At 73.2% G+C, this 44,465-nt stretch carries 50 protein-coding genes and 1 pseudogene; 30 read left to right on the top strand and 21 right to left on the bottom strand.

Translation table 11 applies throughout. The features are described from left to right. Positions 1-250: 250 nt before the first annotated feature. Positions 251-1,249, top strand: a complete 999-nt coding sequence (locus tag ABZS58_RS45575; RefSeq protein ID WP_354790508.1) for a LacI family DNA-binding transcriptional regulator — start codon at positions 251-253, stop codon at positions 1,247-1,249. A 15-nt stretch (positions 1,250-1,264) separates the two neighbouring features. Here ABZS58_RS45575 and ABZS58_RS45570 read toward each other — a convergent pair whose 3' ends face one another. Next, positions 1,265-2,209: a WYL domain-containing protein gene (locus ABZS58_RS45570; protein ID WP_354790507.1), complete on the bottom strand. Its 945-nt coding sequence runs from the start codon at positions 2,207-2,209 to the stop codon at positions 1,265-1,267. Positions 2,210-2,272: 63 nt separating this feature from the next. Between ABZS58_RS45570 and ABZS58_RS45565 the strand changes: the two genes are divergently transcribed. The 5 genes from ABZS58_RS45565 to ABZS58_RS45545 all read left to right on the top strand — a co-directional run bounded on the left by ABZS58_RS45565 (position 2,273) and on the right by ABZS58_RS45545 (position 5,750). Further along, the gene (locus ABZS58_RS45565) at positions 2,273-2,668 is read left to right on the top strand and encodes a VOC family protein (RefSeq protein ID WP_354790506.1); all 396 of its coding nucleotides are present in this window, start codon (positions 2,273-2,275) and stop codon (positions 2,666-2,668) included. Then, positions 2,668-3,213, top strand: coding sequence for a YdeI/OmpD-associated family protein (locus ABZS58_RS45560; RefSeq protein ID WP_354790504.1), 546 nt, complete (start codon positions 2,668-2,670; stop codon positions 3,211-3,213). Before ABZS58_RS45565 ends, ABZS58_RS45560 begins: the two co-directional genes overlap by 1 nt. 10 nt (positions 3,214-3,223) lie before the next feature. Beyond that, positions 3,224-4,111, top strand: coding sequence for an LLM class flavin-dependent oxidoreductase (locus ABZS58_RS45555; RefSeq protein ID WP_354790503.1), 888 nt, complete (start codon positions 3,224-3,226; stop codon positions 4,109-4,111). 16 nt (positions 4,112-4,127) lie between these two features. Next, positions 4,128-4,595 carry a YbaK/EbsC family protein gene (locus ABZS58_RS45550; RefSeq protein WP_354790501.1) on the top strand — a complete coding sequence of 156 codons (468 nt, stop codon included), beginning with the start codon at positions 4,128-4,130 and terminating at the stop codon, positions 4,593-4,595. 333 nt (positions 4,596-4,928) lie between these two features. After that, positions 4,929-5,750, top strand: a complete 822-nt coding sequence (locus ABZS58_RS45545; protein WP_354790500.1) for a C40 family peptidase — start codon at positions 4,929-4,931, stop codon at positions 5,748-5,750. 214 nt (positions 5,751-5,964) lie between these two features. Here ABZS58_RS45545 and ABZS58_RS45540 read toward each other — a convergent pair whose 3' ends face one another. Next, a complete protein-coding gene (locus ABZS58_RS45540) occupies positions 5,965-6,399 on the bottom strand; it encodes a cupin domain-containing protein (RefSeq protein WP_354790499.1) in 435 nt (144 codons plus the stop codon). A gap of 119 nt (positions 6,400-6,518) precedes the next feature. On the opposite strand from ABZS58_RS45540, the gene ABZS58_RS45535 reads away from it, so the two are divergent. Beyond that, the gene (locus ABZS58_RS45535; RefSeq protein WP_354790497.1) at positions 6,519-6,968 is read left to right on the top strand and encodes a hypothetical protein; all 450 of its coding nucleotides are present in this window, start codon (positions 6,519-6,521) and stop codon (positions 6,966-6,968) included. 9 nt (positions 6,969-6,977) lie between these two features. Continuing rightward, entirely contained in the window at positions 6,978-8,147 is a 1,170-nt protein-coding gene (locus tag ABZS58_RS45530; protein ID WP_354790496.1) for a hypothetical protein, read from the top strand. 3 nt (positions 8,148-8,150) lie between these two features. Here ABZS58_RS45530 and ABZS58_RS45525 read toward each other — a convergent pair whose 3' ends face one another. The 3 genes from ABZS58_RS45525 to ABZS58_RS45515 form a co-directional block, all read right to left on the bottom strand. Continuing rightward, positions 8,151-8,516, bottom strand: coding sequence for a VOC family protein (locus ABZS58_RS45525; protein WP_354790495.1), 366 nt, complete (start codon positions 8,514-8,516; stop codon positions 8,151-8,153). A gap of 54 nt (positions 8,517-8,570) precedes the next feature. Beyond that, entirely contained in the window at positions 8,571-9,179 is a 609-nt protein-coding gene (locus ABZS58_RS45520; RefSeq protein ID WP_354790493.1) for a TRIC cation channel family protein, read from the bottom strand. 83 nt (positions 9,180-9,262) lie between these two features. Continuing rightward, positions 9,263-9,775: a hypothetical protein gene (locus tag ABZS58_RS45515; protein WP_354790492.1), complete on the bottom strand. Its 513-nt coding sequence runs from the start codon at positions 9,773-9,775 to the stop codon at positions 9,263-9,265. A gap of 201 nt (positions 9,776-9,976) precedes the next feature. Here ABZS58_RS45515 and ABZS58_RS45510 point away from each other — a divergent pair, with 201 nt between their 5' ends. Further along, on the top strand, positions 9,977-10,186 hold the full coding sequence (locus ABZS58_RS45510) for a hypothetical protein (protein WP_354790491.1): 210 nt from the start codon (positions 9,977-9,979) through the stop codon (positions 10,184-10,186). A gap of 57 nt (positions 10,187-10,243) precedes the next feature. On the opposite strand, the gene ABZS58_RS45505 is transcribed toward ABZS58_RS45510, so the two are convergent. Further along, positions 10,244-10,732 carry a hypothetical protein gene (locus tag ABZS58_RS45505; protein WP_354790489.1) on the bottom strand — a complete coding sequence of 163 codons (489 nt, stop codon included), beginning with the start codon at positions 10,730-10,732 and terminating at the stop codon, positions 10,244-10,246. Positions 10,733-10,829: 97 nt separating this feature from the next. Here ABZS58_RS45505 and ABZS58_RS45500 point away from each other — a divergent pair, with 97 nt between their 5' ends. The 3 genes and pseudogenes from ABZS58_RS45500 to ABZS58_RS45490 form a co-directional block, all read left to right on the top strand. Then, on the top strand, positions 10,830-11,273 hold the full coding sequence (locus ABZS58_RS45500; RefSeq protein ID WP_354790487.1) for a carboxymuconolactone decarboxylase family protein: 444 nt from the start codon (positions 10,830-10,832) through the stop codon (positions 11,271-11,273). Continuing rightward, a complete protein-coding gene (locus ABZS58_RS45495) occupies positions 11,270-12,127 on the top strand; it encodes a sigma-70 family RNA polymerase sigma factor (protein ID WP_354790486.1) in 858 nt (285 codons plus the stop codon). The genes ABZS58_RS45500 and ABZS58_RS45495 overlap by 4 nt, the downstream gene beginning before the upstream one ends. An 88-nt stretch (positions 12,128-12,215) precedes the next feature. Further along, a pseudogene (locus ABZS58_RS45490) lies at positions 12,216-12,350 on the top strand (GMC oxidoreductase); the annotation flags it as partial. On the opposite strand, the gene ABZS58_RS45485 reads toward ABZS58_RS45490, so the two are convergent. Together ABZS58_RS45485 and ABZS58_RS45480 are read right to left on the bottom strand one after the other, a co-directional pair. Next, the gene (locus ABZS58_RS45485; RefSeq protein ID WP_354790485.1) at positions 12,334-12,960 is read right to left on the bottom strand and encodes a DUF998 domain-containing protein; all 627 of its coding nucleotides are present in this window, start codon (positions 12,958-12,960) and stop codon (positions 12,334-12,336) included. The pseudogene ABZS58_RS45490 and the gene ABZS58_RS45485 sit on opposite strands and share 17 nt — an antisense overlap. Positions 12,961-12,980: 20 nt before the next feature. Next, positions 12,981-15,095 carry a ThuA domain-containing protein gene (locus ABZS58_RS45480; RefSeq protein WP_354790483.1) on the bottom strand — a complete coding sequence of 705 codons (2,115 nt, stop codon included), beginning with the start codon at positions 15,093-15,095 and terminating at the stop codon, positions 12,981-12,983. Positions 15,096-15,287: 192 nt separating this feature from the next. Between ABZS58_RS45480 and ABZS58_RS45475 the strand changes: the two genes are divergently transcribed. Genes ABZS58_RS45475 through ABZS58_RS45455 form a run of 5 tightly spaced genes read left to right on the top strand, consistent with a single transcriptional unit; the run spans position 15,288 to position 18,077 of the window. Then, positions 15,288-15,764, top strand: a complete 477-nt coding sequence (locus ABZS58_RS45475; RefSeq protein WP_354790481.1) for a MarR family transcriptional regulator — start codon at positions 15,288-15,290, stop codon at positions 15,762-15,764. After that, positions 15,742-16,158, top strand: coding sequence for an organic hydroperoxide resistance protein (locus ABZS58_RS45470; RefSeq protein ID WP_354790479.1), 417 nt, complete (start codon positions 15,742-15,744; stop codon positions 16,156-16,158). Before ABZS58_RS45475 ends, ABZS58_RS45470 begins: the two co-directional genes overlap by 23 nt. Beyond that, a complete protein-coding gene (locus ABZS58_RS45465; protein WP_354790478.1) occupies positions 16,155-17,159 on the top strand; it encodes an NADP-dependent oxidoreductase in 1,005 nt (334 codons plus the stop codon). Before ABZS58_RS45470 ends, ABZS58_RS45465 begins: the two co-directional genes overlap by 4 nt. Next, positions 17,156-17,524 (top strand): hypothetical protein, encoded by a 369-nt coding sequence (locus ABZS58_RS45460; RefSeq protein ID WP_354790476.1) that lies wholly within the window; start codon positions 17,156-17,158, stop codon positions 17,522-17,524. Before ABZS58_RS45465 ends, ABZS58_RS45460 begins: the two co-directional genes overlap by 4 nt. Positions 17,525-17,528: 4 nt before the next feature. Continuing rightward, the gene (locus ABZS58_RS45455; RefSeq protein ID WP_354790474.1) at positions 17,529-18,077 is read left to right on the top strand and encodes a GNAT family N-acetyltransferase; all 549 of its coding nucleotides are present in this window, start codon (positions 17,529-17,531) and stop codon (positions 18,075-18,077) included. Between the two features lie 13 nt (positions 18,078-18,090). On the opposite strand, the gene ABZS58_RS45450 is transcribed toward ABZS58_RS45455, so the two are convergent. Then, the gene (locus ABZS58_RS45450) at positions 18,091-19,548 is read right to left on the bottom strand and encodes a hypothetical protein (RefSeq protein WP_354790472.1); all 1,458 of its coding nucleotides are present in this window, start codon (positions 19,546-19,548) and stop codon (positions 18,091-18,093) included. A 109-nt stretch (positions 19,549-19,657) separates the two neighbouring features. Between ABZS58_RS45450 and ABZS58_RS45445 the strand changes: the two genes are divergently transcribed. From ABZS58_RS45445 to ABZS58_RS45435, 3 genes are all read left to right on the top strand, one after another. Then, positions 19,658-20,200, top strand: coding sequence for a hypothetical protein (locus ABZS58_RS45445; RefSeq protein ID WP_354790470.1), 543 nt, complete (start codon positions 19,658-19,660; stop codon positions 20,198-20,200). Positions 20,201-20,389: 189 nt separating this feature from the next. Beyond that, a complete protein-coding gene (locus ABZS58_RS45440; RefSeq protein WP_354790469.1) occupies positions 20,390-21,520 on the top strand; it encodes a hypothetical protein in 1,131 nt (376 codons plus the stop codon). A gap of 50 nt (positions 21,521-21,570) precedes the next feature. Then, positions 21,571-22,773 carry an MFS transporter gene (locus ABZS58_RS45435; protein ID WP_354790467.1) on the top strand — a complete coding sequence of 401 codons (1,203 nt, stop codon included), beginning with the start codon at positions 21,571-21,573 and terminating at the stop codon, positions 22,771-22,773. On the opposite strand, the gene hrpA is transcribed toward ABZS58_RS45435, so the two are convergent. After that, positions 22,743-26,552 (bottom strand): ATP-dependent RNA helicase HrpA, encoded by a 3,810-nt coding sequence (gene hrpA, locus ABZS58_RS45430; RefSeq protein ID WP_354790509.1) that lies wholly within the window; start codon positions 26,550-26,552, stop codon positions 22,743-22,745. The genes ABZS58_RS45435 and hrpA overlap by 31 nt on opposite strands. Positions 26,553-26,883: 331 nt before the next feature. Between hrpA and ABZS58_RS45425 the strand changes: the two genes are divergently transcribed. Continuing rightward, positions 26,884-27,555, top strand: a complete 672-nt coding sequence (locus tag ABZS58_RS45425; RefSeq protein WP_354790466.1) for a pentapeptide repeat-containing protein — start codon at positions 26,884-26,886, stop codon at positions 27,553-27,555. 57 nt (positions 27,556-27,612) lie between these two features. Here ABZS58_RS45425 and ABZS58_RS45420 read toward each other — a convergent pair whose 3' ends face one another. Further along, the gene (locus ABZS58_RS45420; protein WP_354790465.1) at positions 27,613-28,032 is read right to left on the bottom strand and encodes a RidA family protein; all 420 of its coding nucleotides are present in this window, start codon (positions 28,030-28,032) and stop codon (positions 27,613-27,615) included. A gap of 44 nt (positions 28,033-28,076) precedes the next feature. On the opposite strand from ABZS58_RS45420, the gene mug reads away from it, so the two are divergent. Next, complete coding sequence (mug, locus tag ABZS58_RS45415; RefSeq protein ID WP_354790464.1) at positions 28,077-28,655, top strand: G/U mismatch-specific DNA glycosylase; 579 nt, start codon at positions 28,077-28,079, stop codon at positions 28,653-28,655. A 250-nt stretch (positions 28,656-28,905) separates the two neighbouring features. Here the strand turns inward: mug and ABZS58_RS45410 are convergent, their stop codons facing one another. Genes ABZS58_RS45410 through ABZS58_RS45400 form a run of 3 tightly spaced genes read right to left on the bottom strand, consistent with a single transcriptional unit; the run spans position 28,906 to position 31,017 of the window. Then, positions 28,906-29,262 (bottom strand): hypothetical protein, encoded by a 357-nt coding sequence (locus tag ABZS58_RS45410; RefSeq protein ID WP_354790463.1) that lies wholly within the window; start codon positions 29,260-29,262, stop codon positions 28,906-28,908. A 46-nt stretch (positions 29,263-29,308) separates the two neighbouring features. After that, entirely contained in the window at positions 29,309-30,346 is a 1,038-nt protein-coding gene (locus ABZS58_RS45405) for an S-adenosylmethionine:tRNA ribosyltransferase-isomerase (protein ID WP_354790462.1), read from the bottom strand. Then, positions 30,343-31,017 (bottom strand): SDR family oxidoreductase, encoded by a 675-nt coding sequence (locus ABZS58_RS45400; RefSeq protein WP_354790461.1) that lies wholly within the window; start codon positions 31,015-31,017, stop codon positions 30,343-30,345. Before ABZS58_RS45400 ends, ABZS58_RS45405 begins: the two co-directional genes overlap by 4 nt. Before the next feature lie 125 nt (positions 31,018-31,142). Here ABZS58_RS45400 and ABZS58_RS45395 point away from each other — a divergent pair, with 125 nt between their 5' ends. Beyond that, on the top strand, positions 31,143-32,477 hold the full coding sequence (locus tag ABZS58_RS45395) for a GAF domain-containing sensor histidine kinase (protein WP_354790459.1): 1,335 nt from the start codon (positions 31,143-31,145) through the stop codon (positions 32,475-32,477). After that, on the top strand, positions 32,467-33,087 hold the full coding sequence (locus tag ABZS58_RS45390) for a response regulator transcription factor (protein WP_354790457.1): 621 nt from the start codon (positions 32,467-32,469) through the stop codon (positions 33,085-33,087). Before ABZS58_RS45395 ends, ABZS58_RS45390 begins: the two co-directional genes overlap by 11 nt. 54 nt (positions 33,088-33,141) lie before the next feature. On the opposite strand, the gene ABZS58_RS45385 is transcribed toward ABZS58_RS45390, so the two are convergent. Genes ABZS58_RS45385 through ABZS58_RS45375 form a run of 3 tightly spaced genes read right to left on the bottom strand, consistent with a single transcriptional unit; the run spans position 33,142 to position 35,343 of the window. Then, the gene (locus ABZS58_RS45385; protein WP_354790456.1) at positions 33,142-33,951 is read right to left on the bottom strand and encodes a DUF1028 domain-containing protein; all 810 of its coding nucleotides are present in this window, start codon (positions 33,949-33,951) and stop codon (positions 33,142-33,144) included. Between the two features lie 19 nt (positions 33,952-33,970). Beyond that, a complete protein-coding gene (locus ABZS58_RS45380) occupies positions 33,971-34,525 on the bottom strand; it encodes a hypothetical protein (protein WP_354790454.1) in 555 nt (184 codons plus the stop codon). Then, positions 34,522-35,343 carry a TetR/AcrR family transcriptional regulator gene (locus ABZS58_RS45375; RefSeq protein WP_354790452.1) on the bottom strand — a complete coding sequence of 274 codons (822 nt, stop codon included), beginning with the start codon at positions 35,341-35,343 and terminating at the stop codon, positions 34,522-34,524. The genes ABZS58_RS45380 and ABZS58_RS45375 overlap by 4 nt, the downstream gene beginning before the upstream one ends. Before the next feature lie 49 nt (positions 35,344-35,392). Here ABZS58_RS45375 and ABZS58_RS45370 point away from each other — a divergent pair, with 49 nt between their 5' ends. From ABZS58_RS45370 to ABZS58_RS45355, 4 genes are all read left to right on the top strand, one after another. Continuing rightward, entirely contained in the window at positions 35,393-36,874 is a 1,482-nt protein-coding gene (locus ABZS58_RS45370; RefSeq protein ID WP_354790450.1) for an MFS transporter, read from the top strand. Between the two features lie 71 nt (positions 36,875-36,945). Continuing rightward, positions 36,946-37,425, top strand: coding sequence for a phage holin family protein (locus tag ABZS58_RS45365; protein ID WP_354790449.1), 480 nt, complete (start codon positions 36,946-36,948; stop codon positions 37,423-37,425). Then, a complete protein-coding gene (locus ABZS58_RS45360; protein ID WP_354790448.1) occupies positions 37,422-37,802 on the top strand; it encodes a DUF3618 domain-containing protein in 381 nt (126 codons plus the stop codon). The genes ABZS58_RS45365 and ABZS58_RS45360 overlap by 4 nt, the downstream gene beginning before the upstream one ends. Continuing rightward, positions 37,799-38,059 carry a DUF4235 domain-containing protein gene (locus ABZS58_RS45355; RefSeq protein WP_354790446.1) on the top strand — a complete coding sequence of 87 codons (261 nt, stop codon included), beginning with the start codon at positions 37,799-37,801 and terminating at the stop codon, positions 38,057-38,059. The genes ABZS58_RS45360 and ABZS58_RS45355 overlap by 4 nt, the downstream gene beginning before the upstream one ends. Positions 38,060-38,615: 556 nt before the next feature. Here the strand turns inward: ABZS58_RS45355 and xylB are convergent. The 3 genes from xylB to ABZS58_RS45340 all read right to left on the bottom strand — a co-directional run bounded on the left by xylB (position 38,616) and on the right by ABZS58_RS45340 (position 42,581). Continuing rightward, positions 38,616-40,028, bottom strand: a complete 1,413-nt coding sequence (gene xylB / locus ABZS58_RS45350; RefSeq protein WP_354790444.1) for a xylulokinase — start codon at positions 40,026-40,028, stop codon at positions 38,616-38,618. Beyond that, complete coding sequence (xylA, locus tag ABZS58_RS45345) at positions 40,025-41,185, bottom strand: xylose isomerase (protein WP_354790442.1); 1,161 nt, start codon at positions 41,183-41,185, stop codon at positions 40,025-40,027. The genes xylB and xylA overlap by 4 nt, the downstream gene beginning before the upstream one ends. A gap of 187 nt (positions 41,186-41,372) precedes the next feature. Continuing rightward, positions 41,373-42,581 carry an ROK family transcriptional regulator gene (locus ABZS58_RS45340; RefSeq protein WP_354790441.1) on the bottom strand — a complete coding sequence of 403 codons (1,209 nt, stop codon included), beginning with the start codon at positions 42,579-42,581 and terminating at the stop codon, positions 41,373-41,375. Between the two features lie 236 nt (positions 42,582-42,817). Between ABZS58_RS45340 and ABZS58_RS45335 the strand changes: the two genes are divergently transcribed. Both ABZS58_RS45335 and ABZS58_RS45330 read left to right on the top strand, forming a co-directional pair. Beyond that, a complete protein-coding gene (locus ABZS58_RS45335) occupies positions 42,818-43,273 on the top strand; it encodes an Rrf2 family transcriptional regulator (protein WP_033359691.1) in 456 nt (151 codons plus the stop codon). A 209-nt stretch (positions 43,274-43,482) separates the two neighbouring features. After that, positions 43,483-43,707, top strand: a complete 225-nt coding sequence (locus ABZS58_RS45330; RefSeq protein WP_354790440.1) for a hypothetical protein — start codon at positions 43,483-43,485, stop codon at positions 43,705-43,707. 64 nt (positions 43,708-43,771) lie between these two features. On the opposite strand, the gene ABZS58_RS45325 is transcribed toward ABZS58_RS45330, so the two are convergent. Next, on the bottom strand, positions 43,772-44,272 hold the full coding sequence (locus tag ABZS58_RS45325) for an NADPH-dependent FMN reductase (RefSeq protein WP_354790438.1): 501 nt from the start codon (positions 44,270-44,272) through the stop codon (positions 43,772-43,774). Between the last annotated feature and the right edge of the window lie 193 nt (positions 44,273-44,465).

Below are 44,465 nucleotides of genomic sequence, written 5' to 3'. Positions count from 1 at the left end.
GCCGCAAACAACGAAGCTGGACAGCAACCTTCACAGTCACCATCCAGCCCCATCCATCACCCTGAACGCTTAACTCACCGGCATTGCGTCATAGCGGCACAAACTCTTCCGGATCATCAAGCACCCCGCTGAGGACGTACGCCTCGTAGGCGTCGCCTCTTGCCCACAGTTCGTGCGCCATGGCCGTCACGGTAGGCCTCGGGCACAAGCCTCGCGTCATGCGTAAGCGGCGGGCTGCCATACTCCAGCGATGAGTAGCCGGCCGAGCCTCGCACAGGTGGCGGCGCTGTCAGGTGTGTCGGTCAAGACGGCGTCGCGGGCGTTGAGCGGCGAAGGGTATGTCGCGGTCGAGACGAAGGCGCGGGTGCAGAGCGCCGCCGACGAGCTCGGTTACCGGCTGAACCGGACCGCCCGGGAGCTGCGCCGCGGTGGGAACACCTCGACACTGGTAGGGCTGCTCAGCGGGGACCTCGCCAACCCGTTCTACTCGCGGCTGGCCAGTGGGCTGGAGCGGGAGCTGCGCATGCACGGGCTGCAGCTGATCACCGCCAGCACCGACGAGAACCCGGAATGGGAGCGGCGGCTCACGGACTCGCTGCTGGAGCGCAGGGTCCGGGGCCTGGTCGTCGCCTCGACGATGGCGGAGCACGGGCATCTGGCGGCGGAGCGGCGGCACGGGAGTCCGTTCGTGTTCGTGGACCGGCCGCCGGTGGACCTGACCGCGGACGCGGTGCTGCTCGACAACCGGGGCGGGGCGAAGAGCGCCGCCGAGCACCTGCTGGAGCGCGGGCACCGGAGGATCGGGATCGTCGGGGACCTGTCGCGGCTGAGCACCCACCAGGACCGGGTCGAGGGGTTCGCGGAGGCGATGGCGGCCGCGGGCGTCGAGACCTGGCGCGAGTACCTCCTGGAGGACGCGCACGACGTGGACAAGGCCGAGCGGGCGGTCCTGGCGCTGCTCGACCAGGACCCGGCGCCGACGGCGTTCTTCACCACCAACAACAGGATCACGACGGGCGCGCTGCGGGCGCTGAGGACCAGCGACAACCAGGACAAGGCCCTGATCGGCTTCGACGAGCTGGACCTCGGCGACGTCCTGGGCGTGAGCGTGATCGCGCACGACCCGGAGGAGATGGGCCGGCACGCGGCGCGGCTGCTGCTCGCCCGGCTCGAAGGCGATGACGGCCCCGCCCGGCGGGTCATCCTGCCCACCAGACTGATCGAGCGGTCCACCACCGCGGTCGCCTGATGGGGAGGCCCCGGGTCAGGCGCCGGCAGACGCGGCCTGGTAGCGGGCCGCCAGATCGCGGAGCAGGTCCCGCAGCTGCGGCGGGTCCAGCACCGTGAAGCGGAAGCCGGTCGCGCCGAGAAACCCGGCCAGGTCCATGAGCGAGTCGGCGCCGGTCTCCAGGTCGCAGCTGGTGCCGGTGACCGGGGTGAGCAGCCCCGCCACCGACGCCAGCCGCGCGCTCACCTCCGCGATCGGCGCGTGCAACCGGATCCGGGCCGGCACCCGCCATGCCGCCGACGCCACCCCGCGCAGCACGTACGCGACGGCGTCCCCGCCGGGCGGCTCCCGCGGCGGAAACCGTGGACCCGTCGGGCCGCGCAGCTCGACGAGGTCGGCGCGGAACGTGCGCCAGTCGTCCCGGTCGACGTCCCACGCCAGCAGATACCAGCGGCGGCCGGTGTAGACGAGCCGGTGCGGCTCGGCGCGGCGTCGCCGGTCCTTGTAGTCGAAGGTGATCCGCTCGTGGTCGCGGGCCGCCGCGGCGAGCGCCGTGAGCAGTGAGGCCTCGACGGTCGGGCCTCCCCCGGCGGCCGACACGGTCGCGGAGCGCAGCGCGTCGACGCGGCGGCGCAGCCGCGGTGGGAGCGTCTGCTCCAGCTTGATCAGCGCCCGCAGCGCCGGGTCCTCCAGGCCGGTGACGGAGCCGGCGGCGGCCGCGCGCAGGCCGACGGCGACCGCGACCGCCTCCTCGTCGTCGAGCAGCAGCGGCGGGGTCGCGGTCCCGGCGCCGAGCCGGTAGCCGCCGGCCGGTCCCGTGGTCGAGCCGATGTGATACCCGAGGCTGCGCAGCCGCTCGATGTCGTTGCGCACGGTGCGGGAGGTCACCGCGAGCCGCGAGGCGAGGTCGGCGCCGGACCAGTCGCGGCGGCTCGACAGCAACGACAGCAGCCGCAGCAGCCGCGCCGACGTCTCCAACATTCCCCGAAGTCTGCCAGAGATTGCGGAACGTATCTTTCCGCAATGGCCGATAGCGTTCCCCGCATGACAACGTTTCGCGGGTTCGCGACCCTCAGCTTCTTCGCCGCCGACCACGACGCCGCCAAGCGCTGGTACACGGAGCTGTTCGGCGTCGAGCCGTACTTCGAGCGGCCCGGCTACGCCGAGTTCCGCATCGGCGACCACCAGGACGAGATCGGCATCGTCGACAGCCGGTACGCGCCGCACGACGTCTCCGTCACCCCGGCCGGCGCGTTCATGTACTGGCACGTCGACGACCTCGACGGGACACTGGACCGGCTCATCGCGATGGGCGCGACGCCGCTGCAGCCGCGGACCGAGCGCGGGCACGGCTTCGTGACCGCCGCGGTCACCGACCCGTTCGGCAACATCGTCGGCGTCATGCACAACCCCCACTACCTCGAGATCGTGAGCGCCTGATGGAACCGGTCCTGTTCGCCGACACCGCGACGTTCGAGGCGTGGCTGGAGCAGCACCACGGCGAGTCCGGCGAGATCTGGATCCTGGTCGGCAAGAAGGGCAGCGGCGTCGCCAGCCTGACCGTGACCGAGGCCCTGGACGCCGCGCTGTGCTACGGGTGGATCGACGGGCAGCGCAAAGGGTTCGACGAGCGGCATTTCCTGCAGCGGTACGTGCCGCGCCGCCCCCGCAGCACCTGGTCGCAGGTGAACGTGGCGAAGGTCGAGGCGCTGACCGCGGTCGGCCGGATGCGCCCCGCCGGCCTCGCCGAGGTCGCGCGGGCCCGGGCGGACGGGCGGTGGGCGGCGGCGTATCCGTCGCAGCGCACCGCCACCGTCCCGCCCGACCTGGCCGAGGCCCTCGCCGGCGCGCCGCTGGCACGAGCGGCGTTCGACGCCCTGCCCGGCACCGAGCGGTACGGGCTGATCCTGCACCTGGTGAAGCTGCGCACGGCCGCCGGGCGAGCGGCCCGGGTAAAGGCGATCGTCGAGCGGCTCGGTCCGTGAGAATGGCCGCATGACGACTCTGGGTGCCGTGTTCGTGCCGCAGCTTCCCCCCGAGCGGCTGCGGGCCGTGGTCCGCGCCGCCGACGAGAGCGGCCTGGAAGAGCTGTGGCTGTGGGAGGACTGTTTCCTCGAGAGCGGGGTGGCGACCGCGGCGGCCGCGCTCGCCTGGTCGCAGCGGCTGCGGGTCGGGGTGGGACTGCTGCCCGTCCCGCTGCGCAACGTGGCGCTGACCGGCATGGAGCTGGCGACGCTGTACCGGCTGTTCCCGGGCAGGGCGATCGTCGCGGTCGGGCACGGGGTGCAGGACTGGATGGGGCAGGTCGGCGCGCGGCCCGCGTCGCCGGTGACGCTGCTGCGCGAATACGTGACGGCGCTGCGCGGTCTCCTCGCCGGCGAGCGGCTCAGCGTCGAGGGACAGTACGTGCGCCTGGACGAGGTCGCGCTCGACTGGCCGCCCACGCAGACCGGGGCGCCGGCGCCGGTGCTGGTCGGGGCCACCGGGCCGAAGACCCTGCGGCTGGCCGGGGAGGTCGCCGACGGGACGATCCTCACCGGCGGCACCGACGTCGAGGGGGTCAGGGCGGCGCGGCGGCTCATCGACGAGGGCCGGGCGGCGGCGGGGCGGAGCGACGCGCCGCACTCCGTCGTCGTCTACCTGCACGCCGCGACCGGTGACGGCGCCGCCGAGCGCATGGCGGCCGAGCGGGTCCGGTGGGGTTACCACGACGACAGCAAGGACGTGACGGTCGCCGGGGACGCCCACGCGGTCGCCGACGCCGTCGCCCGGTGGGCGGACGCGGGCGCCGGCACCGTGGTCCTCCAGCCGACACCCGACGACCCCGACCCGGAGGGCTTCATGCGGTTCGTCGCCGAGCGGGTGCGGCCACTCGTCAGGTAACGCGTACGGTGGGCCGATGTCCGACAATCCAGCGCTCGCGGCGGCCGGGGCGAGCGGGATCGCGTTCCGGGTCGTCGAGCACGGGCCGGTGCGCAGCCTCGCCGAGGCCGCCGAGGCGCGTGGGGTCGCGGTCCCCGACGTGGTCAAGACGATCGTGGTGCGGGTCGGCGACGGCGACTACCGCTTCGTCCTCGTGCCCGGAGACCGGGTCGTCTCGTGGCCGAAGCTGCGCGCGCTCCTGGGCGTCAACCGGCTGTCGATGCCGGACGCGGCGACCGCCCGCGACGCCACCGGATACGAGCGCGGCACCATCACGCCGTTCGGCTCGGTCACGGCGTGGCCGGTGATCGCCGACCAGCGCATCCTGGGCCGGGAGATCACGCTCGGCGGCGGCCGGCACGGCGTCGCGCTGGCCGTCGACGCCGGCGCCGCCGTCGAGACGCTCGGTGCGACGGTCGCGGACGTCTCCGAGCCGGAGGCTTGATCGACTGGCGCGTTTCCCGGTCGGTACAGACGGGAAAAGCGCTCACCAATGGCAATTTGCGCAAAAAGCCGGACATCTTGGGAAACTGTGGGAATGTGGCACTGGCAACCATCATTGCCCGGGTTTCCGGCCCAAGCGTTTCCGTCGGTTCCGACCGCCGGGAGGCACCGCCCGACCGTGACGACGACCGTCGCGACCGGGCAGCCGGAGAGCGCAGGAGAGCCCCGGGCCTAGCGGGGAGTCGCACTGTCCACACATCCGTTACGCCGTCGCCATGAGGCGGCGCACACACTGAGTTCCAACCTCCGGAAAGGCCTCGGCACCGTGCTCTGCGTGGTGCTGTGCGGGGTGGCGGGGAGCGCGCCGGCAGGCGCGGCAGGCGGGTCCGGCGACGCGGGGCACGGCAGCCCGGTCAGCACGCTGGCCGACCGGCCGGCACCACCGGTCGGGATCCGTGCCATCGCCTACTACCGGGCCCACAACCAGGGTGCGGTCGACGCCCGCGCGGAGCTGCGCGACCTGCGGGCCGCCCGCCGGGACGCGATGCGGACCCGGCTCGCGCTCGCGGAGGCCGCGGTCCAGGGCGGCGGCGGACCGGCCGGCGTTCCCGAGGCGGCAGCGGCATCAGGGTCGGCGGTCGTCGCGGGGGCGACCGCCGGGCGCCGGGCGGCGAACCGGGTGAGGTCCACGCAGGCGGCCCGGCCGAAGCAGGCCACGCCGCGCACGGGACCGGCCCGGCAGCGCACCACGACACCACGCGTCACGCCACGCACACCGAAACGCGCCACGACCCCAAGGATCACCATGCCGGCAGTCGCCGGTGGCGGCGGCGGGGTGGTCGGGTTCGCGCTCGCGCAGGTCGGCAAGGCGTACGGGTTCGGCTCGTCCGGCCCAGACCGGTTCGACTGCTCGGGGCTGGTCGCCGCCGCGTACGGGCGGGCCGGGGTCGCACTGCCGCACCAGACCGGCGGCCTCGCCAGGGTCGGACGGCCGGTCGGGCGGGGCGAGCTGCGCCCCGGCGACCTGGTCTTCCCGGCGGCGGGTCACGTCGGCATCTACATCGGCGGCGGGCGCATGGTGCACGCGTCCACCGAGCGCGGCGGCGTGAAGATCTCACCGATCTACGCGTTCAGCTTCGCCAGACGGATCGGCTGAACCACACGGATCGACTGAACCACACGGATCGACTGAACCACACGGATCGACTGAACCACACGGATCGGCCGAACCACACGGATCGGCCGAACCACACGGATCGGCCGAACCACACGGATCGGCCGAGCCACACGGATCGGCCGAGCCAGGGACGGTCCACATCGGACGGCACAGGTGTCCAATGTGGACCGTCTTCGCGCGGGTACGAAAAAGGTCAGGTGGCGAGGCGGAAGTCGGCGAAGTCGAAGCCCGGCGCCACGACGCAGCTGACCAGGACCGGCTCGGTGCCGGTCGGCGTCGCGGCCTGCCACACTCCGGCGGGGATCAGCACCTGGGGCCGCTCCCCCGCCGCGATGTCGCCGCCGAGCAGCGTGGCCGGCCCCTCGCCGGGCCGGTCGCCGGAGCCGCCGAGGCGCAGGGCGAGAGGCCCGCCGGAGTGCCAGAACCACAGCTCGTCGGAGCGCACCACGTGCCACGCCGACTCCTCCCCCGGGTGCAGCAGGAAGTAGATCGCCGTCGCCGCGCTGCGCGGGCCGTCGTAGCCGTCCGGGGAGAACGTCACCGGCGACCGCCACGTCTCCCGGAACCAGCCGCCCTCCGGGTGCGGCGCCATGTCGAGCAGCTCCGCCAGGCGTGGACGCCCGCTCATATCGTCACCGTGGTCATCCCGTCACCGTAGCGACCCGGAGCGTCCGCCGAACGTCCGGTGCGCCCGGGGCGGCCCGCTTGCGATGCTGACCTGGTGACTGTTTCCGCGGTGAGGTCGTCGTGAAGCTGGAAGCACCGGGCGGCGGCAGCGTCGAACTCCGCATCGCCGGCGCCGCGGACGACGCCGCCGGCACCGGGGACGACCCAGACACGCCGCTCGTGGTCGAAGGGATCGTCGACGCCGGGGACGGGCGGGCGTGGACGTTCCGCGACGCGTGCCTGACCGCGGCCGAGGCGGCGACCCTCGGCGGGTGGCTGCTGAAGGCCGCGAAGGGCCGCCTCGAGCTGCCGGACCGGCTGGCGTTCGCGGCGCCGGCCCTGACGCTCACGCTGGAGGAGCACGACCACCTGCAGCCCCGGGTCACGGTCGGGTTCTCCCTGGCCGCGGCGCCGCCGTGGCTCGGCGAGGAGCGGACGCGCACCTACGACTACCCGGTCACCCTCGACCTCGACCCGGAGGCCCTGGAGGCCGCGGCCCTGGACTGGGAGCGCGAGCTGCGCCGGTCGTAGGATCGCCCGATGCGACGACGCACGGCGGCACTGACGCTCGTTCTCCTCCTCGCCGGGTGCGGCGGCTCCCCGGAGACGAGCGGTGCCGCCCTGGCGGGCAGCTCGGCAGCGGCCGCTTCCCCGTCGGCATCGGCGACGCAGGGCCCGAGCCCGAGCGGCAGCCCCTCGGCGTCGGCGGCGCCCCCGCAGGTCAACGGCAACCCGAACGGTAAGGCGAGCGTCCCGGCGGAGGCCCGGGCGGCCGACACGTCGAAGCCCACCCGGACCGTCGGCAACGGCACCGCCGCGAGCTGCACGTCGGAGGCGGTCGTATCGGCGGTCGGGGCCGGCGGCACCATCACGTTCAACTGCGGGCCGGCACCCGTCACGATCGCGATGAAGGCCACCGCGAAGATCAAGAACACCCAGGGCGCGAAGATCGTGCTCGACGGTGGCGGCAGGGTCACGCTCAGCGGCGAGGGCAAGCGGCGCATCCTGTACATGAACACCTGCGACAAGAACCAGGGCTGGACCACGTCGCACTGCCAGGACCAGGACCACCCGTCGCTGACGGTGCAGAACCTGACGTTCGCCGACGGCAACTCCACCGGCGAGACCGCGGAGGGTGGCGGCGGCGGCGCGATCTTCGTGCGCGGCGGCCGGTTCAAGGTCGTCAACTCGCGCTTCGTGCGCAACCGCTGCGACCAGAACGGCCCGGACCTCGGCGGCGCCGCGATCCGGGTCCTCAGCCAGTATCACAACCAGCCGGTGTACGTGGTGGGCAGCACCTTCGGCGGTGCGTCCGGCCAGGGCGGCGTGTGCGCCAACGGCGGGGCGCTCAGCAGCATCGGCGTGTCGTGGGTCGTGCTCAACAGCGTGCTGTCCTACAACTCGGCGGTCGGCAAGGGCGCCAACCCGGCCCGCGGCGGCACGCCCGGCGGCGGCAGCGGCGGCGCCATCTACTGCGACGGCAACCTCTTCACCGTCCGGCTCGCCGGGACGCTCGTCGAGCAGAACAAGGCCAACGAGGGCGGCGGTGCGGTGTTCTTCGTCAGCAACGACCGCACCGGCACGATGTCCATCGAGAGCTCGACGCTGCGGAAGAACCCGAGCGCCGGGTTCGAGACGTCGGGCTTCCCCGGCATCTTCTTCCTCGGCGCCCGGCCCCCGTCGGTGTCCTCGTCCTCCCTCACGAAGTAGGGGCTACGACCGCAGGCAGGCGCAGAACGGGTGGCCGGCCGGGTCGAGCAGGACCACGTAGCGTTCCGGCGCGGGCTGGAAGTCAGGGCGGGTCGCGCCGAGCTTGATCGCGCGCGCCTCGGCGTCGGCGAGGTCGTCGACGTAGAAGTCGAGGTGGAACTGCTTGCCCACCGGACCCTCCGGCCAGGTCGGCGCGGTGTAGCCCTCGATCCGCCCGAAGCCGATCGACGTGCTGCCGTCGCTGATCATCGCGTATTCGGCCTGGGTGTGGGTCACCTCCCAGCCGAGGGCCTCACTGTAGAAGGTGGCGAGCACCGGCGGCTCGGCGCAGTCGATGTTGACCATGATGAGCGTGGCGAATCCAGACATGCCCTCATTCTGCCGCCCATTCCTGCCACCTCATGTCAGGATCATGCGGCCGCATCACGACGGCGTCGGGGCCGACCAGTTGCGGCGCAGGGCGACCATCCGGAGCACGAAGACGAGGACGGCGGCGAGGGCGATGCTCACCGGGCGCTGCACGTGCAGCGCGTCCAGCGCCGCCACCGAGGCGCAGCCCGTCAGCCCGGCGACGGCGTAGATCTCCCGGCGCAGCACCGTGGGGATCTCGCCGGTGAGCAGGTCGCGGATCAGGCCGCCGCCGATCCCGGTGATCATGCCGATGATGCAGGCGCCGACGGGCGGCACGCCGGCGTCGAGCGCCTTCAGCGTGCCGGTCACCGTGAACAGGCCCAGCCCGGCCGCGTCGAGGACCTGGACCGTCCAGTACAGCCGGCTGACCGTCGGGTGCAGCCAGAACGCCGCCGCGGACGTGACGACGGCGACCGCCGCGTAGCGCCAGTCGACGAACGCGAACGGCTGCACGTTGACGAACACGTCGCGCAGGATGCCCCCGCCGAGCGCCGCCATGAACCCGACGAACACGACCCCGAACAGGTCCAGCCGCTTCGCGACGCCGGCGGTCGCGCCCGAGGCGGCGAACACGGCGATGCCGACCAGGTCGACGACGAGGAGCAGGCTGAGCTCTGACACGGTTGTGCTCCAGCTGTACGGGCGGGCGCGGCACCCCTCGGCACCGCGCCCGTCCTGTATACGGCACGTCCCGGTGCCGGGGGTCAGATGTTGTTGATGACGGCCATGCTGGTCTCGTGCTGCATGGCCAGCATGTCGGACACGGCCGCCGCGTCGTAGTAACCGCCGCTCGAACCCGCCGCCGCGGACGTGTCGCCGGCGGTGTCGGTGTCGGTGTCGTCGGCCGCGGAGATGGTGCCCTCGGCGGTGTTCATGCCACCGCTGACGTCACCGTCGAGGTTGCCGCCCGAGCCGTCGTAGCCGGTCGTGTCGTACTGGGCCACGTCGCCGTCGAGGTTGCCGCCCGAGCCGTCGTAGCCGGCGGTGTCCGCGGTGTCCGCGGCGGTCAGGTCGGTGTACTCGTCGGTGAGGGCGTTGTAGGACTGCTCGTAGACGCCGTCGCCGTCCTCGTCGATCGCCGCGAAGTCCGCCTCGCCGTCGCCGTCGAGGTCGCCGAGGAGCAGGTTGCCGCCGTCCTCGGTGGTGTAGATCGCGGCCTGGTCCTCCACGCCGTCGCCGTCGAGGTCGGTGGTGAAGGGAACGTAGTCGTCGCTCATATCTGGTGACTCCTTCGGATGCTGCATCAGGTGTTCTGGAACGAGTCGAACCGTACGAGCAGCCCGGCGACGCTGACTCCCCCATTGCTGCCAACTGGACAGCGATGAAGATCACCGGGCGGGTTTGCGTCAGTGGGGGTCTGGGGTATCCAACCGTCGATTCGAAGTTGACGAGTTCGTTGGATAGATGGAGGCACTCCCGTGGGCAGAGGATCCGGTATCGGCGGGGTCATCCTCGTCATCTGGCTGATCATCGGCGTGATCGCGGCCGGGCAGCGTGGCTACTTCGACAGCGAGGACACGAACTGCGCGAAGACCGGCACGATCCTCGTGACGATCGTCGCCGGGCCGCTGAACTACCTCGGTGTCAACCCCAAGATCAGCTGCGCCCTGCCCGAGCCGTCCAAGTAGGCCGCGACCAGTACGCCTGAAGCCGGTGCCGCCGAGAGGCCACCGGCTTCACCGTTTTCACACGTCGTGGGTCTGGGAACGTTCGATCTCGGTGAACGCGGCCTGCAGATACCGCGGGAACGGCCGCGGGCCGAGCAGGTCGACGAGCAGCAGCGGGGCGTGCCTCGCCAGGACGAGCGGGGACGGGCGGGCCTCGTCGTCGTTCTCGTCCTGGACGCCGAGGGCGCCCACCAGCAGCACGACCATCACCTGCGGGTCGATGTCCTGCCACTCCATCGCGGAGCGCACCGCCCGCTCCAGGGCGGCGCGCACGTCGTCGCCGTCGAGGCCGTCGGGGTGCAGATCCTCCAGCAGCGAGCGGACGACGACGCCGAGGACCAGGCCGGCCTGCACCGCGTCGAGGGCGGCGAGCTGCTCGACCGCCGCGTCGAACGCCTCCTTGTCGCGGCCCTGCGCGGCCTCGACGGCGGCGGAGGCGGCGGTCGCGATCGCCCGGGCCGGAGGCGGCAGGTGCCGCCAGCCTGCCGGGGTGCGGGTGGTGTCCACACCGTCGAACCCTAGTGCCTGTGGCCAGTGGCGCAGCACACACCGCCCCGGGCCGGGAACCTGTCACGTTCCGGGTGGGCCGGGCCGTCCTCATTCCATGAACACACAGCGAATGGCACTCAGCGAGATCAACCCCGAGGCGTACCAGGCGGTGCTCGGGCTGGAGAAATACATCAGGGCACACGTCGACCCGGCACTGCTCCACCTGCTCAAGCTCCGGGCGTCGATCCTGAACGGTTGCGCGTTCTGCGTGGACATGCACACGTCGGAGGCCCTCGCCGAGGGCGAGGACACGCGGAAGCTGTTCGCCGTTTCGGCGTGGCGGGAAGGGCCGTTCTTCGACGCGAAGGAGCGGGCCGCGCTCGACCTCACCGACCACGTCACCAGGCTGGGCGAGCACGGCGTGCCGGACGGCGTGTGGGACACCGCGGTGGAGCACTACGGCGCGGAGGGGGTTGCGGACCTGCTCATGGTCATTGCGACGATCAACGTGTGGAACCGTCTCGCCGTCTCGACCAGGACCCAGCCGAAGGTCGCGTGAGCGAGGAGTTCCTCGCGCACCGGCGGATGCTGCTCGGCCTGGCGTACCGCCTGGTCGGCACGCTGTACGACGCCGAGGACGTCCTGCAGGAGGCGTACCTGCGGTGGACCCGCGCCGACAGGTCCGGGGTCGCCGAGCCGCGCCGCTACCTGACCAGGGTGGTGGCGCGGCTCGCCGTCGACGCGCTCCGGGCCCGCCAGGCGCGGCGGGAGGACTACGTCGGGACCTGGCTGCCGGAGCCGGTCAGCACCGGCCGGCCGCCCGAGCTGTCCGGCCCGGCCGCGGTGATCGACACATCCGACCTGTCGATCGCCGTGCTGCACCTGATGGAGCAGCTGACCCCGCCGCAGCGGGCCGTATACGTGCTGCGGACCGCGTTCGAGCTGCCGTACGCGGAGATCGCCGGGATCCTCGACCGGACCGGGGAGGACTGCCGGCAGCTGCACCGCCGGGCGGGCACGGCGCTCGCCGGGCGGGCCAGGTTCGGCACCGACCCGGCCGAGCACGCCCGACTCCTCGAAGGGTTCGTGGCGGCCGCCCGCGACGGCGACGTCCGGCGCCTCGAGGCGCTGCTCCACGAGGACGTCATCGCGTGGAACGACGGCGGCGGCAAGGTCAGGACCGGCCCCAACCCGATCCGCGGGCGGGCGAAGGTGGTGCGCTTCTTCGCCGGCATCATGCCGGACCGGCCGTTCACCGCCGTCCCGGCCGGGGTCAACGGCGGGTACGCGCTGCTCGTCGACGCGAACTACCGGTACACCATGTGCCTGTGCGTCGTCGACGGCCGGATCCACGACCTGTTCCGGATCGCGAATCCCGCGAAACTCTCAACCTTTGCGGCGGCGGGCTCGTAGTAGGGGGTATGCGCGACTTCGACGAGTTCGCCGCCGCGGCGACCCGGCCGCTGCTCCGGCTCGGCTGGCTGCTGACCGGCGACCGGCGCTGAAGGTGCGCGGGCTCACCGGGCTGCGGGTCGTGGACGCCTCGGTGCTGCCGGTCATCAACCGCGGGCACACGATGGCGCCGGTCTACATGATCGCGGAGAAGGCCGCCGACCTGATCACCGCGGGCCGCTGACCCCGGTCGTCCTGCGCAGGATGATGACGGTCGCCAGCGGCCACAGGGCCTGTGCGCCGGCGGCGAGCCGTTCGGCGAGGCCTACCAGTACACCCGCCGCCAGCGCCAGACAGAAGAGCACGACCAGCGCGGAGAGGACCGCGGTGGCGCCGCGCAGGAGGGCCGCCGGGATCGGCTGGGGTGCGCCGCCCGGGACACGGCCGAGCGCGGGCCACAGCGCCAGACAGGCGAACGCGGTCGTCGCCGCGAGCTGATGCGCCACCGACGAGCCGGTGGCGGGCAGCGGGAACGCGGCGACCAGGACCGTGGCGACCCCGCCCGCGGCGAGCATGACCCGGCCCGGGGTGGCGAGGGCGCGCAGGCCGAGGGTGGTGACGACGTGGCAGAGGCCGACGCCGAGCAGCGCCACGGTCATCACCCACCGATGCGCGGCGCCGTGGCCGGCGAGGGCGCTGATCGTGTCCCGCAGCGGGTCGAAGCCCACCGGCTGCAGCGCGGCGGCGACGGTCCAGCCGCCGATGAGCAGGACCGGTGCGGTGGCCGAGGAGACCACCGGGAGCTGCCGGAAGGGCGTGACAACCTTCCCGAACCACCGCACCGGATAGAGCATGTCCAGCAGTATGCCCTGGGTCAGGTGCCGAAGACCTCGAGCTCCCACAGCGAGTAGCCCCACTGCGTCGCGCGCTGTGTGCCGTTGACCCGCAGGTAGCGGCCGGAGCCGTTGACGGTGAGGTCGTCGATGCCACCGTCGCCGGTCGTCGTGGTGTAGATGTTGGTCCAGGTGTTGCCGTCCGGCGAGGTCTGGATCTGGTACGCCTTGCCGTACGCCGTCTCCCAGTTGAGCCGCACCCGGTTGACGGTCCGGGTGGCGCCGAGGTCGAGCCGGATCCACTGCGGGTCGGCGTAGGCGCTGCCCCAGCGGGTCGCGGTGTTGCCGTCGACGGCGTTCGCGCCGTTGTGCGCGCTGCCGGGCTCGACCGACGACACGGTCACCGGGCAGTTGCGGCACAGCGACTGCGGTCCGGTGCTCGCCGGGGTGCCGTAGACGTTGACGTCGAAGATCGAGTAGCCCCACGCCGTGCCGCGCTGGGTCTGGTTGATCCGCACGTATCTGCCGGTGCCGGTCAGGGTGACGTCGTCGACCCCGCCGTCGCCGGTCGTCGTGGTGTACACGTTGGTCCAGGCGCTGCCGTCCGGTGAGGTCTGGATCTGGTACGACTTCGCGTACGCGGCCTCCCAGTTGATGCGGACCCGGTTGAGGTTGTACGAGGCGCCGAGGTCGACCTGCCACCACTGCGGGTCGGCGTGGACGCTGCCCCAGCGGGTGGTCGCGTTGCCGTCGACGGCGTTCGCGGCGACGAACGTGCTGTTGGGCTCCACCGACGACGCGGTCGCCGTCCTGCCGCGGGCGATGTCGGTCGCGGGCTGGCTGCCGTCGGTCTTGATCCGGATGTTGCGGTAGAAGATGTCGGCGCCGGCGCCGTCGTTCTGCACGCCGATGTAGCCGGTCTGGATCGCCCGGGTGCTCGTGTAGTCGTTGATCTTCACGCCGTTGAGCCAGATCTCGACCCGCTGGCCGTGGACCCCGACCTCGTACGTGTTCCACGACCCCGGCGGGTTGAGGGCCGCGGCGCGCAGCGCGGCGTCGGGGGCCTTGAAGCTGTAGACGCTGCCGGTGGTGCGCGACGGGTCGGCGTCGGTGGCGTCGATCTGGATCTCGTGGCCGGCGTTGACCGGGCCCCAGGGGTCACCGTTGGGGTCGGGGAAGCCGATGAACACGCCGCCGTTGTCGTCGCCGGGCATCTGCCAGTCGACCTTCAGCGAGTAGTTGGAGAACTGGCTCACCGGATACCAGAGCAGGCCCATCCCGCCGACGCTCGTGAGGGTGCCGTTGGCGAGCGTGAACCCGCCGGGGCCGGCCTGCCGCCACTGGTCGAGGCTGGCCTGGCTGCCGTCGAACAGCGCCTGGTAGCCCGTCTCGGGGCGGCAGTCGGCCTGGGCCTGACCCGCGGCCCACCTGATGCCGCCGAGGAGGTGTGCGGTGAAGTTCGCCTCGGTGTAGGACGCCTCGGTGTGGCCGAGTCCGGTGTACCAGCTGCGGCCGCCGTCATACTGCTTGCACCAGGAGATCGGGTGGTCCCCGGCCATCGAGCCGCCCGAGTAGGAGCTCTCGTCGAGGCTCATCAGGACCTTGGCGGTGCTGCGGGGGTTGGTCTGGTAGTTGTACCACTCGTCGGTGCGGGTCCAGGTCTGCGGCAGGTGCGCGGTCGCCGGGTGCGCGCGGTCCTCGACCTTGATCGTCGCCTGCTGCTGCGCGGGGTGCGAGGCGAACCAGGCGCCGACGAGGTTGCCGTACCAGGGCCAGGTGTACTCGGTGTCGGCCGCGGCGTGCACGCCGACGTATCCGCCACCGGCGCGGATGTAGGACTCGAACGCGGTCTGCTGGGTCGCGTCGAGCACGTCGCCGGTGGTCGACAGCCAGATGACGGCCTTGTACTGGGCGAGGTTCGCGGTCGTGAACGCGCCGGCGTCCTCGGTCGCGTCGACGGCGAAGTTGTTCGCGGTGCCGAGCGCCTGGACGGCGGCGATGCCGTTGGGGATCGAGCTGTGCCGGAAGCCCGCCGTCTTGGAGAAGACGAGGACCTTGAACGCGGGGGCCGCGGACGCGGGGGTGGCCGCGCCGCTCGCGGCGACGACCGCGGCGACGGCGGTCGCGGCGATCAGTTTCCAACCGGGTATACGCACGTGACGTGCTCCTTCCGACTGGATCGCGGGTCTGTGCGGGACCGTCGCGATCACGGGGAGGGAGGAGCGCGCCGAACGCACCTTCCGTTGCTTCAGTCAGAACTTTGCCGTGAACAAACAAAAGTGTCAATGGCCGTGGTTTGATCGACCGTTAGGTCGTGCACGACTGAATCGTGTGCTACGTTTCGGGGTGTGAGGGATGTCCTGGCACTCGACCAGCAGGTCTGCTTCGCGCTGTACACGGCCTCGCGGGCCGTCACCGCGCGCTACCGGCCGCTGCTGGACGAGCTGGGCATCACGTACCCGCAGTACCTGGTCCTACTCGTGCTCTGGGAACACGACAGCAGGACCGTCAAGGAGCTCGGCGCCGCGCTGCGGCTCGACTCGAGCACCCTGTCGCCGCTGCTCAAGCGCCTGGAGGCGGCCGGCCTCGTCACGCGGGCGCGCCGCACCGACGACGAGCGGTCCGTCACCGTCCAGCTCACCGGGGCCGGCGCCGCGCTGCGCGAGCGGGCCCGCGCCGTCCCCGCCAGGCTCGTCTGCGAGGGCAAGGAGGGCGGGCTCGGGATCGACGAGCTCGACGCCCTGCGCGAGACCCTGGTCCGCCTCACCGCCACACTCACCGACCTGCAAGGAGATGCTCCTGATGGCAGTCCTGTACACCGCTGAGGTCACCGCCACCGGCGACGGCCGCGACGGCCACGTCACCAGCACCGACGGCATCATCGACATGGACGTGGCCGTGCCGAAGGAGATGGGCGGCGCCGGCGGGGCGACCAACCCCGAGCAGCTGTTCGCGGCGGGCTATGCGGCCTGCTTCCACAGCGCGCTGCGGATCGTCGCCCGCCGGGCCAAGGCCTCGGTCGACGGCAGCGAGGTCAACGCCCGGGTCGGCATCGGCCCCAACGGCAGCGGCGGCTTCGGGCTCGACGTCACCCTGACGGTCACCCTGCCCGGCGTCGAGGCGGCCACGGCCCAGCAGCTCGTCGAGGCGGCGCACCAGGTCTGCCCGTATTCCAACGCGACCCGCGGCAACATCGACGTCAAGCTGGAACTGGCATGACGACTAGCAGCAAGGTGTGGCAGCTCGCCGCGCGGCCGGAGGGTTTCCCGACCCCGGAGGACTTCCGGCTCGTCACCGAGGAGCTGCCGGCGCCCGGCCCCGGGCAGGTCCTGGTCCGCAACGAGGTCATGTCGGTCGACCCCGCGATGCGCGGCCGGATGAACGACGTGCCGTCCTACGTGGCGCCGTTCCAGCTCGACGCGGCCCTCGACGGCGGCGCGGTCGGCACCGTCGTCGCGTCGCAGAGCCCGGACCTGGCGGTCGGCGACAGCGTGCTGCACGGGCTCGGCTGGCGCGAGCACGCGCTGCTCGACGCGAAGCACGCCCGGGCCGTCGACACCACGGTCGCGCCGGCGTCCGCGTATCTCGGCGTCCTCGGGATGCCGGGGCTCACGGCGTACGCCGGACTCCTCGACGTCGCGAAGATGCGCCCCGACGAGACGGTCTTCATCTCCGGCGCCGCCGGGGCGGTCGGCACTCTCGCCGGGCAGATCGCGCGGCTGCGGGGCGCGCGGCTCGTGATCGGCTCCGCCGGGTCCGCGGAGAAGGTGCGCTACCTCGTCGACGAGCTCGGCTTCGACGCCGCGTTCAACTACAAGGACGGCTCCATCCGCAAGCAGCTGAAGCAGCTCACGCCCGACGGCATCGACGTCTACTTCGACAACGTCGGCGGGGAGCAGCTGGAGGCGGCGCTGTTCCGGATGAACGTGCACGGGCGGGTCGCCGTGTGCGGGGCGATCTCGCAGTACAACGGCCCCGACGCGACCGGCATCCGCAATCTCACCCTGCTGATCAGCAAGCGGATCACCATGCAGGGGTTCCTGGTCCTGGACCACTGGGGGCGGCGGCAGGAGTTCACCGGGGAGATGGCCGGCTGGCTGCGGGAAGGGCGGGTGCAGGTCGCGGAGACGTTCGTCGACGGGATCGACCACGCCGTCGACGGCTTCCTCGGCATGCTCCGCGGGGAGAACCTCGGCAAGATGATCGTCCGGCTGTCGTGAGCCGGTCCGCGCTGGCGCTGGCCGGGCTGCTGGCCGCGGCCGGGGTGACGCACCTGGTCAACCCGGCACCCTACGACCGGATCGTGCCGCGGTCGCTGCCCGGGTCGCCGCGGACCTACACGGTCGTGAGCGGCGTCGCGGAGCTCGCGCTCGCCGCCGGGCTGGTCCACCCCCGGACCCGCCGGGCGGCCGGGCTCGCCGCGGCGGGGTTCTTCGCCGCGGTGTTCCCCGCCAACGTGAAGATGGCCGTCGACTGGCGGCACGCGCCACCGGTCCGCCGGGCCGTCGCGTACGGGCGGCTGCCGCTGCAGGTGCCCCTCGTCCTGTGGGGGTTGCGGGTGGCCCGGGAGGCCGGGGTTCAATAGGCGGATGCTGCGAACTGCACGGCTCGAGCTGCGGCGGTGGCGGGACGAGGACCGGGCGCCGTTCGCGGCGCTCAACGCCGACCCCGAGGTGATGCGGTTCTTCCCGCGACCGCTGACCCACGCCGAGAGCGACCAGATGGCCGACCGGATCGAGGCGCAGTTCGCCGAACTCGGCTACGGGCTGTGGGCCGTCGACGTCGTCGGGACCGGCGCCTTCATCGGGTTCGTCGGGCTGGCGTGGCAGCGGTTCCCGGCGCACTTCACCCCGGCGCTGGAGATCGGGTGGCGGCTGGCCAGGGCCGCCTGGGGGCACGGCTACGCGACGGAGGCGGCGGTCGCGGCGCGGGACTTCGCATTCCGCCCGACCGGCCCGGACGGCGCCGGGATGGACGAGATCGTGTCCATCACGACCCGCACCAACGAGCCGTCGCAGGCGGTGATGCGGCGGATCGGGATGACCAGCGACCCCGCCGACGACTTCCTGCACCCCAACCTGGCGCCGGACCACCCGCTCGCCGACCACGTGCTCCACCGGCTGCGCCGCCCGGCCTGAGCCGCCGCCCGGCTCAGCCGGACAGCTGCAGGTGCAGCTGGAACGCGACCTCGGTGTGCCGGATCGACGGCGGGCGCAGGGCGAGCAGCTGCCGCTCCAGGACGACCTGCAGCTCGCGGGGCGGCGCCTCGGGGCGCGCCATGATCCGCACCGCGACCGGGCGGGACGGGCCGAGCCGGAACTCGACCATCAGCTCCTCGGTGCCGTGCCGCACGCCGGTGAACGCCCGGTCGACGATGCCCCTGGCCCGGTCGATGAAGTCGCCGAGCTCGGCCGCGGTCGTCGCCCGGCGGACCTGCTCCTCCGGGGTGAGCAGGACGATCCGCCCGTGGTCGACGTGCCGCAGCGCCCTGCCGTCCTGGCGGGGGCCGGCCGCGGCCGCACCGGTGGTCCCGGACGGCGGCGCCGACTGGGTGCCCGGACCCGGCCGCACCGCCTGCACCGGCCGCGTGCCGGGCCCCGGGCGGGGTTCCAGGCGCAGCGCGAGGGTGCTCACCGCGCCCGCGGGCAGGCCGATCTCGATCGGGCGGCCCGCCTCGACCGCTTGGCGGAGCCGGGCGTACATCGCGCCGGTCAGCAGGACCGCGAAGCCGTCCTCGACCTGACGGGCGGTCGGCTCGGCGGTGCCGCGGACCAGCAGCAGGAAGTTGCAGCCGATCCGGGCTGAGCGCTCCCCGCCGGGCGCCACGATCGCGGCCGGGCCCTGCTGGCCGGGGGCCCACACGTAGGTCTGCGGGACGTCGGCGAGGCCGGGCAGGAACGCGCACACGTCGGCGGCCTCGCGCAGCGCCTCCTCGAACGCCTCCAGCTCCTCGTCGGCGCCGCCGATGTAGGAGGTCGCGTCGCCCGCGGCGATCGTCAGCTCGAGCCGGTCGGCGACGTGGACGACCCGCAGGAACGGCAGGTTGTACGCCGGAGCCTTCGACAGCATCGTCGCGGCGCGGAACTCGGCGTCGTCGACGACCGGGGCACGGCCGGGACGGAACCACCACGGGTGCGGGTAGTAGCGCTCCTGCGCGCCGAGCAGCGACAGCACCCGGGCGTGGCCGAAGCGCTGCACCACCGCGGTCTCGCCGCCCAGCAGCGGCAGCGCCACCAGCGGGGGGCGCTCGAAGGTGGCCGTCACCGGGATGTCCTCGGGGGCGGCGGCGTAGACGAACCCCGTCACCCGGCCGTCGATGTCGATGCCGGGCTGCCCGAAGACGCTGACGTCGCCGGCCTCGACGAGGCTGCCCTCGGCGGCGAGCCGGTGCACGGTGCGGGCCATCGACAGCGGGTAGCCGGGGGCGGGCGCCCCGGTGCGGATCACGGCGAACACCATCTCCCGCTGGCCGTGCCGTTCCAGGCCCTCGGTGGTGTACAGCAGTGCGGGCAGCATGCCGGAGGCCGTGCGGATGCCACCCTCGTCGATGGCGACCGACAGCTGCCGGGGGATGAGGACCTCCCGGCCGACGGGTAACGCGGAGCCCACGGGGCCGATCATCGCATCCGCGCGCAACAGTTGACCTTGGACGAACGGTTGCCGCCCCCGTCCTCTCCACAGGGTGGCGCTTCCAGAGGCGGGCCGCGACGATGATGTGATGCGGATGACGTCGGAGCCGCCGGCCGAGTACGTCGCGTTCGTCTCCCGCCACCTGGAGCCGTTGCGCCGAGACGCCGTGCGCGTCGTCGGCGGGGAGGAGGACGCGGATCATCTGTACGTCGACGTCCTCACCGACGTCGCGACCCGCTGGAGCTGGCTGGAGCTGCAGCGGACCAGGCTCGGGCACGAGAGCGCCGCCGACGAATTCCTCGGCCGGGTCTTCGCCCGCCGGTCGGAGCGGTTCCTCCTCGGCGAGGACGGGTTCGGCGCCGACGACCTGCAGATCCAGGTGATCCCGGAACATCCGCACGAGCCGCCGGCCCGCCGCGTGTATGTCAGCACCGCCGTCCGGCTCGCGCCGATGCTCGTGCCGCGGCGCAGGAGCAGCGTGTTCGTCGCCGGGCCGGTGTGCGAGGCGGCGATCGCGTGGTGGCACGCGTACGAGGCGATCCGGCGCCGGAGAATGGCCTACGTCGGGTTTGTCGCGATCGCGCTGCTGATGGCCCTCGCGAGCGTCAGCGCACCACCGGCGCCGGCGTGACGCATGCCACCCTCGGGCGGCGCGGCGGCGGTCACCTGCCCCTTCCGTAGGCGTTCGGCCTGTTCCGGCCGGTCCGGTCGCGGGCGGTCCGACCGGCTCCGGCCGGGCGGCGGGTCCGGGGCCACCGGCGCCCGGCACGCAGGTTTGACGGATCCTGCTAGTGTCCGCCGAGGGCCGCTTGGGGGTGACATGAGCACGACGACACGGGACACGACACGCCGGGCGACACGCGCGGCGGGGTTCCTGGCCGATTCTGGGCAGCGCACCGGGCGGGACACCGCACGGGCAGCGCGCCGGATCGCACGCGGGGTCGCCTCGCTCGGGGTCGTCGCCGCCGTCGCCGTGGGCGGGTCCGGCTCGCTCCTGGTCGCCCGGCCCGCGCACGCCGCCACCGCCGAGGTGGACATCGAGGCGAAGATGAGCGGCAACAACTTCCAGGGCAAGGTCGGCGCGAAGGTCTCCGTCGGCTACCAGATCATCAACCACGGCAACGTTGACGTCGCGGTCAACGTGGCGATCCGGGTGCCGCAGAACACCGAGATCGAGTCGGCCGGCGCGTGCCAGGTCGCCGGCAACCGGCGCACGGCCACCTGCCAGCTGCCGAAGGTGGCCCGCGGCTCGTCCGCCGGCAACACGATCCAGGTGGTCCTGCGCACCGCCGGTGACGGCGACGGCGGCTCCGTCGTCGCCAGGCTCGCACCCAACCAGGGCGCCAACGACCCGAAGGACAGCAACAACAAGGACGACTTCAAGATCCGGGTCGCGGCCGCGAGCGCCACGCCGAGTGCGTCGAAGTCGACCCGCTCGTCGCGGAGTGCCTCCGCCGACCCGACCGGCACCTCCGACGAGGTCGTCGCCCCGCCGGAGGCCGGCAACGGCGCGATCCCGCGCGAGGACCCCACGAAGGCGCCCGTCAGCAGCTCCGGCGGTCTCGGCTTCGGGTTCTGGGTCGGCGTGGTCGCCATCGTCGCGGCGCTCGGGCTCGTCGGCAGCCTGTTCTACTTCCGCCGCAAGGACCGCCTCGAGCCGGACACGGGCGTGTTCCACCTGCCGCCCATGCCCGGCAACGACAACCCCACGTCGGTGATCGCCCCCGGGGTGTACGGGTCACCGGCCGCCGGACCGGGTTTCCAGGGCTCCCCCGGTGGGCCGAGCGTCTACGGCGCGCCGGCCGGGGCTCCCCCACCGCCCGCCTTCCCACCGCCCGCCTTCCCACCGCCCGCCTTCCCGCCGCCGGCAGGACCGCCCGCGGGGGCACCGGGGCCCGGACCGGGTGCGAACGACCAGACCATCATCATGCGCAGGCCCGACGACCTGTGAGCTGACCGCGCCGGATGGCCGGATCAGGCCACGGCGGGCACCATTGGGCGATGCGCAGCGATCGGTCCACCTCGATGCGGCAGGCGGCACTCGGCACGGCCCTCGTCTTCACGGCCAGCGGCGCGCTGCTCGGCACGTGGGTGTCGCGGATCCCGGCGGTCGTCGCAAGCCTCGGCATCACCGCCGGTGAGCTCGGCCGGGCCCTGCTCGCGCTCGGCATCGGGTCGCTGCTGTCGATGCCGCTGACCGGGCACGCCTGCCGGCGCGTCGGCAGCCGCGCGTGGGTCGCGGGCACATCGGTGCTCGCCGCGGCGGTCCTGAGCTGCGTCGGGCTGGCCACGAACCTGGTCCAGCTGACGGTCGCGCTGTTCGCGCTCGGCATGGTCTACGGCTCGTGGGACGTGGCGATGAACATCCAGGGCAGTGCCGTCGACCAGCGCGCCGGTCGGGAGTGGATGCCGCGGTACCACGCCTGCTGGAGCCTGGGCTCGATCCTCGGAGCGGCGGCCGGCTCCCTCGCCGCCCGCGGTGACGTCGGGACCGGCGCGCACTTCACGGCCGCGGCGGGGTGCGCGGCCGCCGTCGCGTTCGCCGGTCTGACGCGGTACGTCGACGAGCGGGCGACGGCCGGTGAGCCCGGGGCGGCCGGGGCGGGCGGCGGCCGGCGGCTGGTCACGGACCGGGCGCTGCTCCTCATCGGCGCGCTGACGTTGTGCGCGACCGTCATCGAGGGCGCCGCCGCCGACTGGCTGGCGCTGTTCCTGCACACCGGCCGCGGGCTGTCGGAGGCGTCGGCGGCGCTCGGCTACACGGTCTTCGCCACCGCGATGACGGTCGTGCGCTTCGCCGGTACACCCGTCGCGGCCCGGCTCGGCAGGGCCGGCGCGGTGCGGGTGGGTGGCGTCCTCGGCGTCGCCGGCGTGCTCGTCACGGTCCTGTCGCCGTGGCTGCCGCTGACCTACGCCGGGGCGCTGCTGTGGGCCGCCGGGGTGTGCCTGGTGTTCCCCGCCGCGGTGAGCGCCGCCGGGGAGACCGGGCGGCCCGCCGAGTCGATCGCGCTGGTGACCACCATCGGCTACGGGTCGATCCTGGTGGGCCCGCCGCTCATCGGCGCCCTCGCCGACGTGATCGGGATGGGCCGGGCGCTGCTGACCCTCGCGGTGCTGGCCGCCGCCGTGGCCGTGCTGGCCCCGGCGGTCCGGCCGCGCGCCGCCCGCGACCGTCAGTCCGGCAGCGCGTCCATCGCCCGGTAGATGCGCACGTCGGAGATCGGGTAGGCGGTGCCGAGCGCCTGCGCGAACAGCCCCACCCGCAGCTCCTCGATCATCCAGCGGATCTCCCGCAGCTCGGGGCTCATCGTCATGCTGGCGACCAGCTGGTCGTACTCCCGCTGGACCTCCTGCACGGTGGCCATGCGGTCCCGGTCGCGGGCGGTGTCCGTCGGCACCTTCTCGAGGCGCTTCTCGATGCCGCGCAGGTACCGTTCGAGGTCCGGGAGCCGCTGCCAGCCGGTGTCGGTCACGAACCCGCGGTACACCAGCCGCCCCAGCTGCCCGCGCATGTCGGTGAGCGCCGGCAGGAGCAGCGGGTTCTTCGTGCGGGCGAGGCGCTGCTCGACGTCGTAGGAGGCGCCGAGGATCCGGCGCACGTTGCCGACGACCTCGAGGGTCAGGTCGACCATGTCGGCGCGGACCTTGTCGCGGAGCTTCGCGAACGCCTCGCCGTCCCACACGGGCCCGCCGGCGTCGGTCATGAGCTGGTCGACGGCGCACGCGGCGCAGTCGTCGAGCAGGTCGACGGCGTTGCGGTGCGGGTTGCGGCTCAGGGCGAGCTTCGCCTCGTTGGACAGCCGGCCCCCGACGAACTTCGCCGCCGGCGGCAGCGCCAGCAGCAGCAGGCGGCGGGTCCCGGCCCACATCTCGTGCCGCTGCCGGGCGGGCAGGTCGAAGGCCTTGACCGCCACCGACGCGCCCTCGTCGACCAGCGCCGGGTAGACGGTGAGGGTGTGCCCGGCGACGGTCCGCGACAGGCTCCGCGGCAGCGTGCCGAAGTCCCAGGTGGTGCTGCCGGTCCGGGTGACGTCGGTCGCCGCTTCCGCCACCGTCGCCTGGACCTTCGGCGCGAGCCGGTCCCGCAGCTGCGGCAGGCTCTTGCTCTCGGCGAGGACCGCGCCGCCGTCGTCGACGACCCGGAACGACATCTTCAGGTGCTCCGGCACCTTGGTCAGGTCCCACGCGTCGCGCGGGACCGTCACCCCGGTCAGCCGGCGCAGCTCCCGCTCGAGGGCCTCCAGGAGGTGCCCGTCGCGGACCGGCATCCCCGCCAGGGCGTCGCGGGCGGTGTCGGGGGCCGGGACGAAGTTGCGCCGCAGCGCCTTCGGCAGCGACTTGATGAGCGCCGTGACGAGGTCCTCGCGCAGTCCGGGCACCTGCCAGCTGAAGTCGGCGTCCCGGACCCGGCCGAGCAGCGGCAGCCCGATGTGGACGGTGACCCCGTCGGCGTCGGCGCCGGGCTCGAACTGGTAGGTCAGCGTGAACCGCTGCCCGTCCTGCTCCCACGCGTCGGGGTACTGGTCCTTCGCGACGCCGCCGGCGGTGTCGTTGACGAGCATCGCCGGGTCGAAGGTGAGCAGCTCCGGCTGGTCCCGGCGGGTCTGCTTCCACCAGCTGTCGAAGTGCCGCCCGGAGACGACGTCCTCGGCGATGCGCTGGTCGTAGAACTCGAAGAGGGTCTCGTCGTCGACGAGGATGTCGCGGCGGCGGGCCCGGTGCTCGAGCTCCTCGACCTCTTCGAGCAGCTGCCGGTTCTTGGCGAAGAACGCGTGGTGCGTCTCCCAGTCGCCCTCGACCAGCGCGTGCCGGATGAACAGCTCCCTGGACAGCGCCGGGTCGATCCGGCCGTAGTTGACCTTCCGGGAGCTGACGATCGGCACGCCGTACAGCGTGACCTTCTCCATCGCCATGACGGCCGCGGCCTTCTTCTCCCAGTGCGGCTCGCTGTAGTTGCGTTTGACGAGGTGCTGCGCGAGCGGCTCGATCCACTCGGGCTCGATCCGGGCCGCGACCCGCGCCCACAGCCGGGTCGTCTCGACCAGCTCGGCCGCCATCACCCAGCGGGGCGTCTTGCGGAACAGCGCCGAGCCGGGGAACACCGCGAACTTCGCGCCGCGGGCGCCGAGATACTCGCTCTTCTCGGCGTCCTTCAGCCCGATGTGCGACAGGAGGCCGGCGAGCAGCGACACGTGGATGTTGTACGGCGCGGCCGGCTCCTCGTTCGGCACCACGTCCATGCTCCGCAGGACCGAGCGCAGCTGGCTGAAGATGTCCTGCCACTCGCGGACCCGCAGGTAGTTGAGGAACTCGGCCTTGCACAGCTTGCGGAACTGGTTGCTGGACAGCTCCTTCTGCTTTTCCTGCAGGTAGTTCCACAGGTTGACGTAGCCGAGGAAGTCGGAGTCCTTGTCGGCGAACCTGGCGTGCAGCTGCTGCGCCTGCGCCTGTTTCTCCACGGGCCGCTCGCGGGGGTCCTGGATGGACAGTGCGGCGGTGATGACCATGACCTCGCGGACGCAGCCGTTACGCTCGGCCTCCAGGACCATGCGGGCGAGGCGCGGGTCGACGGGCAGCTGCGACAGCCGCCGGCCCAGCGCCGTGAGCCGCTGGCCGCTCTCCAGTGCGCCGAGCTCTTCCAGCAGCTGCACGCCGGAGCTGACGTTGCGGCGGTCCGGCGGGTCGATGAACGGGAACGCGGCCAGGTCACCCAGGCCGAGCGAGATCATCTGCAGGATGACGGACGCGAGGTTCGTCCGCAGGATCTCCGGGTCGGTGAACTCAGGCCGCCCGTCGAAGTCCTCTTCGCTGTACAGCCGGATGCAGACACCGTCGGACGTGCGGCCGCAGCGGCCCTTGCGCTGGTTCGCCGACGCCTGCGAGACCGGCTCGATCGGCAGGCGCTGCACCTTCAACCGGTGGCTGTACCGGGAGATGCGGGCCGTGCCCGGGTCGACGACGTACTTGATGCCGGGGACCGTCAGCGACGTCTCCGCGACGTTCGTGGCGAGCACGACGCGGCGGCCCTGGTGCGACTGGAACACCCGGTGCTGCTCGGCGAAGGACAGCCGGGCGTACAGCGGCAGGATCTCCGTGTTGCGCAGGTCGAGCTTGGCGAGGGCGTCGGCGGTGTCGCGGATCTCGCGCTCGCCGCTGAGGAACACCAGGACGTCGCCGGGGCCCTCGGCCTGCAGCTCCTCGACGGCGTCGCAGATCGCGTCGGTCTGGTCCCGCTCCTCCTCGCCCTCGTCGGGCGCCTCGATCGGGCGGTAGCGGACCTCGACCGGATACGTGCGGCCGGACACCTCGACGATCGGGGCGTCGCCGAAGTGCCGGGAGAAGCGCTCCGGGTCGATGGTCGCCGAGGTGATGATCACCTTCAGGTCGGGGCGCTGGGGCAGCAGCTGCCGCAGATACCCGAGGATGAAGTCGATGTTGAGGCTGCGCTCGTGCGCCTCGTCGATGATCAGCGTGTCGTACTGCCGCAGGAGGCGGTCCTGCTGCATCTCGGCGAGCAGGATGCCGTCGGTCATCACCTTGACCATCGTCTGGTCGCCGGACTGGTCGGAGAACCGGACCTTGAACCCGACGGTCGCGCCGAGCTCGCTGCCCAGCTCCTCCGCGACGCGCTCGGCCACGGTCCGCGCCGCGATCCGCCGGGGCTGCGTGTGGCCGATCTGCCCGGTGACGCCGCGGCCGAGCTCGAGACAGATCTTCGGCAGCTGGGTCGTCTTCCCCGAGCCGGTCTCGCCGGCGACGATGACGACCTGGTGGTCGCGGATCGCGGCGAGGATGTCGTCCTTGCGCTGGCTGACCGGCAGCTGCTCCGGATAGGTGATCTTCGGCGTCCCGGCCTTGCGGGCGGCGACGCGTTGCTCGGCGCGTTCCACGTCGGCGCGGATCGCCTCGGCGATGGCGGCGGCGTGCGGGGACTTCTTCGCGCCTTCGATGCGGCGGCGCAGCCGGTGCTGGTCCTGCGGCATGAGCCCGCTCAGGCGGGCCCGTAACTCACGCAGCACGCCGAGATCCGGTGCGTTGGGCGGCTCCTGCACGGCGGCTTGCTCCCGGCGGGGTCGCCGGTTCGGCCCTTTTCCGCTCCTCCGACCGGGCAAGCCCGCCTTTGGTGGATCGGCAGAGGGCCCGTCGCCCTCGCTGCGGGGCTCGGTCTGGCTGGAGGGCTGGGGCACGTCAGACATAACGCTCGCAAGAATAGGCACGCGTCGCCGCGATTGCCCGGTGATTTTCCGCTACCTGGACTTTCCGGCCGTGTCGCCCCCTCGGCAAGTCGTCACTCCTGCCACTAACGTCACATCCATGCCCTCCCCGAGCAGACCCGCCGTGCCCGCGAAGCCCAGGCCGCCGAAGGCGCTGGAGCTGGCGACCGTCGACGAGGACGACCTCCGCGACGAGGACACCTACACCGGGCTCGGCTTCTACGACCTGGAGCTGGCCGGGCGGTCGGCCAAGGGCGCGGAGTTCCAGCAGTGCCGCTTCAACCGCGTCGATCTGAGCGGCACGGCGTTCGTCAAGGTGTCGCTGACCGACTGCCTGGTCGAGAGCTCGAACTTCGCCAACCTGCACGGCGACCAGTCGTCGCTGCTCCGGGTGGCGGTGAAGGACTCGCGGCTGACGGGCCTGCAGTGGCTCGACGGGGTCCTGCGTGACGTGACGCTGCGCGACTGCCGCATCGACCTGTCGGTGTTCCGCGCGACCACGTTCGGCGCGGTGGTCTTCGAGGACTGCAACCTGTCCGGCGCGGACTTCACCGGCGCCGACCTGTCCGGCGTCACGTTCGCCCGGTGCGACCTGACGGGCGCCCAGTTCTCCGCCGCGACGATGGCCGGCGCCCGGCTGACCGACTGCGACCTGTCCGGCATCGGCGGGGTGACCAGCCTGGCCGGCGCCACCGTCAGCACCGCCGACCTGATCACGCTGTCCCGCGCCCTCGCCGCCGCCCTGGACATCAGGCTGTCGGACCCCTCCTAGCGGGTCATCTGGACCGGCCTCCCGACCGGCCTCCCGACCGGCCCAGGCCCTGCGCGGTCATCTGGGCCAGCCCAGGCCCTGCGCGACGCGGCTGCCGCCGCGGCGGGCCGTGACCTCGATCTCGATCCGCATCCGCGGGTCGGACAGCCCGCACACCTGCATCGTCGCGGCCGGCCGGACCTCGCCCAGCCACTCGCGCAGCACCGGCCAGCACGGCTCGAAGTCGGCGGCGTCCGGCAGCAGATACCGCACCCGCACCACGTCCCGGACACCGGCGCCGGCCTCCCGCAACGCGGCGTCGATGTTGACCCAGCACTGCCGCGCCTGCGCTACCACGTCGTCGGAGATCGTCATCGACGCGTAGTCGAAGCCCGTGGTCCCCGACACGTGCACCCAGTCACCGTCCACGACCGCCCGGGAGTATCCGATCTCCCGCTCGAACGTCGACCCGCTGGAGATCAACCGCCGCTCACTCATACGCGCCACGGTAGTGGACCGCCACCGCTGGCATCCTTGTCGGCATGGCGTTGCGTGAGGGCCGGCCGACCCGCGAGGAACTGGCCGCCGCGGTGGACAACCTGCTGCCGGACGTCATCGCGCCGGGCCTCGGCGTCCTGCTCTGCGGCATCAACCCCGGGCTGTGGTCGGCGGCGACCGGGCACCACTTCGCCCGCCCCGGCAACCGCTTCTGGCCGGCCCTGCACCGCAGCGGCTTCACCCCGCGACAGTTCCGCCCGTCCGAGCAGGACCAGCTCATCGACCTCGGGCTGGGCATCACCAACCTGGCCGCCCGGGCCACCGCCCGCGCGGACGAACTGTCCCGCGACGAACTGACCGCCGGCGGGGCGATCCTCAAGTCGAAGGTCGAACGGTTCGCACCCGCCTGGCTGGCGGTGCTCGGCGTGACCGCGTTCCGGACGGCGTTCGGCGCGCAACGGGTCCGGGTCGGTCCGCAGGAGCAGGACTTCGGCGGCGCGCGGCTGTGGATCCTGCCCAACCCGAGCGGCCTCAACGCCCACTTCACGCTGGACGGGCTCGCCGCCGAGTTCGCCCTCCTGCGGGAAGCCACACGGCAGCGCCGGGTCACCCCGCGGCGATGACCTCGGCCTCGGCCGGCTTCCCCGGTCGGGATCGCCCTCTTTGCGGACCCCGGCCACCCGCGTCACACCGCGCAGCGGTCCCCGGCGCACCCACCGAACCCGGCCACCCGCGTCACGCCGCGCAGCGGTCCCCGGCGCGCCCGTCGAGCCCGGCCGAGTCCGCCGCCCTGCTCGTGCCGTGACGCGACCCGCCAGACCTCCGATCTCAGCCGGGTCCGCGGTCCTGCTGACGCCGTGCAGCGATCGCGCGTCAGCCGCTGAGCTCGCCGGGCGGGCCCTCGAACCGGGCGGCGCGCTCGCGCAGCAGCTGGCCGAACAGGCCGCTCGGCTGACCGCAGTCGGCGCAGACGAAGTTGTCGTCGAGTCTCGGGCCGCCGCAGTGGTCGCACGTCCCCCGGTCCCGCGGGTCCTGATATGCGCGCAGCGCCTCGATGAACGCCCGCGCCGACCCCGGGGAGAGCGACACCGGCGCCCCGCCGCCGACCCGCAGCTCGACGCCGCCCGCGCCGTCGCCGCCGGGCGGGTCGAACACGCCGACCCTGCGGGCGAACTCCTCCACCGCGGCCGCGACGTCACCGGCCGACGCGCCCGACCATCGCATCGTCATGCCGCGACCCTAACCCCACCCCCCGACACTTTCCCGCACCCGTGACTCACGGCAACGGCGACGGCAGAGGCGACGGCAGCAGCAGGTTCACGTCGCCGAACTCGTGCCAGAGGTACCCGTCCCGCACCGCCTCGGCGTAGCAGCGGGCGAGGAGGTCCCGGTCGGCGACCGCGGCGAGCAGGTCCAGGTGCGACGCCTTCGGCTCGTGCAGGCCGGTGAGCAGCCCGTCCACGGCCCGGACGCCGCGGTCCGGGGTGACGATCAGGTCGGTCCAGCCTTCGCCGGCGACGACCCGGCCGTCGGGCCCGGCGACCGTCTCCAGGGCGCGGACCGCCGTGGTGCCGACCGCGATGATCCTGCCGCCGCCGGCACGCGCGTCGTTGACCAGTCGCGCGGTCGCCGGCGGTACGCGGAACCACTCCGGATACGGGCGTTCGTGCGCCTCGGGCGAGGCCACCCCGGTGTGCAGGACCAGCGGCGCGATCTGCACGCCCGCCGACACGAGGCGGGTCACGACCCTGTCCGTGAACGGCCGCGCCGCGCTCGGCATCTCCGCGCTGCCCGGATGGGTGGCGAACACCGTCTGGTACGCCTCGATCGGCCACCGCCGCCGCACGTACGGGTAGCGGATCGGCTGCCCGTACCGGCGCAGAAACTCGATCATGGGAATCCCGGTGCCGACGGAGGCGAACCACAGCCTGCCCCGCGAATAGGGTGCTTCGAGGGTGACGGTCGCGCCGCCGGGCAGCCGCAGCGGTCCGGGCGCGCCGGGGTGCGGGCGGAGGCCGGCGTCGCGGACCTCGACGAGCCAGCGTCCGTCGGCGAGCCTCGTCGAGAAGTGGACCCGCAGCCGCGTGCCCACCACCGCCACGGACGCGGGCAGTGTGCCGGACGTGTTGACGACCAGCAGGTCGCCGGCGCGCAGCAGGTCGGGCAGGTCGGTGAAGCGGTGGTGGCCGACCGACGAGCCCTGCCCGACGAGCAGCCGCACCCCGTCGCGGGCGGTGCCGCGCGCCTCCGGCGGCTCGTGCGCCTCCAGCGCGGCCGGCAGCACGAAGTCGAGCGAGGTCATCGCGACCGTCACAGCCGCACCCGCCCCGACGCGGGCCGCGCGGTGACGAGGTCGACGAAGGCCGGGGTCACGGTCTCCGGCAGCGGCCGGTCGCTGATGTCCTCGCCGGGGAACGCCTCGGCGTGCATCTGGGTGCGCAGGTCGCCCGGGTCGACCCACCACACGCGGACGGCCGGCTCCTCGACCGCGAGCACGTTGCTGGCCTGCTCGGCGGCGGCCTTGGCGGCGCCGTAGCCGCCCCAGCCCGCGTACGCCTCGACCGCCGCGTCGGAGGTGACGGTGACGACGGCGCCGTCGTGCCTGCGCAGTGCCGGCAGCGCGAGCTGGGTCAGGGCGAGCGGCGCGACGACGTTGACCTCGAACACGTCGCGGAGTGTCGCGAGTGGATAGTCGGCGAGCGGCGGCTGCGGACTGGGCCCGAGGATGCCGGCGTTGTTGACGAGCAGGTCGAGGCGGCCGGTGCCGAGCGCCGCCTCGACGAGCGCGGCCCGGTGCGCGGGGTCGGTGACGTCCCCGGGCACCCGGATCACCACCCCGGCGGGCTCTGCGGGCTCCGCGGGCTCCGCGGGCTCGGCGGAAAGGGTCCGGCCGTCGATGACGACGGTCCAGCCGGCCGCCGCCAGGGCGGTGGTGAGCGCCTGTCCGAGTCCCCGGGAGGCGCCGGTGATGATGGCAGTTGGCATGGCACCGACGCTAGGCAGCGCCCGGCCCCCCGCCATCGGGCCGGGGACCGGGGACAGCGCAGGTCTTTGGACCTAGGTCCAAGAGCCGACGCGGTTGCGGCCGCGGCGTCGGTACTGTCGGAGCCATGGCCGCCTGTGACCGCGACGAGCTCCGCGAGGTCAGCGCGGCGGTCCTGGCCGTCACGGCGCACCTGTCGGTCCGCGAGGTGCTCCAGACGATCGTGGCGTCCGCCCGGCGGCTCCTGGACGCCGAATACGCGGCGCTGGGGATCCCCGACGGCAACGGGTCGTTCCGCGAGTTCCTCGCCGACGGCCTGTCCGACGCGCAGTGGCGGGCGATCGGCCCGCTGCCCCGGCAGCACGGGCTGCTCGGGGCGATGCTGCGCGACCCGAGCCCGGTCCGCTCGGCAGACATCCGGTCGCATCCCCGGTTCGAGGGCTGGCCGGCCGCGCACCCGGAGATGGTCGACTTCCTGGGCATGCCGATCGTCGACGGCGACGAGATCCTCGGCGAGATCTTCCTCGCCAACAAGCGCCGCCCCGACGCCGACGAATGCCACCCGGACGCCGGCAACCGCCACCCCGACCCCGACGAACACCACCCCGACGCGGACGAACACCACCCCGACGCGGACGAACGCCGCCCGGACGCCGGCAAGCGCCGCCGCGACGCCGACGAACGCCACGCCGCCGCCGGCAAGCGCCGCCCGGACGTGGACGAACGCCGCCCGGAGCCGGGACACGGCGGGTTCGACGCGGGCGACGAGGAGCTGCTGCGCCTGCTCGCCGCCCATGCCGCGATCGCCATCGTCAACGCCCGCCTGTACGAGCGCGGCCGCGAACTGTCCATCGTGGAGGAGCGCCAGCGGATCGCGCGGGAGCTGCACGACGCGGTGACCCAGAAGCTGTTCAGCCTCCGGCTCACCGCCGAGGCGGCCGCCGCCCTGGTGACCCGGGACCCGCAACGCGCCATCGCCGAGCTGGACACCGTGCGCCGCCTCGCCGCCGACGTGACCGCCGAGCTCAAGTCGGTCGTGGTCGGTCTGCGCCCGGCCGACCTCGCCGGCGACGGCCTGGCCACGGCGTTGCGGCGGCAGGCCGAGCTCCTCGACCGGGTCCACGACGCCCGGATCAGGTTCACCGGCGACCAGCTGCCGACGCTGTCCGGGGAGCGGCAGGAGGCGGCGTACCGGGTCGCCCAGGAGGCCCTGCACAACGCCCTCCGGCACGGGCGTCCCGGCCACGTCGACATCCACCTGCAGCGGTCGGGGCGCGGCTTCACCCTCCGCGTCACCGACGACGGGACGGGGTTCGACGCCGGCACACCACCCGGCGCCCAGCGCAGGCTCGGCCTCGCCTCGATGCGCGAGCGCGCCCGCAGCGTCGGCGGCAGGCTGACCGTGACGTCGAAGCCCGGCGCCGGCACCACCGTCACCATGGAGGTCCCAGGTGGCTGCTGACACCCCGATCAGGGTCCTGGTCGTCGACGACCACCCGGTGGTGCGGCAGGGCCTGCGCACGTTCCTCGACCTGCAGGACGACATCGTGGTCGTCGGCGAGGCCCACGACGCCGCGTCCTGCGTCGCCGCCGCGGAGGCGACGTCCCCGGACGTGATCCTCCTCGATCTCAAGATGCCCGGCGGCGACGGCGTCGAGGCCCTGCAGGCCCTGCAACGGCCCAAGGTGCTGGTCATCACCAGCTTCACCGACCCGGCCGCGGTCCTGCCCGCGGTGCGGGCCGGCGCCGCCGGCTACGTGTACAAGGACATCGACCCGCCGGCCCTGGCCGCCGCGATCCGCGCCGTGCACGCCGGTCACGTGCTGCTGCACCCCGACGTCGCGCGGCTGCTCTCCGACAGCGGCCCGCCGCCGGAGTCCGCCCACCTGACCGCCCGCGAGCGGGAGGTCCTCGCCGAGGTCGCCCGCGGCCGGTCCAACCGGGAGATCGCCCGCACGCTCGGCCTGGCGGAGAAGACCGTGAAGACGCACGTGAGCGCCATCCTGATGAAGCTCGGCGTGCAGGACCGCACCCAGGCCGCCCTGTACGCCGTCCGCTCAGGCCTCGGCTGAAGCGATCGCCCGGTTCGGCGCCCAGCGAGGGAACCGCCGCCGGGCTTCGCGGGGCTAACCCGCCGCGCGCAGGCGGGCCAGGACGAGCGGGTCGATGGCGCCGTCGACGAGACGCTCCTCCAGGTTCTCCACGCCCGCCCAGCCGGCCAGGTCGGCGAAGCCGAGCGCGGTGACGCGCTGCGTCACCTCACCGGCGAGCGCACCGGTCAGCGGCAGGAGCGTCGCCGGGTCGGGTCTGCCGAAGTACAGCTCCCACAGGTCGATCAGGCCCCCGAGCCGGGTCACCGGATCGGGGTCGTCGTCGACACGCAGGTCGACCTCGACGTCGCTGAGCCCGCCGTACCCGGCGCCGCGGCGCACGACGAGCAGCGCGGCGCTCTGCCGGCCGCGGCTGTCGCCACCGGCCCGGTCGCCCGCGGCGAGCGCGGCGTGCAACCGCCTGGCGAGGGGTGCGCCGGGTGCGGCGAGCCAGGCGGCCTCCATGTCCCGCACGACCTGCGGCCCGGTGAGGATGTTGCCCTGGATCGCGTATCCGTCCCCGGCGACCCCACCGGCCCAGGCGAAGCACTCGTCGCCGGTGAACGTGGCGCCCGCGCCGTCCCGCCCGACGACGCCGAGCTGCCGGGTCGCCCGCCCCGGGTCGGCGGCGGTGAGCCCGGCGACCGTGTCCGCGGCGACCGTCCCGGTGCGCAGCATCGCCAGGCCCTGCACCCGGTAGGCGAGGTTCGCGAACGACTGCGTGGCCAGTGCCCCGACCTCGGCCTCCGCGGCGGGGACGGCGGCCCCGACGGCGAGGAACTTGCTGGCCACGGCGACACCGAGCGACAGCCCGTCAGCGGACCGGCCCACGATCGAGAACGTCATGGCGCCTACCGTAAAGGACTCAGGACGGCAGGGTGCCCGGTGGCTGGGACAGGCAGACGAACGGCCCCCGCACCCCGGCGCTGAAGCGCTCCGCCGCCCGCAGCGCCACCTCGACCCGCCGCTGCGGCGCCATCCGGGACCCGGCGGTCGCGAACAGCGCCCCGAGCGCGATCTCGTCGCCGACGCCGACCGCCGCATACCCGTCGGCCGCTTCGGCGACCTGGTAGTCGTCGTGGACGGTGAACAGCCGCCCCTTCACACCGACGAGGAACGTGCCGCCCTCTTCGCGTTCGCTGTCGCGGCGCGCCCAGCCGCCGGTCTTCAACGCCTCGCGGACCGAGTCGATGAAGCGTGTCGCCATGAAACGCTCTATGTCGCCGACGGGTTTCGGGGGTTTCAGCGCGTACCGGATGAGCTGCCCCATCCGGAACGACGTGGTGAACCCGAAGAGGTAGCCGTTGTTGTGGAACACCTTGCTGTCGGCGCGCACGGTCAGGCTCCACCCCGACGCGCCCGCGCTGTCGCCGCCGATGTACACGGTCCCGGTGTGCACCAACCCCACGATCGCCGTCATGCCCCGCCCCCGTCCACGCCGTCCACACCTGACTCAAGCACAACGGGTGCCCCCGCCGTCGCCCCGGGCCGGGCAAAGCGCGCCAGCCCGTCGACCATCAGGTCGATCGCGAAGGCGAAGCGCTCGTCGCCGCTGCCCTCCGTCATCGCCGGCGCCATCGCGACGAGGTTCGGGAAGCGGTCCGCGGGCAGCGAGCCGTAATACTCCCGGACCTGCGCCAGATAGGGCTCGGCGTCCGCCTCCGTCTGCCGGCCGTGGCTGACGTGGATCGCGGACTCGACGGCGTCGGCGACGATCACCAGCGACATCTGGTCCATGCCCCAGGCGGCGATCCTGTCGGGGATGCCGGCGCCACGCAGCACGGCGAGCATCGCCTCGGTGTACCGCAGCGAGTTGGGCCCCGTGGGAATGTTCGCCCGGGCGACCTTGACCAGGTCACGGTGCGCGAGGAACACGGCCCGGCTGTCCCAGCAGCTCCGCTTCACCACCGCCGCCCAGTCCCCCTGCCGCGCCGGCGCGGGAGCGACCGGCGGGGGGATCTCGCCGATCACCCGGTCGAGCAGCTGCTCCAGCAGCTCCTCCTTGTTGGCGAAATACGCATACAGCGAGGCGGGCCCGGTCCCCAGCTCCTGGGCCACCCGCCGCATGCTCAGCGCGTCGAGGCCGTCCTTGTCGACGAGCCGGAGCGCGGTCTCGATCACGGCCTCCGCGCTGAGCGGCTGCCGGGCCGCGGGCGCCTTGCGCCGGGCCTTCCAGGGCGGCGCCGGCAGACCTGCTCCGGCAGGCGCGCTGGACTCGGAGACGGCTCGGGCTGGCACCTGCCAATCCTACTTGACACGAACACCGTTCGTACGTAGAACAGTGTTCGTGACAGACGAACAGTGTTCGAAAACGCCGTACCGATGGCGCTGGGCCGTGCTCGCCGTGGTCCTCGCCGCCGAGGTCATGGATCTCCTCGACGCCACGGTCATCGCCATCGCCGGCCCGTCCATCCGCGCCGACCTGGACGGCGCCGGCACGGCCTTCCTGCAGTGGCTCTCGGCGGGTTACACCCTGGCGTTCGCCGTGGGCCTGGTCAGCGGCGGGCGGCTCGGCGACATCTTCGGGCGCCGCCGCATGTTCCTCGCCGGCGCCGCCGGCTTCGCCCTCATGTCGTTGCTGTGCGCCGTCGCGCCCGGCCCGGTCACGCTCGTCGTGTGCCGGATCCTGCAGGGCCTCGCCGGCGCGGTCCTCATCCCGCAGGGCCTGGGCCTGATCAGGGCCGCGTTCCCGCCGGAGCAGGTCGGGGCCGCGTTCGGCGCGTTCGGCCCGGTGATGGGCCTGTCCGCGGTGTGCGGCCCGATCCTCGCCGGCGTCCTCGTCGACGCCGATCTCTTCGGCACCGGCTGGCGGATGATCTTCCTGATCAACCTGCCGGTCGGGGTCGCCGCCCTGATCGGCGCCTGGCTGGTCCTGCCGCGCGGCGGCGGCACCGATCCCCGGCCGCGGCTCGACCTGGCCGGCACGGCCGTGCTGAGCGGCTCGCTGCTGCTGCTCGTCTTCCCCCTGGTGCAGGGCCGCGAGCTGGGCTGGCCCTGGTGGTCGTGGGCCATGGTGGCCCTGGCCGTCCCCGTGTTCCTGCTGTTCCAGGTGTACCAGCGGCGCCTGCACCGCACGGGGCGCAGCCCGCTGATCGAGCCGAGCCTGCTCGCCAAGCAGCGCTTCACGGCGGGCCTGCTCGTCGGCCTGATCTTCTTCGCCGGACTGATGGGCCTCACCCTGATCCTGAGCGTGTACCTCCAGCTCGGGCTGGGCTTCTCGCCGCTGCGCGCGGGTCTCACCCAGTCGCCGTGGGCGTTCGGCACCGCCGCCGGGGCGGTCGCCGGGCACGTGCTCAGCGCCAGGTTCGGTGGCCGGCGGCTCCTCGTCGGCGGCACCGCCGTCCTCGCCGCCGGGGTCGTCACGCTGCTGGCCACCCTGACGGTGGTCGACGGCCCGGTCTCGTCCGTGGCGCTGCTGCCGGCGCTGCTGGTGATCGGCGTCGGCATGGGCTGCTCGATGGCGCCGTACTTCGACATCGTCCTGGCCTGCGTCGACGAGCACGAGGTCGGCTCGGCGTCCGGCACGCTGACCGCGGCCCAGCAGGTCGGCGGCGCGATCGGCGTCGCGGCGCTCGGCACCGCGTTCTTCACGTGGGCCGGGCCGCGCTTCGACGACGGGCTGCGGCACGTGCTGTGGCTGGAGCTCGGCCTGCTCGCCCTCGCCGCCGCCCTGTCGTTCCTCCTGCCGCAGCGGGCCCGCCCCGCTGCCGAAGAGACCGCCGTGCCCGGTCCCGAGGTGGCCTCTTCGGCAGCGGGGGCGGCGGGGTGACGGTGCCGGGTGACATGGGTTAACCCGGGCGTTCACGGGGAAACAGGTACCTGCGGGCGAGAGGAGAAGCCATGACGCACACCGTGAACGACCGGCCGGCCACCGCGCCGCGCGTGCAGTCCCCGCCGATCCCGGCGACTGCCACCTCGGCAACCGACCACCGCTCAACCGCGGACCTGGTCAAACTGGCCGCCGAACAGATCTCCACCCTGGTGCGGGACGAGCTGAAGCTGGCCCAGGTCGAGCTGACCCAGAAGGGCAAGCGGGCCGGGGTGGGCGTCGGCATGTTCGGCGGGGCCGGCCTCGTCGCGATGTACGGCGTGGGTGCCGTCCTCGCCTCCGTCATCATCGCCCTCGCGGCGGTCGTGCCGGCGTGGCTGTCGGCGCTGCTGGTCGGTGTGGCCCTGCTGGTGGTCGCGGGGATCCTCGCGTTGCTCGGCAAGTCGCAGGTGAGCAAGGCCGTGCCGCCGGTGCCGCAGGACGCGGTCGCCAGCGTCAAGGCCGACATCGACACGATCACCCACTCCGTGAAGGACCGGGGGCACCGATGACGGCCACGCATTCGACGAACGGACACGCCACCCCGACCGACCCTGAGGCGCTCCGCCAGGAGATCGCCCGGACCCGGGCGGGGCTCGGCGAGACCGTCGAGGCCCTCGCGGCCAAGGCGGACGTGAAGACCCGCGCGCAGGAGGTCGTCTCCACATCGGTGACGGCCGCGAAGCTGCGGATGCGGGAGGGTGTCGAGCAGGTCGCGGTCAACGCCGCGTACGCGGGTCGCGAGCTGCGGACCCACCCGCGCCGGTCACTGGAGCTCACGCTGCAGCGGATGGTGCGGTCGGTCCGGGAGCGCCCGGCGCCGTGGGTGGTGGCCTCGGGGCTGCTGGTCCTCGTGGCCCTGGTCGGATACCGGAAGGGGCGCGAGTGAACAAGGTCCTGTACAAGCCGTTCAGCATCGCGTTCAGCGTGGCCGGCGGCGTCGCCGCCGGGTTCGTGTTCAAGCAGGTCTGGAAGCGGCTGGCCGGCGAGGACGAGGCGCCGCAGGCGACGTCCCGGGAGTACGGCTGGAGCGAGGTCCTCGCCGCCGCCGCGCTGCAGGGCGCGATCTTCGCCGTGGTGAAGGCCGCGATCGACCGCGGCGGCGCCGCCGGCGTCCGCCGCCTCACCGGCGACTGGCCCGACTGACGCCTGCTCAGACCGGCTTCCGCTCAGACCGGCTTCCGCTCGGACCGGCTTCCGCTCGGACCGGCTTCCGCTCGGACGTGAGAAGGGTCTCCCCCAGCCGGGGAGGCCCTTCTTCGTGTCCTCCGGCCGGTGGACACGGTGTCATCCGGCGTGCCCCGGCAACGCATGCGCTCCCGGCCCGGAACCGTTCCGCGCAACACGGACGGCCCAGAGTCTGTCCTGCGAACGTGATCCAGCGCCGGCCCCGCACGAGGGAGCGGAACCGGCGCGCGGGAGTCCGGTGCCGGGCCGTCGGGCGGACGGCTCGGCACCGGAACCCCGGTCACGCATCGCGACCGCCACACCCGGCAGCACCGCGACATCGCACGGACGCACAGCACGGACGCACAGCCGCACAGCACGAACGCACAGCACGGACGCACGGCCGCCACGCACGGACGCACCACCGGGCGGCGAGGGCAGGATGCCGGGGAAGAACGGGTCCGGGCCGGGATGCACCAACAACATCCCGGCCCGCCACCACCGGGCGCCTCACCAAACACCCTTGGGCAGCCTCTTACCGCAGCAGCGCCTGCGCCCTGTCCCGCACGTCGGCGTACACCTTGCGGGTCTGCGCCGGGCTCTCCGCCACGGCCTGTGTCCCGGTCGCCGTTCCCGGCACCTGCCAGGCGGGCGCTTCCGCGCCTCCGTCGAGGACCCACGCGGCCTGCCGGGCGGCGCCGAGGGCGACGTACTCCCCCGGGTCCGGCACCGCGACCGGCACCCCGAAGAGCGCCGGTGCGACCTCGCGGACCGCGGCGGAGGCCGCCGCACCGCCGATGAGCAGGACCCGCTCGACCGGCACCCCGAGGGTCCGCACCGCGTCGATGCCGTCGGCGAGACCGCACAGCATCCCCTCGACGGCGGCCCGGGCCAGGTTCGCCGGGGTGGCGTTGCCGCGGGTGAGGCCGTTGAGCAGCCCCCGCGCGTCGGGCAGGTTCGGGGTGCGTTCCCCGTCGAGGTACGGCAGCAGCGTCAGGCCGCCCGCCCCCGGCGCCGCGGAGCGGGCCAGCTCGTCCAATGTGGACAGGTCGACGCCGAGCAGCGCGGCCGCGGCCGACAGCACCCGCGCCGCGTTGAGGGTCGCGACGAGCGGCAGGTGCCGGCCGGTCGCGTCGGCGAACCCGGCGACGGTGCCGCTGGTGTCGGTGACCGGCCGCTCCGACACCCCGAACACGGTGCCGGAGGTGCCGAGCGACACGACCACGTCGCCGGGGCGCAGGCCGAGCCCGAGGGCCGCGGCCATGTTGTCGCCGGTGCCCGGCGCAAGAAGGGCACCGGCGACGGTCTCGCCGACCGCCTCGGCCGGCCCGGCGACCCGCGGCACGGCCAGGTCCCGGCCGAACGCCAGCCGCAGCAGCTCCGGCTGGTACGTCCCGGACTCCGGCGACCAGTAGCCGGTCCCGGACGCGTCGCCGCGGTCGGTGGTCGGGCCGCCGGACCGGTCCGCCCGCAGCAGGTGGGTGATCCAGTCGTGCGGCAGCAGGACGCTTGCGGCGCGGGCGGCGTTGGCCGGCTCGTGCTCGGCGACCCACCGCAGCTTGGTCACGGTGAAGCTGGCCACCGGCACGAGGCCGGTGGCGGCGGCCCAGGCGGCGGCGCCGCCGGGCAGCTCGGCGATGAGGTCGGTGGCCGCGCCGGCGGAACGCGTGTCGTTCCACAGCAGGGCGTCGCGCACGACGTCGCCGGCCTCGTCGAGCAGCACCATGCCGTGCTGCTGCCCGCCGACCCCGATCGCCGCGACGCCGTCGAGGAGCCCGTCCCGGGTGGCCTCGCCGAACGCCCGCCACCAGTGGGCCGGGTCGACCTCGGTCGCGTCGGGGTGCCCGGCGCGACCTTCCCGCACGACCGCACCGGTGTCCGCGTCGCAGACGAGCACCTTCGTCGACTGGGTGGACGTGTCGACGCCCGCCACCAGTCGCTGGGTCATGACCGGACGCCCAGCAGGTGCTCCATCGCCAGCTGGTCGAGGTATTCGAACGCGCCACCGCGGGCGGCGAGCTTGTCGACGTCGAACTCCTCGGCGCGCAGCGACTCGATCGTCTCGCCCTCGCCCAGGGTCGGCTCGTAGAGCTCGTTCACCCGGGCCGCTTCGAGGGCCGCGGCGACCTCCGGGTCGGCCCGGAACGACGCCACCCGCTCCTTGAGGATCAGGTAGTTGCGCATGCAGGCGCGCGCGGTCTCCCACACGCCGTCGTAGTCCTCGGTGCGCGGCGGCTTGTAGTCGAAGTGGCGGTAGCCGGTGTACCCGCCGGTCTCCAGCACGTCGACGGTCCAGAACGCGCCGCGCAGGTTGCCGGCGCCGAAGCGCAGGTCCTGGTCGAAGCGGGGACCGTGCTGACCGTTGAGGTCGATGTGGAAGAGCTTGCCGTGCCACAGCGCCTGAGCGATACCGTGCGCGAAGTTGAGGCCCGCCATCTCCTCGTGCCCGACCTCGGGGTTGAGGCCGACGCGGTCGGGCTCCTCCAGGGTCGAGATCAGCGCGAGGGCGTGGCCGATCGTCGGCAGCAGGATGTCGCCGCGGGGCTCGTTGGGCTTCGGCTCGAGCGCGAAGCGGATGTCGTAGCCCTGGTCCCGCACGTAGGCGCAGAGGAGGTCGAGGCCTTCGCGGTACCGGTCGAGCGCCGCCGACACGTCCTTGGCCCCGCCGGATTCGGCACCCTCGCGGCCGCCCCACAGCACGTAGGTCTCCGCGCCGAGCTCCGCCGCGAGGTCGATGTTGCGGAGCACCTTCTTGATCGCGAACCGGCGGACCGCGCGGTCGTTGGAGGTGAAGCCGCCGTCCTTGAAGATCGGGTGGCTGAAGAGGTTGGTGGTGACCATCTCGACCCGGATGCCGGTCGCCTTGAGCGCGTCCTTGAACCGCGAGATCAGGTGGTCGCGGGTCGCGTCGTCGCTGCCGAACGGGAACAGGTCGTCGTCGTGGAACGTGACCGCGGCGGCGCCGAGGTCCGACAGCCGGTGGACGGCCTCGACGGAGTCGAGCGGGGCTCGGGTCGGGCCGCCGAAGACGTCCTGGGCCTGCCAGCCGACGGTCCACAGCCCGAACGAGAACTTGTCGGCGCGGCTGGGCTGGTAATCGTTCATGGAATACCTCTTAGGCGGGGTGTTCGTTGGCGGACGGTTAGCACCCTACGCCGATGGAGGGGGTTAGTTCAATATCAGAACTAACCCGTTTGCACGTACCCACCTATCCTGAAATATCCGGTTCAATCGGGACGTACGGTTGCGAGAATCCGCGGAACGCGGCTCACGGCCCTGCCATCGACGGCCTTCAGGCGCGGAAGACGACCCGGTAGTAGGTCTCCGAGTGCTGCAGCGCCAGAAGGACCGCGCCCCGCACCTCGGCGTCCGGACCGAGCACCGACGCGCGGATCTCGACGCCGCGCAGCGCCGGCGCCAGGGCGTGCCGCGCCACCGCCGCCCGCAGCGGGTCCAGCAGCAGGTCCCCGATCGGCGCCAGCCCGCCGCCCACGACGACGACCGCCGGGTTGTACGCATTGATCAGCCACGACGCGGCGAGACCCAGGTGCTCGCCGACCTCGGCGATGACCGACGCGGCGAGGGCGTCGCCGGCCCGGGCCGCCGCGGTGACGTCCCGCGCGTCGAACGTGTCCAGGTCCGCCAGGCTCGACGCGGCGCCCTTCTCCAGGGCCCTGCGGACCGCGCGGACGATCGCCGGGCCGGACGCGACCGTCTCCAGGCAGCCGACGTTGCCGCAGTTGCACGGCTCCTCGTTGCCGGGGACCGCGTTGTGCCCGATCTCGCCCGCCGTGCCGCCGACGCCGTGGAAGACCCTGCCGTCGGACAGGACACCGGCCGAGAGGCCCGTGCCCGCGTACAGCAGCGCCAGGTCACCGACGCGACCGCCGGCGCCCTCCAGGTTCTCGGCGACCGCCGCGGCCTGGCCGGCGTTGTGCACGTAGACGGGCGCGCCGAGCTCGGCGGCGAGGATGTCGCGGACGGGCACGTCGCGCCAGCCGAGGTTGGGCGCCAGCAGGCACACCCCGGTGTGGAAGTCGGTGAGCCCGGGCAGCACCGCGCCGACGGCGGCGAGCCGGGCGGTCGGCAGCGCCGTGCTCTCGATCGCGGCCCGCGCCTCGGCGGCCACCATCCGCAGCGCGTCGGCCGGCGCCACGGCCGGTGTACCGGTGGCGAGCGCCGTCGGAGTCGGGAACTCCCGCCGGGCGATCTCCTCCCCCGCGGCGTCACCGATCGCCACGGTGGTGCGCCGGGCCCCGATGTGGGCGCCGACCACCAGCTGGGAGCGGGCGTTGAACTCCAGCAGGATCGGCGGGCGCCCGCCGCTCACCGCGGTCGACCCCGGCCCGATCTCGCGGACCAGGCCCTCGGCGATCAGCTCGTCGACGATCGCGGACACCGTCGGCTTCGCCAGGGTCGTGGACCGGGCGATGCTCGCGCGGGAGACCGGCCCGCCCTCCTTGACCAGCGCCAGCACCAGCGAACGGTTGACCTCGCGCATCACGTTGTGATCGGCGCCGCGCCTGGGCTCTGCGGGTGGCTCGGATGAGCGCTCACCCACGCGTTCGTCTGGTCGCATAATCCGACAACGCTACCCCGGCGATCACGCCTGAGCGCGCACCCTACATTGGTATCGGACATTCCCCACCGGCTAGCTTTGCGAAGGTAGCCTCGCGGCAGACTCCGGCGCCTGCCGTTGACCCGGCGATGCTCTGAAGCGGGAAGGCAGTCTTTGCCATGCACATCTCGGCACGCGGCGACTACGCGGTGCGCGCCTCGCTCGGCCTGGCGGCCGCCTATCCCGCGGTCGTGTCGGCCGCCGGGCTCGCCGACGAGCAGGAGATGCCCAGAAAGTTCCTCGAGGCGGTCCTCGGCGACCTGCGGCGGGCGGGCCTCGTCCGCGGCCAGCGCGGCGTCGACGGCGGCTACGTCCTGACCCGCCAGCCGTCGGAGATCATGGTCGGCGACGTCCTGCGCGCCGTCGACGGCCCCCTCGCCGAGGTCCGCGGCGTCCGGCCGGAGGAGGCGATGTACTCCGGCACCGCCGAGCACCTGCAGCAGCTGTGGGTGGCGGTCCGCGCCGCCGTCCGCAACGTCCTGGACGAGGTCAGCCTCGCCGACGTGGTCCGCGGCCGGATGCCCGCCCACGTCCGGCGGCTCACCACGCCGCCGCAGGCCTGGCAGCCGCGCTGACGCCCCGGCCCGGCGACCTCGCCGGACGCCCCCGCCCGGGCGGGGGTCATGCCCGCCCACGTCCGGCGGCTCACCACGCCGCCGCAGACCCGGCCACCTCGCCGGCCGCCCCTAGCCGGGCGGGCCTCACCGGACGTCCCGGCGCGGCGGCCCCGCTGAAAGTCCCGGAACCGGGGGTGGGCCGCCGGTTCCGGACCTACGCTCAGGTCATGTCTAAGGCGCACGACCCCTACCTGCAGGCGGCCGAGGGCTTCCTGCACGCCATCCGCGACGAGCTGGACATGGCCGACGACCTGCAGATGGACCGGACCCTGCAGGTCACGCAGACCTACGCGCTGGTGAGCATCGCCCGCTCGCTGAACGTGCTGAGCGACCAGGCCGACATCGCCGACGACTCGCCGCTCGCCATGGCCGGCACCCTCATCGGGCGCTGACCCTCTTCGCCGTTCGCCGGTCGCCGCCCGTCGCCTTGCCCGTGTCCTGGCTTTTGCGGCGCTGTCAGGTGGTGGCGCCGGCGGTGAACCCGTCGCCGACCTGGGCCACGTACTCGGCGGCGGCGGTCCCCGCGTTCGCCAGCTCCGACTCGACGACGGCCAGGCCCGGGGTCACGGGCACCGCGCCGAGCTCGCCCAGCAGCTCGCGCAGGTGACGCTCGGTGGCGTCGGCCTGCGGGCGGACCCCGGCGGTCACCACGGTCACCGCGGCGACGTCCTTGAGGCCTTCCGCCGGGAGCTGGTCGAGCAGGACCTTCAGGACGCCCGTGTACGTGCCCTTGTACGTCGGCGTCGCCACCACCAGCACGCTGGCCCGCCGCAGCCTGCCGAGCGCGTCGGCGACCGCGCCGTCGCCGGTCTGCAGCAGCCGTGTGCCGAGGGCGGCCACGTCGATGGTGTGCGGCACCGGCTGGCCGAGCCGGTCCGCGAGCGCGGCCCCGACCTCCTCCGCCAGGTGCAGCGTCCGGGAGTGCGGACGCGGGTTCCCCGAGAGCACGACGATCATTCTCCGAGTCTATCTCCTATCGAAACGATCGGAAATAGCGAAAACCCCGAACCTGCGAACACCTGCTGTCGAGCGTGCATGCGGGCACCCCGCACCGGTCCAGCGCGCCCGCCGGCCAGACGGCCGGCAAGGCCGAGTTGACCTTGGAGACTTTGTCTCGTCAGGGTGAGACAAAGTCTCCAAGGTCAACTGA

The organism is Dactylosporangium sp. NPDC005555, assembly GCF_040605635.1.
Classification (GTDB): Bacteria; Actinomycetota; Actinomycetes; order Mycobacteriales; family Micromonosporaceae; genus Dactylosporangium.
This window is presented reverse-complemented; position numbering and strand designations above follow the sequence as displayed.

What these genes read in the sequence shown, in the direction of transcription:
- mug (WP_354790464.1), top strand. Translation starts at nt 28,077, where the DNA reads ATGGCGTTGCGTGAGGGCCGGCCGACCCGCGAGGAACTGGCCGCCGCG.
- ABZS58_RS45565 (WP_354790506.1), top strand. Translation starts at nt 2,273, where the DNA reads ATGACAACGTTTCGCGGGTTCGCGACCCTCAGCTTCTTCGCCGCCGAC.
- ABZS58_RS45385 (WP_354790456.1), bottom strand. Translation starts at nt 33,951, where the DNA reads ATGACGTTCTCGATCGTGGGCCGGTCCGCTGACGGGCTGTCGCTCGGT.
- ABZS58_RS45395 (WP_354790459.1), top strand. Translation starts at nt 31,143, where the DNA reads ATGGCCGCCTGTGACCGCGACGAGCTCCGCGAGGTCAGCGCGGCGGTC.
- ABZS58_RS45340 (WP_354790441.1), bottom strand. Translation starts at nt 42,581, where the DNA reads ATGCGCGAGGTCAACCGTTCGCTGGTGCTGGCGCTGGTCAAGGAGGGC.
- ABZS58_RS45530 (WP_354790496.1), top strand. Translation starts at nt 6,978, where the DNA reads ATGCGACGACGCACGGCGGCACTGACGCTCGTTCTCCTCCTCGCCGGG.
- ABZS58_RS45425 (WP_354790466.1), top strand. Translation starts at nt 26,884, where the DNA reads ATGCCCTCCCCGAGCAGACCCGCCGTGCCCGCGAAGCCCAGGCCGCCG.
- ABZS58_RS45555 (WP_354790503.1), top strand. Translation starts at nt 3,224, where the DNA reads ATGACGACTCTGGGTGCCGTGTTCGTGCCGCAGCTTCCCCCCGAGCGG.
- ABZS58_RS45435 (WP_354790467.1), top strand. Translation starts at nt 21,571, where the DNA reads ATGCGCAGCGATCGGTCCACCTCGATGCGGCAGGCGGCACTCGGCACG.
- ABZS58_RS45440 (WP_354790469.1), top strand. Translation starts at nt 20,390, where the DNA reads ATGAGCACGACGACACGGGACACGACACGCCGGGCGACACGCGCGGCG.
- hrpA (WP_354790509.1), bottom strand. Translation starts at nt 26,552, where the DNA reads ATGCCGCAGGACCAGCACCGGCTGCGCCGCCGCATCGAAGGCGCGAAG.
- ABZS58_RS45365 (WP_354790449.1), top strand. Translation starts at nt 36,946, where the DNA reads ATGACGCACACCGTGAACGACCGGCCGGCCACCGCGCCGCGCGTGCAG.
- ABZS58_RS45465 (WP_354790478.1), top strand. Translation starts at nt 16,155, where the DNA reads ATGACGACTAGCAGCAAGGTGTGGCAGCTCGCCGCGCGGCCGGAGGGT.
- ABZS58_RS45550 (WP_354790501.1), top strand. Translation starts at nt 4,128, where the DNA reads ATGTCCGACAATCCAGCGCTCGCGGCGGCCGGGGCGAGCGGGATCGCG.
- xylB (WP_354790444.1), bottom strand. Translation starts at nt 40,028, where the DNA reads ATGACCCAGCGACTGGTGGCGGGCGTCGACACGTCCACCCAGTCGACG.
- ABZS58_RS45540 (WP_354790499.1), bottom strand. Translation starts at nt 6,399, where the DNA reads ATGAGCGGGCGTCCACGCCTGGCGGAGCTGCTCGACATGGCGCCGCAC.
- ABZS58_RS45525 (WP_354790495.1), bottom strand. Translation starts at nt 8,516, where the DNA reads ATGTCTGGATTCGCCACGCTCATCATGGTCAACATCGACTGCGCCGAG.
- ABZS58_RS45325 (WP_354790438.1), bottom strand. Translation starts at nt 44,272, where the DNA reads ATGATCGTCGTGCTCTCGGGGAACCCGCGTCCGCACTCCCGGACGCTG.
- ABZS58_RS45445 (WP_354790470.1), top strand. Translation starts at nt 19,658, where the DNA reads ATGCGGATGACGTCGGAGCCGCCGGCCGAGTACGTCGCGTTCGTCTCC.
- ABZS58_RS45455 (WP_354790474.1), top strand. Translation starts at nt 17,529, where the DNA reads ATGCTGCGAACTGCACGGCTCGAGCTGCGGCGGTGGCGGGACGAGGAC.
- ABZS58_RS45485 (WP_354790485.1), bottom strand. Translation starts at nt 12,960, where the DNA reads ATGCTCTATCCGGTGCGGTGGTTCGGGAAGGTTGTCACGCCCTTCCGG.
- ABZS58_RS45560 (WP_354790504.1), top strand. Translation starts at nt 2,668, where the DNA reads ATGGAACCGGTCCTGTTCGCCGACACCGCGACGTTCGAGGCGTGGCTG.
- ABZS58_RS45335 (WP_033359691.1), top strand. Translation starts at nt 42,818, where the DNA reads ATGCACATCTCGGCACGCGGCGACTACGCGGTGCGCGCCTCGCTCGGC.
- ABZS58_RS45470 (WP_354790479.1), top strand. Translation starts at nt 15,742, where the DNA reads ATGGCAGTCCTGTACACCGCTGAGGTCACCGCCACCGGCGACGGCCGC.
- ABZS58_RS45515 (WP_354790492.1), bottom strand. Translation starts at nt 9,775, where the DNA reads ATGAGCGACGACTACGTTCCCTTCACCACCGACCTCGACGGCGACGGC.
- ABZS58_RS45400 (WP_354790461.1), bottom strand. Translation starts at nt 31,017, where the DNA reads ATGCCAACTGCCATCATCACCGGCGCCTCCCGGGGACTCGGACAGGCG.
- ABZS58_RS45380 (WP_354790454.1), bottom strand. Translation starts at nt 34,525, where the DNA reads ATGACGGCGATCGTGGGGTTGGTGCACACCGGGACCGTGTACATCGGC.
- ABZS58_RS45570 (WP_354790507.1), bottom strand. Translation starts at nt 2,209, where the DNA reads ATGTTGGAGACGTCGGCGCGGCTGCTGCGGCTGCTGTCGTTGCTGTCG.
- ABZS58_RS45420 (WP_354790465.1), bottom strand. Translation starts at nt 28,032, where the DNA reads ATGAGTGAGCGGCGGTTGATCTCCAGCGGGTCGACGTTCGAGCGGGAG.
- ABZS58_RS45500 (WP_354790487.1), top strand. Translation starts at nt 10,830, where the DNA reads ATGAACACACAGCGAATGGCACTCAGCGAGATCAACCCCGAGGCGTAC.
- ABZS58_RS45410 (WP_354790463.1), bottom strand. Translation starts at nt 29,262, where the DNA reads ATGACGATGCGATGGTCGGGCGCGTCGGCCGGTGACGTCGCGGCCGCG.
- xylA (WP_354790442.1), bottom strand. Translation starts at nt 41,185, where the DNA reads ATGAACGATTACCAGCCCAGCCGCGCCGACAAGTTCTCGTTCGGGCTG.
- ABZS58_RS45330 (WP_354790440.1), top strand. Translation starts at nt 43,483, where the DNA reads ATGTCTAAGGCGCACGACCCCTACCTGCAGGCGGCCGAGGGCTTCCTG.
- ABZS58_RS45575 (WP_354790508.1), top strand. Translation starts at nt 251, where the DNA reads ATGAGTAGCCGGCCGAGCCTCGCACAGGTGGCGGCGCTGTCAGGTGTG.
- ABZS58_RS45360 (WP_354790448.1), top strand. Translation starts at nt 37,422, where the DNA reads ATGACGGCCACGCATTCGACGAACGGACACGCCACCCCGACCGACCCT.